Raw genomic sequence first — 40717 nt, forward strand, 5'->3', positions numbered from 1 at the left:
AGAATCGCTGATATATTTAAATTATCGCCGGTATAATTTCATGTACTGTTTTTAACTGACAAAAGATAGGATATACATGTTACGTTATTCTATATAATCAAACAAAATACAGAGAAAAACAATCATTTTTACTATATTTTGTTATAAATTTGAATAATATTAATTAATACCATCCATTATAAGAGATTTTAGTTGAATACATACTATATGGTGTGTAAAATCTAAGCAAGTAGCAGTATAAATATAAATTCGAGGTGAATGCATGCTAGATTTTAAGCAATTAGAAACTTGTTTGAAAGATAAGAGATTTGTAGACGGATTACAGGAAATAAATAATGAAATTGCATATATAAAAGAAACGAATACTTTATCCTATGTGAAGAATTGGCTTGCCAATATTCCTTCGCATAAGGAGTTTGATATATTAATTCGCCTTACTGATGAAGGGCTTATGCACCAATGCAGTTCATTTCTCATTCGCTACGCTTATAAAAAATTCCCAAATATGAGAACGCTCTCTTTATATTGTGATGAGTTAATTGATGAGCGAAAAATTCTTGAAGCAGAGCAGTTGTTAAAATCTTCTTTAGAAGAGTTAGGTAAAGAAGAAATAGATGCAGATTTTTTAGCGAAAACATATTTTACGTTAGTACGATGTCTTTTAGAAATGAAACGAAACGAAGAAGCGCTAATGTATATGAAAAAAGCAGAGGAGTACAGTACACGTGCAGTCTTTGATAAATGGGGCTACGTTTATATGCATACAGGTGAATGGGAGAAAGCGGAAGAACAATTTATTGCTGGCATACAGCATGAAGATTGTGAAGAGTTATCTACCTATTTATTATCACAATTGTATGCGAATAAAGGGGAACAAAAACGTGCAATACAGTTAATTGATGATGCGATTGTAAAGTTTCCACAAGTACCATATTTTCATTTTGAGAAGGTAAAGTATTTATTAGATTTAGAGCAATATGAAGAAATGTTAGCGGTAATAGATAACATAAATACTCAGCTGCCATATCATGCCTATAATACTTACTTTGTACATTTACGTGCAGAAGCGTTGTACAAAATGAATAAGTTTGCAGATTTACAAAAGCTATTAAGAGAAGAAAAGAGTTTAAAAGAATCTTTATATCATAATTTAGAAAAAAATCCGGATGGAAAAAAGGTTCACTTGCCGATAGTTCCTATTGTACAAAAGGATAATTATTGTGTTCCGACAAGTTTAGAGATGATGTTGCGTATATGGGGAGAGAAACGTACACAAGATGAAATAGCAGAGTTTATTTTTGATATGACAGGTTCGAAGTTTTCAGATACTGTTTCTTATTTAGAAGAATTAGGTTATGAATATCGTTATTTTAAAGGGAATGAAGAGAATTATAAGAGACTGATTGACGAAGGAATTCCTGTTTTATTAAGTATAGATATTGAGCATGCTTCACACGTACAAGTTCTATCTGGATATGATGATACATTGCAAGCTTTCTATGTTCAAGATCCAAACTTTATAGAACCAGTTCTTGTGGAATATAGTAAATTACAAGAAAAATATCGTTATACAGGCTGTTTAGCAATCACGTTTGTTCCGAAAGAAAAGAAGGAGCAACTAGCGTTTCTAAGTGAAGAAGAAAATCGTTATTTTAAATCTATTTTTTCTCTTACGGATCATTTAGATGAACATGACAAAGAGGGAATTAGTAACTTAGTACAATTTTTAAAAGAAACGAGTGATAATCCAAATACGTGGTTATATACGATAAAGCACTTAGATGTTGAAGTAGATAAAGAATTTATTTTATATTGTATCGATAAGTTAATGGAAAAGTTTCCGAACTCGGACTTTGTTAAATTGCATGGTGCACAGTGTTTTATTCGTCTTCAGGAAGTAGACAAAGCCGAGCAAATGCTGACAAGCGTTGAGAAGAAAAATAATCGTGCATTATATCATTTGATAAATGGAAGATATGCTTTTGAGCAGGAAAGTTATATAGAAGCAATTTCAAGCTTTCGTTCATCGTTACAATTAGACGCAGATCAGCCTATTGCTTGGAGTTTTCTCGCTTTATCCTATATGTATATTGATCAATCTGAAAAAGCATTGCAATACTCTCAAGTTGCGTTAGAGCGTAGTCCTGAAAGGTTTACTTTAACGAATCACGGTATAATATTAATAGATTTAGAAAGATATGAAGAAGCATATGAAATCTTTAATGACTTGTTAAAAGAATATAAATATGAAGCACATGTATGGTATGAACGAGCGAGATGTGCACATCGACTAGGAAAATTATATTTAGCAATAAAAGGGCTTAAAGTAGCGATTCATTTGGATAGTAATGCACCTTACATTTATACAAAACTTTCGGAAATATACGAATCTGATTTGAAGGATGAGGAAAGTACGAAAGAAATTTTATTAAACGGTATTGAGAATTGTGATGATAAAGCATCTCTTTACGTAAAATTAGGTGACTATCATTTTCAAAATGATAGCTTGGAAGAAGCAGAAGTATTGTATAATCGTGCTTTAGAAGAAAATGATGAGGATGTTTATTCTCACTTCGGACTTACACAAGTTTATATGGCAAGAGAACAATACAAGGAAGCAAAAGAATATATTCTTGGTCTTGAGAAGCAAATTGAAAAGAGCCAAGATTTCCTCATGAATGCAGGAATGGTTTTATGGGATGCTGAAATTGAACTTGGTGGAAATGAAGAAGGGTTTAAAGTAGCGCTATCTAAGTTAGAAAATGGTATAAAGAAAAGTGATTATAATGTAGCAAGTGCGTTAGATGAATATGTGAATCGAATTAAAGGAACGGAATTTGTACAACGAGGTATAGCGTTTTTAAGAACGTTACACAAAGAAAGAAATGAAGTAAGTGAGTACGGTTGTTATGCAGGTATTTTATATGAATCTATTGGACAGTACGGCCAAGCGATGAAAAGATATAGTAAGGCGATAGAACAAAAGGAAACGGCATTACCGTATTACCGAATTGGTGAAACACTTATGGCATTAGGACAATTGACGGAAGCAAAACAAGCGTATGAAACATGTTTAGAGCTTGATGGGAATTTCGTAGGTGTACATTTACAGCTTGCGGAAATATACGAAAAAGAAGAAAACCGTTTTAAAGAACAAAGTCATATGGTTCAGGCGATGAAAGAAGAGCCGTTGCATATTAATATGGAATATTTGGCACAGCTTTCAGTAGATATGAATCTTCAGGAAGAATTGTTGACTGAACTAGAACAATTAGCGGAAGAAGTACCTGAAATATGGCGTTTAGATGCGATTGCATATGTGTACGGTGCGATGAATGAAATAGATAAAGAACAAGCACAGATTGAATACGCGCTACAATTAGATGGTGAGCATATAGAAGTTCTATATCATTATGCAAAAGTATTAGTGAAAAAAAGAAATGTAAAAGCAATTGAAGTTGCAATGAAAGTAATACAAAAAGATTTTGATAATGAACGTATATTTGATGTTTATGTAAAAGCAGTAGAGCAACATAAAAAATTGTCTAACATACGAGATTTTCTTCATACGTTAAAGGTGAAAAAAGCAGAAAGAAGTACAGCATTCATGTATGCTGCAGCTGCGGTTACGGAAATATGGATTGAACGCCAGCTGCATGAACAGCCGAAACGATCTATCATTACGAGAGCTTTTTATCGTATGAAAAATCGTGCGAAAGAAATTTCAATGGTTACTATGATAATTGATTTATATGAAATCTCTTTAAAGTTAAATCCGAAAAATAGTATGGCAGCACAGCGATTTGCGCTATTTTATGAGAATGTAGAGATGAATAAAGAAGCGATAGAGATTCTGCACACCTCACTAGAAAATAAATGGGATTATGAAGTAGCGAAGCAACTTGTAAATCTTTTCGTTGAGTGCGAGGAAGAAGATATGTTAAGAGATGCTTTGGAATTAACGAAGCAAATGGTTCGAGAACTACCAGATGATTATGATACTCTTCTTCTGCAAGCACAAGTATTCTTTAAAGCAGGGGAAGAAAGAAAAGCAGAAAAGATTACCTTACAATTAACGGAGCAAACACCGTTCGTAAGTAGAGCATTTCTTGCTTTAGGAGAAATATATCAAAGTCAAGAAAGGTTTGAAGAGGCAATTCAAGTATTAGAAAATGCTTCTATACATCATCCAAATGAAACAGTAATTCTTCTTTCTTTAGCGTCTTCATATCATGGTGCCGGCCAAACACTAAAGGCAGAAAAAATAACAAATGAAGTATTAACAATGGATGCAAGTGATTTGTTAGCAAGATATGATCGTGCTTGTTATTTAGCACAGTTAAATAGAAATGAAGAGGCGAAGGAAGAGCTTGAAATTGTCCTTCGTGAGGATGACTCGGGATTCTTTGTTGAACTTATTGAGGATGATGAAAATTTAGCAGCATTGCGAGAATTTGAAAAGTAATTGTATAAGAATAGGGGATAAGGATAAGAATATATTTTGAATTAGTTGACAATTAGTTGTCAAATGGCATAAAATAACTTTTAATAAAGTATACAAATCTGAAGACGAGAAAGAGTAAAATAGTGAACTGTTCTCCAGAGAGCCGGTATATTGCTGAAAGCCGGTGGGCAGAAGTTATTTGAAAATCATCTCCGAGGAGCCGAGGCTGAAAGTGAGTAAGCCCGGACGGATGTCTACCGTTACAAAGAACACGTATGATAGTACGTTGCTAAGCGCTATTAGTGAAAAGCTAATAGAATTAGGGTGGTAACGCGGGTAAACCCGTCCCTACTTCATAGGGGCGGGTTTTTTGTGTGCTTTTAAAACATTCAAAGGAGTGATTGTAGATGAAGAAAGTAGATGTAAAAGAGTCAGCTGTAGGGAGAGAAACACGTATTCGTAAGCAGTGGAACGAACAAAGCATTTTTGAACAATCAATTCAGAATCGAGAAGGCGCGCAATCGTTTGTGTTTTATGAAGGGCCACCAACGGCGAACGGTTTACCACACGTCGGCCATGCACTTGGTCGGGCAATTAAAGATTTAGTAGCAAGATATAAAACGATGGCTGGTTATAAAGTAGTAAGAAAAGCAGGATGGGATACACACGGTTTACCTGTAGAACTAGGTGTTGAGAAGCAACTTGGTATTTCTGGTAAACATGAGATCGAAGAATATGGTATTGAACCATTTATTCAAAAGTGTAAAGAGAGTGTTTTCACATATGAAAAGCAGTGGCGTGAATTCACTGAAAGTATTGGTTATTGGGTAGATATGGATGATCCATATGTAACTTTAGAGAATCCATATATCGAAAGTGTATGGCATATTTTGGGGACGATCCATGAAAAAGGATTGTTATATAAAGGACATAGAGTTTCACCATACTGCCCAAGCTGCCAAACCTCATTGAGCTCACATGAGGTTGCACAGGGGTATAAAACAGTAAAAGATTTAAGTGCAACTGTGAAGTTTAAAGTGGAAGATAGTGAAAATGAGTATTTCTTAGGTTGGACAACGACACCTTGGACACTTCCAGCAAACGTAGCGCTTGCTGTCCATCCAAATATGGAATACGTTAAAGCAAAACAAGAAGGTCATGTATATATTGTTGCGAAAGAACGTGTACAAGAAGTATTAAAAGAGAATTATGAAGTATTATCTGTTCATAAAGGCGAAGAATTATTAAACACATCTTATGCAGCCCCATTTCCGATGAAAGAAGTTACAAATGGTTACCGCGTTATCGCAGCAGATTTTGTAACAGCAGATAGTGGTACAGGACTTGTTCATATTGCTCCAGCATATGGAGAGGATGATTATAGAGTCGTTCAAAGTGAAGGATTGTCATTCTTGCACGTTGTAGATGAAAAAGGTGAGTATACAGAAGCAGTACCATTTTTGAAAGGAAAATTTGTAAAAGATTGTGACGTGGATATCGTTCGTTATTTAGCGAAGGAAGGTTTACTGTATCATAAAGAAAAATATGAACATAGCTATCCGCATTGCTGGCGTTGTGATTCACCACTACTTTATTATGCAGGAGAAAGTTGGTTAATCCGAACAACTGCAATTAAAGATACATTTTTACAAAATAATGATTCTGTTACTTGGTATCCGGATCATATGAAACATGGACGATTTGGTAAGTTTTTAGAAAATATGGTGGACTGGAATATTAGCCGAAATAGATATTGGGGAACGCCATTAAACGTATGGGAATGTGAAAGTTGTAATCATCAGTTCGCACCGAAAAGCATTGCTGAATTAAGAAAGCATAGTACGAACGAAACACCAGAAGATTTGGAATTGCATAAGCCTTATGTAGATGAAGTGCAAGTCTGCTGCGGGAAATGCGGAGGAACAATGAATCGTACACCAGAAGTAATTGATGTTTGGTTTGATAGTGGTTCTATGCCATTTGCACAATATCATTACCCATTTGAAAATAAAGAGTTATTTGAAGAGCAGTTTCCAGCGGATGTTATTGCAGAAGGAATTGATCAAACACGCGGCTGGTTTTATAGTTTATTAGCAGTCTCAGCACTGTATACAGGAAAAGTACCGTATAAACGAGTGTTATCATTAGGGCATGTCTTAGATGAAGAAGGACAGAAAATGTCTAAAAGTAAAGGGAATGCACTAGACCCAGTTGATTTAGTAGATAAGTTTGGTGCAGATGCGCTAAGATGGGCTTTACTTGTTGATAGTGCCCCGTGGAATGCGAAGCGTTTTTCTGAAAGAACAGTACTGGAAGCGAAATCTAAATTTGTAGATACATTAGTCAATGTGTATAGCTTCTACGTTTTATATGCAAATTTAGATGAGTATAATCCGAAAGAAACGTATAATGTAAAGCTTACGAAATTAGACGAATGGGTATTATCAAGATTGCATAGTACAACGAAAAAAGTGAGAACAGCACTTGATGATTATCAATTTACGAATGCAGCTCGTGAAATTGCAGCACTTGTAGATGAAGTGAGTAACTGGTATGTAAGACGCTCACGTAATCGTTTCTGGGAATCTGGTATGAACGCTGAAAAAGCTGCTGCGTATGAGACACTTCATGAAGTACTTGTAACAATTAGTAAATTAATTGCACCATTCACACCGTTTGTCGCGGAAGACATTCATCTTAATTTAGAAGGAAGTAGTGTTCATTTAGCTGATTATCCAGTTGTAAATGAATTACTACTTCAGCCGAAATTAGAAGCGGAAATGGATGCTGTTTTACAAGTTGTTGAACTTGGAAGAAGTAACCGTAATCAGCATTCTTTAAAAGTAAAACAGCCGCTAGCAGAACTTGTATTACTTGAGCATAACGAGAATGATATGGATTGGGAATCTTATCGTGATATCGTTATGGATGAGTTAAATGTAAAAGCGTTCCATGTTGAACTCGATGAAACAAAATACACATCATATCAATTGAAGCTTAATTTTAAAACAGCGGGGCCGAAGTTCGGTAAAAATGTGAATGCAGTGAATGGTTGGCTAAAACAATTATCACAAGAAGAAGTGCAAAACTTTGTATCAACAGGAAGAGCAGTTTACGAAGCAACACCAGGAGAAGAAGTAGTTGTAACTGCTGAAGATGTGTTAGTTGAGAAAGTTGCAAAATCAGGATTTTCTAATACGACTAACGGACAATACACAGTTATGTTAGATACGAATGTAACGGAAGAATTGTTACAAGAAGGAGTAGCGCGTGAATTCATTCGTGCGGTTCAAGAATATCGTAAACAGTTGAATTTACCAGTTAATTTACGAGTCGATGTTATTCTCGATACAGAAGTAGAGCTACAGCGAACGTTAACGAACCATAAAGATTTATTGGAAGAAAACTTACTCGTTAAACAATTTACATTTGGTCACTTAACGAACGAAGACGATGAACTTTCTTTAGGTGAGACAAAACTTAGAATTAAATTAAGTGCGGCTAATTAAAGAAAAAAGGAAGTTGGAATGATTCCAACTTCCTTTTTTGTATGATTAGAATTTATTTGACTATACATTCGATAGGATTACTAGCAATTTTCTTTTTTCATAGCGTACCGAAAACAATACTGTAGAAATATATTTCTACAGTATTGTTTTCACTTTACACATAAATATTGAGAAAATTTCACTTACCTCAAATGGAAAGGTAATAGAATTGTCCATAGAGAATTACTCCTAGATTCAATTTTTATCCCTCCATTTTGTGGAGAATGATTGCTGAGTGGTAACGGGATAAGGTTGAGCTACTTTATTAGGGGGAGTGGTTCTATGTTTAATAAAAAAATGGTGGCAATGGCAATGACTGTGCCGTTAGTAATGGGGACGATTTCTACGGTTTCGGCATTGGAAAAACAACAGCAAGTAAAGTTAGAAGCTTATTCGCCACAGAAAAAAGCAACTGAATATTTAAAAGAAAATGCTGCGCAGTATGGATTGAAGGCAGACCTTTCAGACTTGCAATATATTTCTACAACAGAAACGTCAGTAGCTTCATATGTTAGGTTTCAACAAGTTGTTAACGGTGCTCCTGTATTTTCAAAACAAATTACAGTTACTCTTAACGGAGAAGGGAAGGGAGTACTCGCTGTTTCTGATTATCAGCCTGTTACAGGTGTGAAGGAAGTAACGACAAAAATTAGTGAAAAAGATGCAATACAAAAATCAATGGCGTATGTTGGAGAAGCAAGTGAGCAAAACTTATGGGCTCCTACAGAGAAAGAATTCGGATATATTGTTGAAGAAGGAATGGCTCGTCCAGTATATAAAGTTGTAGTCCATTCTAATAATCCATTTGGTGCATGGGAAACATTTATTGATGCAGAAAATGGAAAGTTAATTAAAAAGGTTGATATAAACCGAAAAGCTGAAGGATCAGGAAAAGTATTTTTACCTAACCCAGTAGTATCTAGCGGTAGTAAAGTAGGCTTAAAAGATAATAACGATGCAGATTCAACAGCTCTAACGAACCAACTGAAAACTGTTACGTTAAAAGGTTTAGATGGAACAGGATTTTTAATTGGAGAATATGTAACGATTTCTTCAAAAGCGAAAACAAAATCTACGAATTTACAATTTAACTATACACGTGCAAATGATAGCTTTGAAGATGTGATGTCGTATTATCATATCGATACATTACAGCGTTACATTCAAGGGTTAGGTTTTAAAAATATTAATAACCGTTCGATAAAAGTGAATGTTAATGGTACAACTGATGATAATTCATTCTATTCTCCATCAACAAAAGCTTTAACTTTCGGTACTGGCGGTGTTGATGATGCAGAAGATGCTGGTATTATCGCACATGAGTATGGGCATTCGATTCAAGATAACCAAGTTCCTGGCTTTGGTAGTTCAGCAGAAGGCGGAGCGATGGGAGAAGGATTTGGCGACTTCTTAGGTGCTACATATGAAGATGCAGTATCGACTACAGGATACGGAAAAGCATGTGTTGGAGAATGGGATGCGACAGCTTACTCTAGTTCAGATCCAACATGCTTACGCCGATTAGATACGAATAAAGTATATCCGAAAGATATAACGAATGAAGTGCATGATGATGGTGAAATTTGGGCACAAGGTCAATACGAAATGGCACAAGCTTTTGGCCGTGATGTAGCAACAAAAATCATTTTACAATCACACTGGTCATTAACACCAAACTCTAAATTCAGTGATGGAGCAAAAGCGATTAAGCAAGCAGATGCTCTTTTATATGGCGGACAACATGCTGCTGATATCGATCGTATTTGGGCAGCGAGAGGCATTAGTACGAATTAATATAAAAAGTCGTGGCATTATAAGCCACGACTTTTTAATTTGCTTACGAACTGGTACTAGTAAATAAAGCTATATCAATGATAGTGTGAATATATCCGTATCCCATTTACTTTTTAGCTTCTTTAAAAACAAAATGTTCTTTAAATTTTCTAGATTCAACTTTTTGACCATTTCGCATCAATCGGAATGGGTGTTCTTGCCATGTAATAATAACATCAACCTCATCCGCTTTTGTAGCAACAGGTAAATTAGCGTGTTCAAATCCAGTTTTTCCACTTGCTAAACGACTTTCCTTTAGGGAAAAGAGTTCATATTTCGTTTTCTTATTTGGTTCGTTGCGGAATACTTCGACGTTTACGTTATATACTTCACTATTCCCGATATTCTTTACTGAAAAATGATATGTTTGAAATTCAGTTTTTTTAGCTTGAAGCATATTTTTGTTTGTTTTTTTCGGTTTATCAATATTCACTAGCCATTGACCAGAGTTTTGAGAGATTGGTAAAGATTTTGGTGAATAGGCGTATGTTTCGTTTACTACAATTAGGCAAAACAATAGGAGAAAGAAACTAATTGCTTTTTGCATATGCACACCTCACTTTAAATTTGTTTATTAATATGCGTGAAAAATACGGTTTTTATGTAAAAAATAGGAAAGTATTAGATGTGTAATTTCGGATTTGATACATAAGAATATGTATTACAAAATTAACTTTTCCCGTTTTAGAAGCAGTTAGGAGTTAGAAAATCAGAATGTTTCAAAAAAAATCTTGCATTTTATAAAGTTAGAAGTTAGAATACTCTGTAAATATAAAAAGTGATGATCAGGAAAAGTACATGGTGCAAAGGTCTACAGAGAGCAGCCGGTTGCTGAGAAGGTTGTGATACCGCATGATGGAAAGACACCTGTGAGTGTTGCTTTGAACGTGATTATTAGTAAAAGCAAACGGTACCTACCGTTATCAGGGCTAAGATGGTCAGTATGACAATTTGGGTGGTACCGCGGAAAAAAATCCGTCCCTATTTATAGGGGCGGATTTTTGTATTCTTTGAAAGGGGGTGAGTGACCGTGGATGATGACGATGACAACAATAACGTAAATAAATATAAAATTACTGGAGGGAAAAATAATGAATTCAATAATGAAGCGTTCACTCACAAAAGAATGTATGGAACAAAGTGGAAAGGTTGTATTACTTCAAGGATGGGTAAAAAAAATTCGGCATCTTGGAAATGTTAGTTTTTTATTATTACGGGACAGAACAGGAGTAATTCAATGTGTATTAGAGAATGGATTGGCTGGATATAAAGTTGATGTAGAAAGTGTTGTCCATGTAATCGGTGAAATAGTCGAGACGTCGAAAACAGAATTGGGTGTTGAAGTACTTGCTCATGAAGTGAAAGTAATAAACGGTGCAGAACCACTTCCATTTGAAATAAATAAAAAGAAGTTACAAGTGGGCTTAGATCAACTACTTAATGAGCGAGTAATATCATTAAGGCATGAGCGAACCGCAGCGATTTTTAAAGTGAAATCTACACTCGTTCAGAGCTTTAGTGAAATTCTTATAGAGAACGATTTCACACGGATCTTTACGCCGAAAATTGTTTCGCAAGGGGCAGAAGGAGGAGCAAATGTTTTTAAGCTTCCATACTTCCAAAAAGAAGCTTATTTAGCACAATCACCACAGTTCTATAAGCAAATGATGGTGGCAGGTGGGTTAGAACGAGTTTTTGAAATTGCACCTGTATATAGAGCGGAACATCATAATTCTTCCCGTCATTTGAATGAATATATATCGTTAGACGTAGAACTTGGTTTTATTCATGATTTTTATGAAGTGATGCAACTAGAAACGGATGTTTTACGATATATGTTTCAACAAGTAGCGAAAAAATGTGAAATAGAACTACAACTATTACAAATAGAAGTACCTGTTATTACTGAAATACCTAAAATTACATTGTTAGAAGCACAAGAAATTTTGAAAAGTAAGTATCGTAAAGAATCTCCTGTAGGGGATTTAGATACAGAAGGTGAAAAGTTACTAGGGAAATATGTAAAGGAAACATATAATAGTGAATTTGTTTTCATTACACATTATCCGAAAGAAGCGAGACCGATGTATACGATGCAAAATAAAGAGAATCCAGCTATTACTGATTCATTCGACTTATTATATAAAGGGTTAGAAATAACGTCAGGGGCACAGCGAATTCATAATTATGAAATGTTACTCGCTTCGTTTAAAGAAAAAGGATTACACCCAGAGAAATTTCAATCTTATTTAAATACATTCCGATACGGTTGTCCCCCGCATGGAGGTTTCGGAATTGGGTTAGAAAGGATTGTATATAAACTATTAGAATTAACAAATGTACGAGAGGCGAGTGCTTTTCCGAGAGATTGTACTCGTCTTATACCGTAAAAAGATGAAAATATAGACTCTTTCTTTTGCTAATAAGCTTAGTAAAAGTGAGTTATCAATATGAACCATTTCGACAAAAAATTAATATACCCCTTGACAGTTACAAATATAACCGATATACTTCATATTAATTTCAAAAGAAAATATATTCTAAATATTACAATGTGTTGAATAGGAGTAGTAAGGTCATGTATTTGTACAGAGAGCTATGGGTTGGTGCGACATAGTCAAATGACATCCTGAACTCGCCTAGGAGCAGTAAGGTGGAACGGAATCACATTCTTAGTAAATCTTAACGGTTAACCTTCGATATTAGGTTTGTAATCAAACGATTACTACTAAGGTGGATTCATAATGGAATCAATAAGGGTGGTACCGCGTTAAGTAAATGGCTTAGCGTCTCTTTATATAGAGATGCTAGGCCATTTTTTTATTATATGGAAAAAGAAGTGGAGGGTTTATTTGGATAGGTCTATAAAATTTATTTATCTATATAAAAAGATTTAATTAGGAGGAAAATGAGATGAAACAAACGGAGCAATGGACTTCGAAATTAGGTTTTATAATGGCTGCAGCAGGATCAGCAATTGGACTTGGCGCAATATGGAAGTTTCCTTATATCGCCGGGAAGAGCGGGGGAGGAGCATTCTTTTTAATCTTTATATTATTTACTATATTAATTGGATTACCACTACTTATAGCTGAATTTATGATTGGACGTAGTACGCAGAAACAAGCAGTTGGCGCATTTAAAAGTATTGCACCAAATACAGGGTGGCACTGGATTGGACGCCTTGGTGTTGGAACGTGTTTTATACTACTTTCATTTTATAGTGTTGTAGGTGGATGGGTGTTAATTTATTTATTCAGAGGAATTACTGGACAACTAATTGCACCGGGACAAAATTACGGAGCATTATTTACTGAAACAATTGGGAATCCCACTTGGGCTATTATGGGACATTTCGCTTTTATGTTCATTACGATATGGGTTGTATCAAAGGGTGTACAAAACGGAATTGAAAAAGCAAGTAAATATATGTTGCCAGCATTGTTCGTTTTATTTGTCGCTCTTATTATTCGTTCGTTAACACTTGATGATGCTATGAAAGGTGTGAAGTTTTTCTTACAACCAGATTTCTCAAAGATTACTTCGGAAAGTATTTTGTTCGCAATGGGGCAATCATTCTTTGCAATTAGTATCGGGATTTCAATTATGGTTACCTATAGTTCCTATTTAAATAAAAAAGAAAGTTTACCAAAATCAGCAATAACAATTGTTGGATTGAATTTATTTGTTTCTTTATTTGCAGGTCTTGCCATTTTTCCGGCCGTATTTTCATTAGGAATGGAGCCGACAGAAGGACCTGGATTACTATTTATCGTATTACCATCTGTATTTAGTCAAATCCCATTCGGTGGATTTTTCTTAACAGTATTCCTTGCACTATTTACATTTGCGACATTAACATCGGCATTTTCTCTACTAGAAACTGTTGTTTCAGCATTAGCAAATGGTGAACAAGAAAAGAGAACGAAATTATCATGGCTGATCGGTTTCGGCATTTTCTTAGTAGGTATACCATCAGCGTTATCATTTGGAGTATGGAGTGATATTACGGTTTTCGGAAAGAATATTTTTGATGCAGTAGACTTCTTATCTAGTAATATATTAATGCCACTTGGAGCACTATTTATTAGTATTTTCGTTTCATTCAAAATGGAAAAGAAGATACTAGAAGCAGAGTTTTTTGTAGGTGGAAATTATGGAAAGAAAGTATTTACTTGTTGGGCATTTTTACTTCGATTTGTAGCACCGCTCGCAATCATTATCGTCTTCTTAAATGTAATAGGGATTATTTAACATTAAATGTTATAATATTCAGTGAAAAAAGAAGATGGTGATGTTTATGGCGAATTTGATAGAAACAGGAGAGTATATGAATATTAGAGGGAAAAAGCTATACGTTGAAACACATGGAAATCCTAAAAATAAGCCAGTCTTATACTTGCATGGTGGACCAGGAGAGAGTTGTTATGATTTTTCATTTCATCAAGCGGAACGTTTAAAAGATTCTCTATATGTAATTATGATAGATCAAAGAGGTGTTGGTCGTTCAGAAAAAATTACTGAAGACGAAGCTTTTGGATTAAATGATTTGATTGAAGACTGTGAGGAATTAAAAAAAGTATTACAAATTGAGAAGTGGTCTATAATTGGACATTCTTTCGGTGGATATGTAGCATTGCTTTATGCGTCGATATATCCAAGTTCAATAGAGAAAATAATATTTGAAGGACCAACTTTTGATTTTGCATTAACAAGTAGAGCTTTGTTGCAAAAGACAGGGCATTTATTAAAAAAGTATGGAAAAGAAGAAGTAGCAAAAGAGTGCTTTGCTTATTCATCTAGCGATGCTAGTTCAGAAGAGTTGTTAGAAGCTTATATAAGATTAAGCGCTGAATTAGAAGAAAAAAGAATGGAGATTTACAATAATAAGGAAGATAGGACAGATGAGAGTTTATACAGTGATGAAGAGTGGGAAATATTTTCAAATCGCTCCAAAATGCACTTTGATAGATTAAAATTAGAGGGAGCATGTCATACATCATTATTATCAAAAATAAAAGATGTACAAAATCTAATGTTATTAATAGTAGGAAAACATGATGTAGTAACGTGTGAAGAACAAATTAAAACATTTAATAAAGATGCCCGAAACGGCAAGTATATCGTATTTGAAGAGAGCGGTCATTCACCTCATTATGAGGAAGCAGATAGATTTGCAGAAACAGTCATACATTTTTTGAAATGAAGAAAAGGGTGCTTCTATAAATGAGAGGCACTCTTTCTAAATTTCTGGATATGTGATTGTGATGTTAGGCCACTTACTTTGCCAATTCTTTTTTATAACTCTGTTTTTGTACATATGTAATCGTTCTTTCGATTTAAGAAAATGAGCTGTTGGTCTCACTTGTAAGGAAAGGACATCTTCAATACCACATGGGGCTGTTAATATAACATTGTTTAGTTCATCAAGTGTAACTCCTAAAGCCGTTGCTGTTTCAGGGAATTTAGAAATAGCATTAACAGAAGAAGAATATGGTGGCATATTATTCACTACATGCATACGAGCTTGATTTTTTACAGACCAAGGAATAGTAGCATCAATATTCATTAATTTCGTTTCTAATGATTGTTCGTATATCTCATCTTGATGTAGACTATCATAATAAATCACATCAACATCAGGCATAGCCGTTTTAGCTTCATAGTCATGTAAAGTATCCCAAATTTTAGAACGAACAAAGCCGGCACAAACCCACCAATCAGGTAACTCTAGTGATTTTGCCATTTGTAATACATTCATCATCCATTCGTCGTTTTCTATTAAGCGAATTATATCTTTCTCTGTTTTGATCTTCATTGATAAATTCACCTTTCTAGTAAATTAATGCATAAGTTCAATAATCCATAAAATCCAGTAAGCACCTGGTACAAATAGTAGTTGTGCCAATAATGTGCCGAGAAGTCTAGAAATCATTAGCCAACCATACATTTTACTCATAGATTCAGCACCGCTTTCTGATTGTAAAGCACGTTCTGTTAAAAGAGCAATGCGTGGATCGAGTAATACAGTTAATAAAATAGTGGCGAAACCATTTACAAGGCCAGAAGCTGTACTTGCATTTGTTGCATAATCTGGATTTAAAAAAGAAGCGTAAAGGGCAGAAAGTACCCCAGCTGTATAAATAGCAGTAGCAAACATGTTAATAAGCATAATACGCTTTGGAATACCACCGATACGCAGTCTATGAATCATTTCTAACTTTGGAAAGCGGACATATTTTTTTGTGTACTTTAATTTTTGAATGTTATTCGTTTTCATCATTCGAATGAAAGAACCGTCTGTTTCAAAGTTTTGAATGACATATCCAAATAGTTTTGTCAAAGTTGGATACAGTATAATCGCAAGCAATGTACCGATAGAAGCAGATAATAGTACAAGACGTATAATATGCTCTAAATCAATAGAAGGATCTAGTTTTGCTTCGTCCACAATCCCGCCAAGTAAAAAGGCTTGTAGTAAGTTTGACGTTCTTGAAATGAGTAATACAATTCCTACGACGGATAATGCGACAGCAATCTTCTTTAAACGAACCCCCGCTAATCGAATACTATAAGAGCTTGTTTCAACTGCGTGGATTACAATTGTGAAAGCCATTATAAAAATTAACGTAATTGACATTTGTTTCACCAGTTTCTATTAAAATAATTGTAACTTTTTTACTTTATCATATCTATCGTATTTTGTAACTGAAAGTATGTGACATATGGAAATTGATTTTTCGAAAAAATAGATAATGATAGTATAATAGGGAGAAGTGGAAGAGATGTTAGCAGTTATTTATACAGCAAATTAAGTGGAGGAATGAAACATGTATAAAACATTTCTATTTGATTTAGATGGAACTTTAACGGATCCGAAAGAAGGGATTGTAAATTCGGTTTTGTATGCGTTAAAAAAAGTAGGAATTGAAGAAGTACATATAAGTGAGTTAGATTCATTTATAGGTCCTCCTATTCAGCAATCATTCGTAGAGAGATATAATATGAGTGAAGGAGAGGTTGAACGTGCAGTTTTTTACTTCCGTGAGTATTTAAAGCAGCGTGGATTGTTTGAAAATAATGTATACGAGGGGATTCTGAAGCTCTTGCAACAATTAAAAAGTTCAGGAAATCGCATATTCGTAGCTACTTCAAAGCCCACTGTATTTGCGAAACAAGTTATAGAGCATTTTCAATTAACGAATTATTTCGAAGATATCATTGGAAGTAATTTAGATGGTACGAGAATAAAAAAAGAAGAAATAATTGCTCATATTTTACAAACAAATGAAGAACTAAATAAAGAAGAAATGATAATGATTGGTGATAGAAAGCACGATATAATAGGTGCGAATCAGAATGGAATTGCTTCAATTGGTGTTTTATATGGCTATGGCTGTGAGAAAGAACTGACTGAAGTTAGTGCGACTTACATAGTGAAAGATGTTGAAGAACTGTATCATTTTTGTGTAAGAAAAATTTTAATAAATCAGTAAATATAGGTACTAACAATCCCTTTATAACGTATGATGAGGAATTCGTTTCTGTTTAAAGGGATTTTTCATATGTAATCGAATATTTATAATTAGACATTTTTAGCATGAAAAAATTGTATGAATAAGAGGAGGGATGTCAGAATTAAAAGATTAGTAGAAGTTTATCAATAAATTTTAGAATATTCTGTTTAATGGAGGGGTAAAATTGGAGTTAGTTATTATATTATTAGCACTAAGTTTACTTATGTTCGTAGCATATAGAGGCTTTTCTGTTATTTTATTCGCACCGATATTTGCATTATTTGCAGTATTTTTGACAGAACCTAGTTATGTATTACCTTTCTTTTCTAATATCTTTATGGAGAAAATGGTTGGATTTATAAAGTTATATTTTCCTGTGTTTTTATTAGGAGCAATATTTGGAAAAGTAGTGGAAATGTCAGGAATTGCAGATTCTATCGCAAAAACGATTATTGAGTTAGTTGGTGAAAAACGTACTATATTAGCGATTGTATTAATGGGGGCTATTTTAACGTATAGTGGTGTTAGTGTGTATGTAGTAGTGTTTGCTGTTTATCCGTTCGCAGCTAAGTTGTTTCGACAAGCTAATATTCCAAAGCGTTTAATCCCTGGAACGATTGTTCTTGGAGCAGTAACGTTTACAATGGATGCGCTACCTGGATCACCACAAATTCAAAATGTAATACCTACAACATTTTTTAAAACGAATATTTATGCTGCACCGATACTTGGCATTGTAGGAGCAATTTTTGTTCTTACATTAGGTTTACTATATTTAGAGAGTAGACGTAAGAAGGCAAAAGCGGCAGGTGAAGGATATTTTGGTTTTAATGATGGAAATACTGAAATGGCAGCATCTTTGCAATTAGAACAAAAAAATATGCCATTAATTAATAACATTGAAATTACAAGAGCACAACAACTTATTGCATTTATACCACTTATTTTAGTAGGTGTAATGAATAAAGTGTTTACTATTATGATACCAAAGTGGTATCCAAGCGGTTTTGATTTTTCTGCAATTGGTATGAAAGCATTTGGAAAAGTAGAATTAAGTGCAGTAGTAGGAATTTGGTCTGTAGAATTGGCACTTATTATAGGGATCTTAACAACGTTATTATTATATTGGAAGCGAGTAGTAACAGGTTTCCAAGCTGGATTGAATACAAGTATTGGTGGAGCGCTACTTGCAACGATGAATACAGGAGCTGAGTTTGGATTCGGTGGTGTCATTGCAGCACTTCCAGGCTTCGTAATTATGAGAGATGGCATCTCTGCTACTTTCACAAATCCGTTAGTGAATGGTGCAGTAACGACGAATATTTTAGCTGGAATTACAGGCTCTGCATCAGGAGGAATGGGAATAGTATTAAGTGCAATGGGAGATAAATTTATTGCAGCGGCCAATCAATTTGATATTCCATTAGAAGTTATGCACCGTATCGTATCAATGGCATCAGGAGGAATGGATACACTACCGCATAACGGGGCTATTATTACTATTCTTACAGTAACAGGATTAACACATAAACAGTCCTATAAAGATATATTTGCTATTACAGTTTTGAAAACGGTTGCTGTATTTTTAGTTATCGCGTTCTATACTTTAACAGGACTCTATTAAAAATTCGAATCGTAAAGATTCATCAAATCGATAATTTATATCATAAAATATTAAATAGGATAAGAAGGGGTGGAGTACTTGCAAGAAGTTTCTGAGTTTCGTATGCCAAAGTCGGTATTATATGGAAGGAATTCGCTTGAAAAACTTGGGGAACAATCAAAAAAGTTAGGGAAAAGAGCTTTTATAGTTACTGATACAATTATGGAGAAATTAGGATATCTTGAAAAGTGTATACAACAACTAAATAAGAAAAGTATTACTGTTAGTACATATAATAAAGTGGATGCTGAACCTACAAATATACACGTGTTAGAAGCCTTATCTCTTTGTAAAGAGGAAAAGTGTGATTTTATTATCGGTATTGGTGGTGGAAGTTGTATTGATGCTGCGAAAGCAGTAGCGGTTTTATATACAAATGGTGGAGAAGTTGAGGATTATGTCGAAAAGGATATTGAAATAGAAAACAATCCACTACCACTTATTGCAATTCCAACAACTTCTGGTACTGGATCGGAAGTTACAAGTGTAGCAGCAATTACGAATAAAAAAACAGATGTAAAAATGATGATGAAGCATCCTAGTTTTATACCGAAAGTAGCAATTATAGATCCAGTTTTGACAAGTTCGTTACCACCACAAATTACGGCAGCAACAGGAATAGATGCGTTATGTCATGCGATTGAAGCTTATATTTCTAAATTTTCACAGCCACTTACAGATGTACTTGCTCTTTCAGCTATTGAAAGTATTATGAAATATTTACGTATAGCATATGAAGATGGACGTAATATGGAGGCAAGAGAAGCGATGATGATTGCTTCCTTACAAGCTGGAATTGCATTTTCTAATGCATCAGTTACATTAGTTCATGGAATGTCAAGGCCAGTGGGAGCATTATTTCATGTACCGCATGGAATATCAAATGCCATACTATTACCTACAGTGTTAGAGTTTACAAAAACAAGTGCAGTGAAAAGGTTAGCAAAAATTGGACGTAGTTTAAATAAGGATTTGTATTCGAATTCTGATGAGGAAGTAGCAGACTACACGCTTGGGGAAATAAAAAAACTTTGCTTTGATCTTCGTATTCCAAATTTAAAAGAATATGGAATCGATGAAATTGAATTTGAAAATGCTATTTCTAAAATGGCATCAGATGCAATTGAAAGTGGTAGCCCAGCTAATAACCCACGTGTTCCATCATATGATGAAATCAAAGCGTTGTATCGAGAGTGTTTTAATTATAAGTATAAAGAATTTATAAAAACATCAGATTGTTAATTTCAGAATATTCTATAAAAATTTCCTTGGAAATGAAAGTACAATTACTCTTTATTATTTCCATATTAAATTCCGTAAAACAAGACTTTATATTTCAAACTTAAAGTCTTGTTTTATTATGTATAATATATACAATAAAACGTTGTTATTAGTTTTATAAAAAAGTTTAGGTAGGTGTTGTTTATATGAAAACGATAGGTCTTATAGGTGGTATGAGTTGGGAATCAACTTCTGAATATTATCGAATTATTAATGAAGAAATAAAAGAGAGATTAGGAGGGCTACATTCAGCAAAATGTTTGATTAATAGTGTGGATTTTGAAGAGATTGAACGATGTCAGTCTAGCGGAGATTGGGATGGTGCTGGAGAAATTCTAGGGAATGCGGCATATTCATTACAAAAGGGAGGAGCAGACTTTATAATCATTTGTACAAATACAATGCATAAGGTAGTTGGAAAAATAAAGGCGAAAATTGATATTCCAGTCTTACATATTGCTGATGCAACTGCAAAAGCAATTAAAAGAAAAGACATTCAAAAGGTTGGTCTGCTTGGAACTACATATACAATGGAGCAAGATTTCTATAAGTCACGTATAGAAGAAAATAATATAAAAGTAATAGTACCATCAGAAAAAAATAGAAAAGAAATAAATAAAGTAATATATACAGAATTATGTTTAGGAAAAATAGTATCTCAATCTAGAGAATATTATAAAAGAGTCATCGAAGAGTTAGTGCAAAAAGGAGCACAGGGAATCATATTAGGTTGTACAGAAATAGGGTTATTAATAAAGCAAGAAGACGTATCTGTCCCGATATTTGATACGACTCATATACATGCAATTGAAGCAGTCAAGGTAGCTCTAGATAGAATGTAATTATATTATGTAAACTAAATTCATATATCTGGAAAACATTCAGAAAATATTTTATAATGTAAGTGGTTACATTTAAGGGGGAATGCGCATGTTTTCAGTTCAACCAATCGCATTTGTACATAATGAAAGAAAGGAAATAAAAGATGATGAGTGGGGAGAAGTAAGATCCCGTATAACTTTAACTGAAATGTATGCAGAAGAAAGTATACAAGGGATTGAAGATTTTTCTCATATTGAAGTTGTTTTTTATTTTCATAAAGTAACTGACGAGCAAATTCAGTATTTTGCTAGACATCCTAGAAATAATAAGGATTATCCTGAAGTAGGTATTTTTGCACAGCGCGGGAAAAATCGCCCGAATCGCATAGGTGTAACAATTGTAAAGGTGATCAAAAGAGAAGGTAAATCAATTATTGTTGAGGGATTAGATGCTATTGATGGCACTCCTATATTGGATATAAAACCAATAATGAAAGAGTTTATGCCGAAAGAAGAAATACACCAGCCTAAATGGGCAACGGATATAATGAGACAGTATTGGAAGGGGAATGGAGTAAAATGAGAATATATGAGGCAACAATTGCAGATTTAGATGGACTAGCATCAGTTTTTAATAACTATCGCATGTTTTATAGGCAGGATTCTGATTTAGAAGGGGCAAAAGTATTTTTACGAAACCGAATTGAGAAAAAAGAGTCCGTTATTTTCGTAGCAGTTGAAGACGGCGAATATATTGGGTTCACACAACTATATCCATCATTTTCTTCCATTTCAATGAAAGAATTATGGATTTTAAATGATTTATTTGTACAAGCGGCGAAGCGTGGAGCCGGAACAGGTAAAAAATTATTAGAAGCTGCTAAAGAATACGCATTAGAAAATGGAGCGAAAGGTGTAAAATTACAAACAGAGATTGATAATTTATCAGCACAACGATTATATGCTGAAAATGGTTATTTGAGAGATAATCGTTATTTCCATTACGAATTAACGTTTTAAAAAATTAAGTTGAAAGAGGCATTTTCAAGAAAAAGAATTTCTTTGTAATGAGAAATTCTTTTTTATTTTTGCCTAAATTAAAAAGTATGACAATAACGATAAAACGATATTTATTTATTGTTAAACGATAAAATGTGTGGTAAAATTATGTTGTCATTAAATAAGTGAGTTATTGTAAATGAATCTTAAATGAAGTTCAACAACGTTCTTAAAAGTAATTATTTTTCTTTCTGGAATTGCAGTGCTTGCCTTATGCATATTTTTAGTGCCGGAAATGGCGAATTTTGTAGCGAATTTGTATCCTAATATCGCTCCGATAAAATATCTTGTTTTCATTGTGATGTATGGAGCAGCTGTGCCTTTTTATGTTGCTCTTTATCAGGCTTTCAATCTTTTACAGTATATTGACGAGAACACAGCGTTCTCGGAATTATCTGTAAAGTAGTTAAAGAATATAAAGCGCTGTGCAGTTACAATCAGTGGTTTGTATGTATTAGGTTTGCCACTTTTTCATTTTATAGCGAAGAAAATGGAACCTCCTATTGGGTTAGTGGGACTTATTATCATTTTTGCTTCGTTCGTTAGCGCTGTTTTTACCGCTATCCTTCAACGCCTTCTACAAGAAGCAATTAACATAAAATCAGAAAATGATTTGACAGTTTGAGGTGGCGGATATGACAATTATTATTAATATTGACGTCATGTTAGCAAAACGAAAGATGAGTGTAACGGAGCTTTCGGAGAAGGTTGAAATTACGATGGCGAATCTTTCTATTTTGAAAAATGGGAAAGCAAAAGCGGTTCGTTTTTCAACATTAGAAGCGATATGTAAAGCTTTGGAGTGTCAGCCAGGGGATATTTTGGAGTATAAAAACGATGAGAATACTCAATAAAAACAGATAACAAATGTAAATAATAGAAGTCAATAAAGAAGGGATAGCCACTAGGCTATTCCTTCTTTACGTTAATTGCTGTTAGTAATAAAAAATATAATTTGAATTGCAATGTCTGCTTATCAAAAGGGAACTTGCTACCTTTGTATTATAGTTGATTTAAAACCCAGTTTGTTGCATCTTCAAAGTTATCTGCAATGTAGTTTGGTTCAATATGTGCCCATTTGTTTCGGTACGTATGCAAAGCATCATACCCAGCGCCTGTTCGGACTAGAATCGTTGTCGCATTTACTTTTGCTCCTGCAACAATATCAGTCCAGCGATCACCAACTACAGCACATTGTGTTAAATCAAGCCCATGTTTTTTTGCTGCTTTAAGCAGCATGCCTGTACTCGGTTTACGGCATTCACAACCATCACCGTGTTTATGAGGACATACATAAATATCATCAAAACCGAAGCCTTCTAATTCTTGTACAAAATCGGCTACAGTTGCTATTCCATCTGCAATCCCAGGTTGATTTGTGAAAGAGAAAATTTTTATATTCTTAGCTTTTAGTTTTTGCAAGGATGTTTTTGTAAATGGAAATAATGTAAAAGATCCTGGATAATGTATTGTAGTGTCACCACCAATTGTACCGTCACGATCAATGAAAATTGCTTTAATGTTTGTCATAGTTATAGCCCCTTCAATTTATAAGTAGTTTAAAAATGTTTTACAAATCGGTAGCCATTTACCTCATAGCCTAATTTTTTGTAAAAAGGATGAGCTTCTACTCTTTTTGTTCCACTAACTAGCCATGTGCCAATGCAATTATGTTTCTTTGCTAATTGTTCTGCATAATCCATCAAAACTTGTCCAATGCCTTTACGTCGTATGTTAGAATCAACGCTAATAATTGAAATCTCTCCATAACGTGTTACATCTTCTAAATTTTCACGTATACGAAATCCAAGTAATCCAAATATAGCTTCTTCTTCCTCGTAAACATATAAAAAATCAAACGGACTCATTTGTACGAATTGTAATCGATTGTTCATATCTTCATAGGAAATAGAGGAACCTTTTAATTCTTTCGTTAAAGAACAAAGTGCGTCTATATCATCTATCGTTGCTTCACGAATTTGAAAAGACATATTATCCACTCCAATAAAATGTAATCAAACATTTAGTATTCTGTTAAAAAATGTTTTTTCCTGCCATAAAAATAAATATTTTATAATGATATATAGATAGTTATATGTTATTCTTTTCCTTGATCGTATTGGAAATGGAAAGAGGGGAAATGCATGTTAGAAGTAAATATCCGCTCAGCTGGATATGAAATAGGTGAAAAAACAATTCGTGATATAGCTTTTTCTATCGAAAAAGGTGAACTAGTTGCTCTTATTGGAGCAAATGGTGCTGGGAAGAGTACGACGATAAAAACGATGCTGGGATTACTTGTAAATATGGACGGTGAAATATCATTCGGTGAAAAGAAAAATCCGTATGCATACGTACCAGAACATCCAACATACTATGATTACTTGACGCTCTGGGAACATATTGAATTATTAATGGCAGCTCGTGGAAGTGAAATGGGAAGCTGGGAAGAAAGAGCGGGACAATTATTACATACTTTTCGAATGGATAAGCATAAACATGAATATTTATCAAAGTTTTCAAAAGGTATGAAACAAAAATCGATGCTAATATTGGCGTTTTTAACTGAGCCAGATTTTTATATAATTGACGAACCCTTTATCGGTTTAGATCCAGTAGCTACGAAAGAGTTTTTAAGTTATTTATATAAAGAAAAAGAGCGCGGAGCAGGAATTTTACTTTGTACGCACGTATTGGATACTGCTGAAAAAATTTGTGAAAGATTTTTACTCATTTCACAAGGTACATTAGTCGCAGATGGACATTTAGAATCTATTCAAATGTTAGCGGAAATGCCGGATAGCTCATTACTAGACTGTTTTGATATAATTGTAAGGCGTGAACAACATGATTAAACAACAATTTTATAAAAGATTATGTCATGAGCTCCAGCGGAAGTGGAATTCTATATGTTCGGTAACAGATTGGACAGTCGCGTTATATATTATTATTCCAACACTTATATTTATGGGAATCTATTATAGGTCACTATGGATAAATGAATTATCAATGGAAGAGACGATTTATTTCGGATTAGGATTACTCGCATTTTATCTAGTAACATATCCGAGAGGAGTTCGTTCGTTTTTTGAGCAAGCGGATAGTTTATTTTTAATTTCGTATGCAACACATATGCGAAAATTAGTCCAGTATGGCATGATGTACACATTTGTTCGAATAGCGATAACGAATGTAATAGTAGTCGTTATTATGTTACCAGTGTTGATGAAAAGTATCGGAGTAACAGAGATACAAGTCGTATTATTTTGGGTATTCTTTACTATATTTCGATTTATGTTGTCGTTGTTAACAAGATTTATTCATGTACAGGTGGGGAAACGATGGGTTTTATGGATTGTAAAAAATGTAGTATTTTCTATGAGCTTGTCCTTTTTTGGAATTAGTTTATTTTTTATTTATAAAAATCTATATTATTCAATTCTATTTATCGGTCTAGTAATTTTCTTAAGTAGTGTATTAGTAAAAGAGAAAATGAATTATAAAAAGTTCTTTTTTAAAGAAATCGAGAAAGAAAAAGAGGAAAGCATGCGCTGGACGAGCGGAATTATGCAAGTTGGTGGTCATGCAGCTAAACCGAGTAGCTCGAATAAAAAACCGTGGATGTTTCCGCGTTCTAAAAGACTATTAGGAAAAAAAGCAGATTCTCTTATTATCGAATCTTTTTTGAAAGAATTTTTCCGTACAAGTACTGCACGAATATTTTATATTCAAATTGTATGTATGAGTACTGCAAGTATAATCATGACTCCAAGGTGGATTGCAGCTATTGTTCTTGTATTTACTGTAGTTGCAATTTCTCGCTATGCGCGTGATTATTGGAATGAATTTACGAAAAAAATGTTTCTTCATTTATATTGTGAAGAAGGAAAATTACTTTTGCTAAGGTGGAAGGCAGATCGTTATTTACTACTACCAGCAATACTCTTGTATGCAATAGTTATACTTGCCCAGTTTTATTTATTGCCAGCTGTGATTGGTGGCTTTGTTTTTATTTTATTAATTGTATGGATTGTATTTTTACCATAAAAAAAGAGCCATTGACGGCTCTTTTTCTAGTCTGTAACACATTGATAAATAAAATATACTAAAACGAGTATGCTTGCGGCGGAATACATGACATCTAAAGTCATTCAAGTGCCTCCTCAATATTGTGGTATTAATATTGTATGAAATCTTACAATTTCATATTCAAGTGAAAAATATGTGAACGTTAACAAAATTGTAAAGTGCAAAAATTATAATCATTTTGTATAATAGAAGAAACCACCGTTATATAAAAAATAATGAGTGAAAGGGGAGGGAACATAAATGCCAAATTGGTTTAGAAAAACCTTAGTCGCATTAATTACCGTATTTACATTTGGTTTAGTGACGCCTCCTTCCATATTGCTTGATAATGCCAAAGCTGCGGACAAGCCTACGAGCACAGCTGGGCAACAAAGTTTGGAGAGCACGTCCTATACATATGAAGAAACGAATGACAGGTTAACCACCGATACTTTTATTACTTATGCAATGCAAGAAGCAGAGAAGCAGTCGATGCAAAAGTTTGGTACTAAAATTGGTCCAGTAATTGAAGATGAATTTAAAGATGTAATATTACCGAAAATTGAAGAGGCAATTGCTGAGCTTGCTAGTGATGTACCAGAAGACTCACTACAATCATTAGCGATTTCTCAAAAACCAGCTGGTGGAAATAATGAAAAGATTTTTCACGTCTACGATACGAAATCAGGAAATGATTTATTGCGTTTCCATGTAAGAAGAGATCATCCGCCGCAAGATGGTTATTATTTTAATTTCCATTATCACCGTTTTGATGATGGATACTCTGGACATCATGAGTTAGGAAATATTTATTGGAATACAAATGTACCGCCGAAATGGTTGTCTTAAAAAGAACAAGAGAAAATCTTGTTCTTTTTTATGTTTATAGAAGGGACAGACAACTATGTTGTTGAATAACATAGGTTTAGAAAAAAGAAGTAAAAGGAGTATGGAGATGCAAAAATACATTGTTTTTGACTTTGATGGCACATTAGTAGATTCGCAAAATATATTTGTACCAATTTATAATCAAATTGCTGAAAAGCACGGATATAAAACGGTAAAGGAAGAAGAAATTGAACATTTACGTAAATTAACGATGCCAGAGAGATGTAAACAACTCGATGTACCACTGTATAAATTACCGATATTAGCGTTGGAGTTTTATAAATTATATCAGCCTGCTATAAAAGATCTTGTTTTATTTCATGGGATGAAGGATGTATTAGATGAACTATATAAAAAAGGATACGGTATTGCGGTTATATCATCTAACTCAGAAGAGCATATTCGGGCATTTTTACACAAGAATGATATAGAAAATATACAAGAAGTGTATTGTTCTAAAAATCTGTTTGGTAAAGATAAAATGATAAAAAGATTTTTAAAATCGAAAAAGATAACAGAGCAGGATATGTTATACGTTGGTGATGAACAGCGAGATGTAGCAGCGTGTAAAAAGGCTGGAGTGAACGTGATTTGGGTATCTTGGGGATATGATGTCATTGAAACAGTGAAAAAAGATGCACCAGATTATATGGTTCATAAGCCGATGGAAATTGTGGAAGTAGTACAAGGAGCGTATTCTTAATATGAATACACTTCGAGCAGGCATTCATCATATTGAATTTTGGGTAGCGAATTTGGAGGAGTCCATTTCTTTTTATAATAAGTTGTTTTCCATAATTGGATGGAGAAAGTTAAATGAAGTAGCATATAGCACAGGAGAAAGTGAAATATATTTTAAAGAAGTAGATGAGGAAATCGTAAGGACGTTAGGGCCTAGACATATTTGTTATCAAGCTATTCATAGAGAAGTAGTTGATGAAGTAGCAGATTTTCTTTCTAGTACGAAAGTGAAGGTAATACGTGGTCCAATTGAAATGAATCATTATTCGGAAGGTTACTATACGATTGATTTTTACGATCCGAATGGATTTATTGTAGAAGTTGCCTATACACCAAAGGCAGAAATGTAAGGGGAATAGATATGAAGATAATTACAGCGCAGCAAAACAATATACAAATTGTAAAAGATGCAGTGGATATTAAAGAAATTTCTAAAGGTTTTTCGCCTGACAAGAAATATATAATTATGAGTGCGAATAATGAAAAATATTTATTTCGGACAGGCGATATAAAAGAGTATGAAAGAAAGAAAATAGAGTTTCAAATTTTAAATGAAATGGTAAAATGTAACGTACAGGCACAAAGGCCAATTGAAATAGGTATATTGGAAGAAGAAGGTGTATGCTATAGTATTTTTTCATATTTAGAAGGGGAAGATGCGAAGAGACTATTGTCTACGTATTCACCAAAAGAACAATATGATATTGGCATAGAGGCAGGAAAAGATTTAGCGAAAATGCATACACTTGAAGCTCCTAAGAATATACTTCCGTGGTATGAAAGAGCAATGAAAAAACATAGGAAATATTTAGAGGCGTATAAAACATGCGGAATTAAAATTGAAAATGATGATAAAATTATTAAGTTTATAGATGAAAATGAAATGTATGTAAAGGATCGCCCAAATCGATTTCAACACGATGATTTTCATTTAGAAAATATAATTGTACGGGATGGGAGATATGTAGGTGTAGTTGATTTTAATGGTTATGACTGGGGCGACCCACTGCATGATTTCGTAAAAATTGCACTATTTGCAAGAGACATTAGTATTCCATATTCAATCGGACAAATAGAAGGATACTTTAATGAGAGAATACCAGAGGAGTTCTGGAAATTATATGCGGTGTACGTTGGCATGACAGTTTTCTCATCAGTTGTCTGGACATTACGAGCAGCACCGCATATGTTGGAGGATACGTTAGAGCGTCTTCATATTGTATTAGAAGATCATAAAAACTTTGAACTATTGAAGCCGATTTGGTTTCAACCAGATAAGATGGATATGAAATAGAAAAGGTAGGTGTGATTCGCACCTACCTTTATTTTTTACCATCAAAATAATTATTTGATTTTCTTAAATGTCAGCGGCTGAGTACTTAACATAGCTGGCACATGTAACTGAAGAGATGGGAATTCACCACTCACATTCATTTCATAAGCGAATAATAAACTCATTTTCATTTGGAATAAGTCAATTTTTGCAGAGAAGATGTCGTAGTGATGATGGTGCAATTGAACCTTCATCTCCATAAATTGTACAAATAACGAATCATCTTGTTTGTATACTTGTAATGTTCCGTATGCAGGATGTTCAAAAGTACCAGTATAATCCTCTAACTTGTGAGAAGGTGTAGTCCCTTTAATTTGTTCAGGAAGCGATTCAGTTGCTTCTTTCATCATTTCCTTCATTTTCTCAGTATCTTCTACAGCACGTTTATGCCAATCAATGGATTCTAATTCAAGTAGTTCGTCATAAATTTGATTAGCGAGATAAGTAGGAAGTAATGTTCCTCCAGCATTCGTTAAAATGACAAGGCCTATGTTTTCTGTTGGTATGAATGAAACAAGTGCTGAAAACCCATCAATATTACCGCCATGATGAATTACCTTATTACCACGGTAAGCGCTAATAAACCAACCAAGACCGTAACTATTTAATGGAGATTCAGGAAGTGATAAAACTGGTTGATCTGGAATGGAATTATGTGGTGTATACATTTGTTGTAATAATTCAGAGGAGATTAATTCATGATTTCCAAATTTACCTTTGTTTAAGTGAAGAAGGACCCAATTTGCCATATCTTCAATTGTAGAATTAATACACCCAGCAGCTCCAACTGTATCGATGTTATGGAATGGAACTTCTTTTATTTTACCTTCATTTTCAACGTAAGGTAAAGCATAATCATCTGTAGTTTGTGAATCTGTAACAGAGAAGTTTGTTTGATTCATATTTAAAGGCTCTAAAATATGTTCTGTAACGTATTGTTCCCACGTTTGATTTGTAATATTTTCCACAATGTAGCTGATTGTTGTATACATTAAGTTGTTATATAGAAACGCTGTTCGGAACGGCGCATCAAGTGGTAAATGTTTTATTTTTTCAACGAGATTTTTTCGAGATAAGGAAGAGCTATACCAAAGAGCCTCATGACGGCTTACACCGGTTCGATGAGAAGCTAAATCTCGTCCGGTAACTTGTGAGCTAGCAAGTACTTCAGATAAAGAGAAGTTAGGTATAAAAGACTGGACAGGACTATCCCAATTAAATTTTTGTTGTTGTGTTAACAAACTTAATGAAAGTGTGCCAAAAGCTTTCGTTGAGGAACCGATTGCGAATCGAGTATGCGGTGTAACAGCCTCTTTTGTTTCTATATTACGATAGCCGAAACCTTCTGAAATAATAACTTCACCGTCTTTTATTACAGCGACAGCAGCACCAGGAACATTTAAATCCTTCATCATTTTTTCAACCGTTGTTTGTAAAGAAGTCATAACAGGCGTTCCAAATTTAGACATACTTCTAACCTCCAAATATAAATTTTGTTCTACCGCACTATACTTTCGGTAATAGAAAATGAAAACCTTTTTAAATTTGGAAAGTTAATAATTTTGTAAGAATTAGTGGGAGAAATTTTATTAATTAGGATTATTAACTTTACCATTTTTCATGTTATGATAAATTGCATATACGATTGAAAGAAGGTTTTCCTACATATGAAACATGCTGAAAATGAATACTTAAATTTATGCCGCCATGTAATGGAACATGGTACGAAGAAAGAAGATCGTACAGGGACAGGAACTGTATCTGTATTTGGATATCAAATGCGTTTTGATTTGAGTAAAGGATTTCCTTTATTAACGACAAAAAGAGTACCATTTCGCCTTGTAGCAAGTGAACTACTTTGGTTTATGAAAGGTGATACAAATATTCGCTATTTATTGCAGCATAATAATAATATTTGGAATGAATGGGCATTTAAGAGCTGGGTGGAAAGTGACGAGTATACTGGTCCTGACATGACTGATTTTGGTCTTCGCTCACAACAAGATGAAGAATTTAAAGTACAGTACGATGAGCAAATGGAATTGTTTAAAAAGAACGTTTTAGAAGATGATGATTTCTCAAATAAATATGGTTATTTAGGAGACGTATACGGTAAACAGTGGCGTGCTTGGAAAACGACAGCCGGTGAGACACTTGATCAATTAAAAGATGTAATTGAAATGATTAAAAAAACACCAGACTCACGTCGTTTAATCGTTTCTGCTTGGAATCCTGAAGACGTACCGAGTATGGCATTACCGCCTTGTCATACATTATTCCAGTTTTATGTAGCGGACGGAAAACTTTCTTGTCAGTTATATCAAAGAAGTGGTGACATATTCCTTGGAATTCCATTTAACATCGCAAGTTATTCACTACTAACACATTTAATTGCACATGAATGTGGTCTTGAAGTAGGAGAATTTGTTCATACAATTGGAGATGCACACATTTATACAAATCATTTTGAACAAGTAGAAAAGCAATTGGCACGTGAACCACGTCCGTTCCCGAAACTTACATTAAATTCAGATGTGAAATCTGTTTTCGATTTTGAAATGGAAGATTTAACGATTGAAGGATACGATCCGCATCCAGCAATTAAAGCACCGGTTGCAGTATAATTGTAGAGGAGATGAAAAAATGATTGTTTCATTTATGGTCGCAATGGACGAAAATAGAGTAATTGGTAAAGATAATAATTTACCTTGGCGTTTACCGAGTGAATTACAATACGTGAAGAAAACAACGATGGGTCACCCGCTTATTATGGGAAGAAAGAACTATGAAGCGATTGGTAGACCGCTGCCTGGAAGACGTAATATTATTGTAACTCGTAATGAAGGATATCACGTTGAAGGATGTGAAGTTGTTCATTCTGTAGAAGAAGTATTTGAACTATGTAAAAATGAAGAAGAGATTTTTATTTTTGGCGGGGCGCAAATTTATGATCTCTTTTTACCTTATGTAGACAAATTGTATATAACAAAAATCCATTATGCATTTGAAGGAGATACATTCTTCCCAGAAATGGATATGACAAATTGGAAAGAGATTTTTGTGGAAAAAGGTTTAACGGATGAACAAAACCCGTATACGTATTATTACCATGTATATGAGAAACAACAATAATAAAAAAGGTTGATGTGAGAATTCGCATCAATCTTTTTATTTATATTCACCAATATAAGTTTATAGATGAGATTCGATAGTGCTATAATGATAGGTAGCATGTAAAAAATGCTAAAATTTTCAAAATTACTAATATAGAAAGAGGAGGAGAATGGATTGAGAAAGATATGGGGGATTCTTTTTCTTTGCTTAACATTCATGTTAGTTGGATGCGGTAAAGAAGAAAAACCACAAGAAGCGTTTGATACATATGTAAAAGCATGGAATAAACAAAAATTTGCAGATATGTATGATCAACTATCAAAAAATGCAAAAAAAGATATTTCAAAGAAAGAGTTTACTGAGAAATATGAAAAAATTTATTCTGGTATCGAAGTAAAAGACTTAAAGGTAGAAACAGGGGAAGTAAAAGAAGATAAAAAAGATGAAGGCCCTGTTCCTTTTAAAGTAAGCATGGATACAGTTGGTGGTAAAATTACTTTTGGCCATGAAGCAAAAATGGTGAAAGAAAAAGATGGAGATAAAGAATCTTGGAAAATAGATTGGACTCCTGATTTTATTTTCCCTGGTATGACGAAAGATAGTAAAGTGCGTATGCAGACAACACAGCCAAAACGTGGTGAAATATACGATCGTAATGGAAAAGGTCTTGCAACGAATGGGAAAGCTTCTGAAATTGGAATAGTTCCAGAAAAATTAGACGATACTGCTCCGCAAACGAAAGAGACAGTAGCGAAGTTGTTAAATATGACTGTAGAAGAAATTGATCAAAAATTAGCTGCTAAATGGGTAAAACCAGGGTATCTCGTACCAATTGGAATTTTGCCTGAAGGGGCAACGCAAAATACGTACATTGATTTAGCAGGTGTTTCAACAAAACCTGTAAATGTTCGTACATATCCATTAGGGGAAGCGGCAGCTCATCTAACTGGTTATATCGGAAAGGTAAATGCTGAAGATTTAAAAACGCTTCAAAAGAAAGGCTATCAAGCTGATGATCCAGTTGGTAAAGCTGGTTTAGAGCAAGTATTAGAGGAAAAGCTACGCGGTAAAAAAGGTGGCCGTGTCTTTGTAGAAGATGCACAAGGAAAAGAAATTAAAAACTTGGCAAAAACAGATGCTGTTGATGGAGAAAACGTAACTTTAACTATTGATAGTGCTGTTCAAGAAAAAACGTACAATGAAATGAAGGGCGAAGCTGGTTCAAGTGCAGCAATTAATCCGAAAAGTGGAGAAACAATTGCACTAGTAAGTAGTCCAGCATATGATCCGAATTTAATTGCACGAGGAACATCGAAAGCACAACGCGAAGCTTGGAATAATGATCCGAAAAAACCGATGACGAATCGCTTTACACAATTATCGGTACCAGGTTCTGTATTTAAACCAATTACAGCTGCAATTGGTCTTGAAACGAAAACGATTGATCCAAAAGAAGAGTTAAAAATTGAAGGATTAAAATGGACAAAAGATGCTTCTTGGGGTAATTATTATGTAACGCGTGTGAAAGATGCAAATCCGATTGATTTTGATAAGGCGATGAAATACTCGGATAATATTTACTTCGCACAAGAAGCATTGAAAATCGGAAAAGACAAGTTTATGAGTGAAGCGAAAAAATTCGGATTCGATGAAAAATTACCAATTGAATATGGATTCCCTGCTTCTAAAATTGCAAATGACGGTATTAAAAATGATATTCAAATGGCAGATACAGGATATGGACAAGGGCAAGTATTAATGACTCCTCTTCATTTAGCTTTAACGTATGCGCCAATTGTAAATGATGGAACGATTCCATCACCGTATATTATTAAAACAGATAAACAACCAAAAGCTTGGAAAGAAAATGTAATTTCTAAAGGAAATCAGGATATATTAAAAACTGCTATGACGAAAGTAATTAATGATCCGGATGGTACAGGGAAAATTGCTAAAATTGATGGAATGACTCTTGCTGGAAAAACAGGTACAGCGGAATTAAAAGTATCCAAAGAGGCCGAAGGAAAAGAACTAGGCTGGTTCGCTGCATTTGATTTGAATTCACCAGATATGGTCATTACAATGATGATTGAAGATGTAAAAGGTAGAGGTGGAAGTAACATTCCAGCTGAAAAAGTAAAACATGTTTTTCAAAAATAATATGTAATAAAAGGCTATCTCTATAAATTATAGAGATAGCCTTTTTGTATGAGGAGTCTTAATATCTGTATACTAAATTTTAAAGAAACAAAATAAATCATTAACTTACGAAAAAAAAGTAGCTATTTTTTATTGACATTAATTAAAACTTTTTGTATTATACTTACATAAGGTAAGTTATTAACTTTCGAAAAATAAATCTTGAATTAAAGATAAAGAGAAAAAAGGGAGAGAATACAATGACAAAAGTACTATTTATCACAGCAAATCCAAATTCAGCAGAAGGTTCTTTCGGAATGGCAGTAGGGGAAGCTTTCATCGAGGCTTATAAAAACGAGCATCCACAAGACGAAGTTGTAACAATTGATCTATTCAATACTACTGTACCAGCAATCGATGCAGATGTATTTGGTGCTTGGGGTAAATTTGCAGCAGGTGAAGGCTTTGAAACTTTAACTGAAGTTCAACAACAAAAAGTAGCAGCAATGAACACAAACTTAGAAACATTTATGCATGCAGATCGTTATGTATTCGTAACTCCAATGTGGAACTTTAGCTATCCACCAGTAGTAAAAGCATACTTAGATAACGTAGCAATCGCAGGTAAAACATTCAAATATACTGAAAATGGTCCAGTTGGCTTATTAGAAGGTAAAAAAGCACTTCACATTCAAGCAACAGGTGGCGTATATTCTGAAGGAGCATACGCAGCTGTAGACTTCGGTCGTAATCACTTAAAAACTGTATTAGGATTTGTCGGAGTAAATGAAACTGAATATATTGCAGTTGAAGGTATGAATGCAAACCCTGAAAAAGCACAAGAAATTAAAGAAGCAGCAATTGCTAATGCTCGTGAATTAGCAAAACGTTTCTAATATAGAATGCCTTAAAAAGTCCAAACACTTGATGTTTGGACTTTTTTTCTTCTTTTTCCTTCGTTTGTCTAGTATAATGAAGGTCGGAATGATAATAGGTGGGGGTTCTGTATGATTCAAACGTTTTTTAAAATCTTTTATTTAATTTTAATCGTAATTGCGATTACACCGAGAATGTGGCGTCTTAAAAGACAAGTAAATACGATGGCGCCAAAAGAAAAAGATAATGCTGTGTACAAAACGACAAATTGGTTTGGTAAGAAAATGGTACGTGTAGCTGGAGGGACAGTAGAAGTGAAAGGGCTTGAAAATGTTCCGAAAGACAAGCCGGTACTAGTTGTAAGTAATCACCAAAGTAATATGGATATCCCTGTTTTACTAGGTTACTTAAATAAACCAATTGGATTCGTGTCAAAAGCAGAAATTAAAAAGTTCCCAGTTGTGCCAACTTGGATGGAACTTATGAATTGTGTATTTATGGATCGTAGCGATCGTCGTCAATCTCTTAAAGCAATTAAAGATGGAATCGAGCTATTAAAGAATGGACATTCTATCGTAATTTTCCCAGAAGGGACAAGAAGTAAGGGTGGCGAAGTTGGAGAGTTTAAGGCTGGTAGTTTTCATCTTGCAGTAAAGTCAGGTGTAGCAATTTTACCTGTAACGTTAGATGGTACATATAAGATGTTTGAAGCGAATGGAAATCGTATGAAGCCAGCTCATGCAACAGTAACAATTTCTAAGCCGATTACACCTGAAGATTATGCGAATATGGATATTAAAGAATTAACGAAGCATACACAGGAAGTTATCGCATCACAATTACATAAGTAGTAAAAAAGGTTTCAGCTTATAGTAAGCTGAAACCTTTTTTATTATGCTGTAGGTAAGACATAAAAGAGTACACAAAAGAACATCATCGCACTACCACCTAAAACGAACAGGTGCCATATGGCATGGTTGAAAGGTAGCTTTTCCCAAAGGAAGAATATAGCTCCGACAGAATATAAAATTCCACCTGCTAAAAGTAGTGAAAAACCATGTCCAGTTAGATTTTCATAAAGTGGTTTAATGGCAACGATTATGAGCCAGCCCATAATGATGTAACATAAAGTTGATGCCTTTATAAAGCGACGTACAAAGAAAATTTTGAAGACGATACCTCCGATTGCAAGTGTCCATATAATAGCAAGTAACGTCCATCCTAATGGGCCACGAAGTGTAATAAGTAGAAAAGGAGTATACGTGCCAGCAATCAATAAGTAAATGGCTGAATGATCTAAAATAGTAAATATTTTTTCAACTTTAGGATGATGGATGCTGTGTAGCAATGTTGAAAACAAGTACAGTAAGAACATGCTTACACCATAAACAGTAAATGCAACTACAGCTGATGCGGTACCGTGCTTAGAAGCATGAATAATCAATATGATTAAGGCAGGGATGCTTAAAATGGCACCGATACCATGTGTAATTGCATTTGCAATTTCTTCTTTTACAAATTGGGTCATTCGTGTCATTTTTTCAGTCATAATGCAAATCCTTTCTACTATCATGAAATAATATGTCATTTCCCTTACCATATCATACACAAGGGCAATAGAAAATGAAATTTGTATAATTGATTATATTTTTGAATTTTTTTGACAAAAGGCAATGGATTTGTTGACGTTTTCAAACTTTTTTGACAAAATAAAATTATGTAATAGTAGGACAAGGAAACTACTAATAAAGGGGATGGGGAAATGTTTTCAAATATTGGCTTTCCAGGGTTAATTTTAATTTTAGTAGCAGTACTCATTTTATTTGGGCCTAAAAAATTGCCGGAAATCGGGAAGGCTTTAGGGGAAACGTTAAAAGAGTTTAAAAAATCAACGAAAGAATTGACAGATGACGCATTTCAAGAAAAGGAAAAGAAAGAAAAAATGTAATGTATTTTCCTTGTAATGGATAAATAAAGTGTGGTGAACGAGTTGGAAGATCGGGAAATGAGCGTAGTAGAACATATTGTTGAGCTTCGAAAAAGAGTAATATATACGGTGTTATCCTTTGTACTATTTTTAATTATCGGATTTACTTTTACAAAGGATATTTATTTTTGGCTTGTAAAAGATTTACCAATGAAATTAACTGTTCTCGGTCCAAGTGATGTATTGTGGATTTTTTTCTCGATTGCTACAGTATTTGCTATCGTTTGTACAATTCCTTTTGCTGCTATACAAATTTGGTTATTTGTAAAACCGGGTTTACATCCAAATGAACAAAAGATGACAATAATGTATATACCGGTATTGTCTATATTATTTATTGCAGGTTTATGTTTTGGATACTTTATTGTAATGCCATTTCTATTTCACTTTTTAACTACGATAGGTAATGAAATGTTTAATACGATGTTTACGACAGAAAAGTATTTTCATTTTGTACTTAATTTAACAGTCCCATTTGCTGTGATTTTTGAATTACCAGTCGTTGTAATGTTTTTAACTAGTATTGGAATACTTACGGCGGAATTTTTAATAAAAATAAGAAGATATGCTTACGTAGCACTGATTATCATTGCATCTTGTATATCACCGCCTGACTTTTTATCTCATAGTTTAGTTGCGGTGCCGCTTATTTGTATTTATGAAGTAAGTATTGCTTTATCAAAGGTTGTTAGTAAGAGGAAAAAGAAAAGAGAAGAAATGCAGTCGAAAAGTGCCTCGTTATAAAGGCACTTTTTTATTTATTGGTTATACTATAGCTATAAACGTATACAATATATAGAAGAAAAAAATTATAGAATCTCCAAAATTTAGACAAACTTTGCGCTTTTATAAGCTTATACTAAATGTATTAAACAATTGATGGATAATGAGATTCCCGTCTCGGAGATATTTAGGATGGGAAGATGGATTAGGTGGAGATGAATAGAGTATAAATCTTCTAGCCATAAGGACTACAGAAATCATATAAGTCTGATTTTACTCCACTTTAAACAACGTGTTACAACGCAAAGTAGAGGAAGTTCAAAAATCCAATGAAAAAGAGGATTGATATTGTGATTACGAAAAGTTTTTATTTCACTCATTCAACAGGGGATTGTATTAAAATATTCGAAATCCCTGTCCTACAGGCGCAGCATCCATTATCGTTTCTAATTCAGTCTCGTCTTCAATTATTTATTGCAAAAATTCAAAAACAAAAACATCCAAGATTTGCATATTCTTTCCGTGAATATTTACAAAATTGTTTGAAGTGGAATGATTATTTAAATGTATATAAAACAAATACTCTTGAAAAAAATGCATGATATAGAGTAGAGACAGGGTTAGGAGCTCTGTCTTTTTCATTTTAGATATAAAAATATAATTAATTTGATGAAATTTCGTTCCAAATTGTTGAAAGCAATGGGAATACTAGTATAATAACAAGGAGAGCGTATTGGAAAGGGAAGAATATAATATGCAAAAAATTAAAATTGTAACAGATTCAACGGCAGATTTATCACAAGAAGTAATCGAGAAGTATGACATTCATGTTCTACCATTATCAATCTCTGTAAATGGACAAACATATTTAGATCGTGTTGATCTACAACCAGATGAATTTATTGAAGAAATGCTTAAATCAGAGGAATTACCAAAAACATCGCAACCAGCAATGGGTACATTTGTAGAAATGTATAACAAGTTAGGTGAAGATGGAAGTGAAGTACTTTCCATTCATATGACAAGTGGAATGAGTGGTACTGTAGCAACTGCAAATAGTGCTGCATCAATGACCGATACAAAAGTAACAGTTGTTGATTCTCAATTTATTACACATGCTTTAGCATATCAAGTAATTGAAGCTGCAAAAATGGCAAATGAAGGGCGCTCACTAGAAGAAATTTTAAAACGTGTAGATGAAGTAAGAAAGAATACTCGTTTATATGTAGTAGTAGATACATTAGAAAACTTAGTGAAGGGTGGACGTATCGGTAAAGGAAAAGCGTTTATCGGTTCGCTGCTTAATATAAAGCCAATTGCTAGTCTTGAAGACGGTGTTTATAATCCTGTAACGAAAGTTCGTAGCCAAGGCCAAATTGTAAAAACATTAGCTAAGTTATTTGAGCAAGATACAGCTGGAAAAGTTGTAAAGGCTGTTGCAATTCCACATGCGAAAGCAATTCCTTTAGCTGAAAGTATGAAAGCGGCGGTTGAAAAAGTGAGTGGGTTTGCTCAATCAGAAATTTTCTATACAACGCCTATAATTAGTACTCATACAGGTCCGGGTGCAATCGGATTTATGTATTTAGCAGAGTAATAAAAAAGCTACTTGAAAATATATTTCAAGTAGCTTTTTTATGTAAATAGAAAGTAAGAAATAAGAAGAGCTATACAGGCACTACCGCTAATGATATAGCGAGTCTGTAAATATCTATTCATAGAAAACACCCTTTATCCCGCAATTTGCGGACAGTAAAACTCCCACCTCAAAATTTAGCTGGAGCAAAGAGGTTAGGTAACGGGCTGTCCGTAAAAGCCTTCACTATAGGATTTTCTATATTATATGTTAGATGTAGAAAATCAGTCGCTACGTTACACATGTAAAGTTTCAATTTTTTCATTTATTTGCTTATCATTTGTTGCGTTACTATAAATAAAAGTTTGGCCTAAAAAGAGTACATGCAGTTGTTCCCATGGTAACATGCGCAAATTCCAATTATTTCGAAGTCTAGTTATTGCTTCACGAGGTGTTTCATCGGCGAGTGCAAATGCTCCGTAATGCATCGGTATAAAATGAGTAGCGTTTAAATCTAAATAAGCTTGCACAGCCTCTTCAGGTGAAACATGAGATACTTTCATAAACCATTCTGGTTCATAAGCGCCAATGGGCATAAGAGCAATATCAATTAAAAAGCGTTCACCAATTTCTTTGAAACCTTGGAAATAGCCACTGTCGCCACAAAAATATATGGTTTCCATAGTCGTTTCATTATCAATAATCCATCCCCCCCAGTGAGACGTATTCATATCAAATAAGAATCTTCTCGTCCAGTGCTGAGCAGGTACGAAGTGAAAAGAAACTTCGTTAATTATCGTACTTTCCCACCATTTATACTCTTCTACATGTTTAAATTTCTTACGAGTAAATAATTTTTTTAATCCGATAGGTACAAGGTATAGAACATCATCATTCAACTGACGAAGAGTTGAAAAATCTAAATGATCATAATGACCATGTGAAATAAGGACAATATCAATTTTAGGTAGTGCTTCTATAGAGAGTCCAGGTTCTGTAAGTCTTGGAACTAGCTTTAATTTATTGGCCCATACTGGATCTGTTAATATATTAAGTCCATTCGTTTGGATAAGAAAAGTAGAATGCCCAATCCATGTGACAGTCGT

Annotated in this window: 36 protein-coding genes, 1 pseudogene and 3 other annotated features; of the genes and pseudogenes, 29 read left to right on the plus strand and 8 right to left on the minus strand. The window is 34.0% G+C overall.

What is annotated here, in order from left to right:
- The first annotated feature begins 262 nt into the window (after nt 1–262).
- From MR160_RS18760 to MR160_RS18770, 3 genes are all read left to right on the plus strand, one after another.
- A complete protein-coding gene (locus tag MR160_RS18760) occupies nt 263–4465 on the plus strand; it encodes a bacteriocin-processing peptidase family protein (protein ID WP_097825955.1) in 4203 nt (1400 codons plus the stop codon).
- A 92-nt stretch (nt 4466–4557) separates the two neighbouring features.
- Nucleotides 4558–4797, plus strand: a binding site (T-box leader).
- A gap of 54 nt (nt 4798–4851) precedes the next feature.
- Nucleotides 4852–7953, plus strand: coding sequence for an isoleucine--tRNA ligase (ileS, locus tag MR160_RS18765; protein ID WP_000754894.1), 3102 nt, complete (start codon nt 4852–4854; stop codon nt 7951–7953).
- Between the two features lie 321 nt (nt 7954–8274).
- Nucleotides 8275–9786, plus strand: coding sequence for a M36 family metallopeptidase (locus tag MR160_RS18770; protein ID WP_000482263.1), 1512 nt, complete (start codon nt 8275–8277; stop codon nt 9784–9786).
- 106 nt (nt 9787–9892) lie between these two features.
- On the opposite strand, the gene MR160_RS18775 is transcribed toward MR160_RS18770, so the two are convergent.
- A complete protein-coding gene (locus MR160_RS18775) occupies nt 9893–10372 on the minus strand; it encodes a hypothetical protein (protein ID WP_001167924.1) in 480 nt (159 codons plus the stop codon).
- A 225-nt stretch (nt 10373–10597) separates the two neighbouring features.
- Nucleotides 10598–10811, plus strand: a binding site (T-box leader).
- Nucleotides 10812–10916: 105 nt separating this feature from the next.
- Between MR160_RS18775 and aspS the strand changes: the two genes are divergently transcribed.
- The 3 genes from aspS (at nt 10917) to MR160_RS18790 (ending at nt 15031) form a co-directional block, all read left to right on the plus strand.
- Nucleotides 10917–12215, plus strand: coding sequence for an aspartate--tRNA(Asn) ligase (aspS, locus tag MR160_RS18780; protein ID WP_001084710.1), 1299 nt, complete (start codon nt 10917–10919; stop codon nt 12213–12215).
- A gap of 158 nt (nt 12216–12373) precedes the next feature.
- Nucleotides 12374–12622, plus strand: a binding site (T-box leader).
- A gap of 116 nt (nt 12623–12738) precedes the next feature.
- A complete protein-coding gene (locus tag MR160_RS18785) occupies nt 12739–14079 on the plus strand; it encodes a sodium-dependent transporter (protein ID WP_097825954.1) in 1341 nt (446 codons plus the stop codon).
- Between the two features lie 46 nt (nt 14080–14125).
- Nucleotides 14126–15031: an alpha/beta fold hydrolase gene (locus tag MR160_RS18790; protein ID WP_001284944.1), complete on the plus strand. Its 906-nt coding sequence runs from the start codon at nt 14126–14128 to the stop codon at nt 15029–15031.
- A 36-nt stretch (nt 15032–15067) separates the two neighbouring features.
- On the opposite strand, the gene MR160_RS18795 is transcribed toward MR160_RS18790, so the two are convergent.
- Together MR160_RS18795 and MR160_RS18800 are read right to left on the minus strand one after the other, a co-directional pair.
- The gene (locus tag MR160_RS18795) at nt 15068–15643 is read right to left on the minus strand and encodes a nucleotidyltransferase family protein (RefSeq protein ID WP_000695364.1); all 576 of its coding nucleotides are present in this window, start codon (nt 15641–15643) and stop codon (nt 15068–15070) included.
- Between the two features lie 24 nt (nt 15644–15667).
- A complete protein-coding gene (locus MR160_RS18800; RefSeq protein WP_000028912.1) occupies nt 15668–16465 on the minus strand; it encodes a lipid II flippase Amj family protein in 798 nt (265 codons plus the stop codon).
- 190 nt (nt 16466–16655) lie between these two features.
- On the opposite strand from MR160_RS18800, the gene MR160_RS18805 reads away from it, so the two are divergent.
- The 8 genes and pseudogenes from MR160_RS18805 to MR160_RS18840 all read left to right on the plus strand — a co-directional run bounded on the left by MR160_RS18805 (nt 16656) and on the right by MR160_RS18840 (nt 23020).
- Entirely contained in the window at nt 16656–17321 is a 666-nt protein-coding gene (locus MR160_RS18805; protein WP_000278487.1) for an HAD family hydrolase, read from the plus strand.
- A gap of 205 nt (nt 17322–17526) precedes the next feature.
- Complete coding sequence (locus MR160_RS18810; protein ID WP_000424340.1) at nt 17527–18966, plus strand: GntP family permease; 1440 nt, start codon at nt 17527–17529, stop codon at nt 18964–18966.
- 78 nt (nt 18967–19044) lie between these two features.
- On the plus strand, nt 19045–20247 hold the full coding sequence (locus tag MR160_RS18815; protein ID WP_242297855.1) for an iron-containing alcohol dehydrogenase: 1203 nt from the start codon (nt 19045–19047) through the stop codon (nt 20245–20247).
- A 185-nt stretch (nt 20248–20432) separates the two neighbouring features.
- The gene (locus MR160_RS18820; protein ID WP_000848566.1) at nt 20433–21128 is read left to right on the plus strand and encodes an aspartate/glutamate racemase family protein; all 696 of its coding nucleotides are present in this window, start codon (nt 20433–20435) and stop codon (nt 21126–21128) included.
- An 88-nt stretch (nt 21129–21216) separates the two neighbouring features.
- Nucleotides 21217–21690 (plus strand): SAM-dependent methyltransferase, encoded by a 474-nt coding sequence (locus tag MR160_RS18825; protein WP_000493250.1) that lies wholly within the window; start codon nt 21217–21219, stop codon nt 21688–21690.
- On the plus strand, nt 21687–22127 hold the full coding sequence (locus tag MR160_RS18830) for a GNAT family N-acetyltransferase (protein ID WP_001223866.1): 441 nt from the start codon (nt 21687–21689) through the stop codon (nt 22125–22127). Before MR160_RS18825 ends, MR160_RS18830 begins: the two co-directional genes overlap by 4 nt.
- A 217-nt stretch (nt 22128–22344) precedes the next feature.
- Nucleotides 22345–22791: pseudogene (locus MR160_RS18835) on the plus strand (DUF2975 domain-containing protein).
- A gap of 10 nt (nt 22792–22801) precedes the next feature.
- On the plus strand, nt 22802–23020 hold the full coding sequence (locus tag MR160_RS18840; protein WP_000152531.1) for a helix-turn-helix domain-containing protein: 219 nt from the start codon (nt 22802–22804) through the stop codon (nt 23018–23020).
- Nucleotides 23021–23168: 148 nt separating this feature from the next.
- Here the strand turns inward: MR160_RS18840 and MR160_RS18845 are convergent, their stop codons facing one another.
- Complete coding sequence (locus tag MR160_RS18845; protein WP_000181783.1) at nt 23169–23696, minus strand: HAD-IIIA family hydrolase; 528 nt, start codon at nt 23694–23696, stop codon at nt 23169–23171.
- A gap of 29 nt (nt 23697–23725) precedes the next feature.
- Nucleotides 23726–24157, minus strand: a complete 432-nt coding sequence (locus tag MR160_RS18850; protein ID WP_000009776.1) for a GNAT family N-acetyltransferase — start codon at nt 24155–24157, stop codon at nt 23726–23728.
- Nucleotides 24158–24310: 153 nt separating this feature from the next.
- On the opposite strand from MR160_RS18850, the gene MR160_RS18855 reads away from it, so the two are divergent.
- From MR160_RS18855 to MR160_RS18880, 6 genes are all read left to right on the plus strand, one after another.
- Nucleotides 24311–25021, plus strand: coding sequence for an ABC transporter ATP-binding protein (locus MR160_RS18855; RefSeq protein WP_000895248.1), 711 nt, complete (start codon nt 24311–24313; stop codon nt 25019–25021).
- Nucleotides 25014–26213, plus strand: coding sequence for an ABC transporter permease (locus tag MR160_RS18860; protein ID WP_000595437.1), 1200 nt, complete (start codon nt 25014–25016; stop codon nt 26211–26213). Before MR160_RS18855 ends, MR160_RS18860 begins: the two co-directional genes overlap by 8 nt.
- Before the next feature lie 282 nt (nt 26214–26495).
- Nucleotides 26496–27083: a YpjP family protein gene (locus tag MR160_RS18865; RefSeq protein ID WP_001134421.1), complete on the plus strand. Its 588-nt coding sequence runs from the start codon at nt 26496–26498 to the stop codon at nt 27081–27083.
- A gap of 106 nt (nt 27084–27189) precedes the next feature.
- Nucleotides 27190–27825: an HAD family hydrolase gene (locus tag MR160_RS18870; protein ID WP_001174980.1), complete on the plus strand. Its 636-nt coding sequence runs from the start codon at nt 27190–27192 to the stop codon at nt 27823–27825.
- Nucleotide 27826: 1 nt separating this feature from the next.
- A complete protein-coding gene (locus MR160_RS18875) occupies nt 27827–28213 on the plus strand; it encodes a VOC family protein (protein ID WP_001094667.1) in 387 nt (128 codons plus the stop codon).
- Nucleotides 28214–28224: 11 nt separating this feature from the next.
- Nucleotides 28225–29157: an aminoglycoside phosphotransferase family protein gene (locus tag MR160_RS18880; RefSeq protein ID WP_000692069.1), complete on the plus strand. Its 933-nt coding sequence runs from the start codon at nt 28225–28227 to the stop codon at nt 29155–29157.
- A gap of 50 nt (nt 29158–29207) precedes the next feature.
- Here the strand turns inward: MR160_RS18880 and MR160_RS18885 are convergent, their stop codons facing one another.
- Nucleotides 29208–30665: a serine hydrolase gene (locus MR160_RS18885; protein ID WP_000032719.1), complete on the minus strand. Its 1458-nt coding sequence runs from the start codon at nt 30663–30665 to the stop codon at nt 29208–29210.
- A 198-nt stretch (nt 30666–30863) separates the two neighbouring features.
- Here MR160_RS18885 and MR160_RS18890 point away from each other — a divergent pair, with 198 nt between their 5' ends.
- The 5 genes from MR160_RS18890 to MR160_RS18910 all read left to right on the plus strand — a co-directional run bounded on the left by MR160_RS18890 (nt 30864) and on the right by MR160_RS18910 (nt 36176).
- Nucleotides 30864–31820, plus strand: a complete 957-nt coding sequence (locus tag MR160_RS18890) for a thymidylate synthase (RefSeq protein WP_000679602.1) — start codon at nt 30864–30866, stop codon at nt 31818–31820.
- Between the two features lie 19 nt (nt 31821–31839).
- Complete coding sequence (locus MR160_RS18895) at nt 31840–32328, plus strand: dihydrofolate reductase (protein ID WP_000637208.1); 489 nt, start codon at nt 31840–31842, stop codon at nt 32326–32328.
- Between the two features lie 156 nt (nt 32329–32484).
- Nucleotides 32485–34470: a penicillin-binding protein 3 gene (gene pbpC, locus MR160_RS18900; protein ID WP_097825952.1), complete on the plus strand. Its 1986-nt coding sequence runs from the start codon at nt 32485–32487 to the stop codon at nt 34468–34470.
- A 239-nt stretch (nt 34471–34709) separates the two neighbouring features.
- Nucleotides 34710–35345, plus strand: a complete 636-nt coding sequence (locus tag MR160_RS18905; protein ID WP_000170033.1) for an FMN-dependent NADH-azoreductase — start codon at nt 34710–34712, stop codon at nt 35343–35345.
- Between the two features lie 111 nt (nt 35346–35456).
- Nucleotides 35457–36176: a lysophospholipid acyltransferase family protein gene (locus tag MR160_RS18910; RefSeq protein WP_000616579.1), complete on the plus strand. Its 720-nt coding sequence runs from the start codon at nt 35457–35459 to the stop codon at nt 36174–36176.
- Nucleotides 36177–36217: 41 nt separating this feature from the next.
- Here the strand turns inward: MR160_RS18910 and trhA are convergent, their stop codons facing one another.
- Nucleotides 36218–36874, minus strand: coding sequence for a PAQR family membrane homeostasis protein TrhA (gene trhA / locus MR160_RS18915; RefSeq protein ID WP_000136889.1), 657 nt, complete (start codon nt 36872–36874; stop codon nt 36218–36220).
- 213 nt (nt 36875–37087) lie between these two features.
- Here trhA and MR160_RS18920 point away from each other — a divergent pair, with 213 nt between their 5' ends.
- The 4 genes from MR160_RS18920 to MR160_RS18935 all read left to right on the plus strand — a co-directional run bounded on the left by MR160_RS18920 (nt 37088) and on the right by MR160_RS18935 (nt 39632).
- Nucleotides 37088–37273 (plus strand): twin-arginine translocase TatA/TatE family subunit, encoded by a 186-nt coding sequence (locus MR160_RS18920; RefSeq protein ID WP_000492443.1) that lies wholly within the window; start codon nt 37088–37090, stop codon nt 37271–37273.
- A gap of 57 nt (nt 37274–37330) precedes the next feature.
- Nucleotides 37331–38056 (plus strand): twin-arginine translocase subunit TatC, encoded by a 726-nt coding sequence (tatC, locus tag MR160_RS18925; protein ID WP_000117643.1) that lies wholly within the window; start codon nt 37331–37333, stop codon nt 38054–38056.
- A 329-nt stretch (nt 38057–38385) separates the two neighbouring features.
- Nucleotides 38386–38637: a DUF2535 family protein gene (locus tag MR160_RS18930; protein WP_000629010.1), complete on the plus strand. Its 252-nt coding sequence runs from the start codon at nt 38386–38388 to the stop codon at nt 38635–38637.
- A gap of 152 nt (nt 38638–38789) precedes the next feature.
- Nucleotides 38790–39632: a DegV family protein gene (locus tag MR160_RS18935; RefSeq protein ID WP_014894780.1), complete on the plus strand. Its 843-nt coding sequence runs from the start codon at nt 38790–38792 to the stop codon at nt 39630–39632.
- Nucleotides 39633–39907: 275 nt separating this feature from the next.
- Here MR160_RS18935 and MR160_RS18940 read toward each other — a convergent pair.
- On the minus strand, nt 39908–40717 hold an 810-nt coding region (locus MR160_RS18940), incomplete at its 5' end, for an MBL fold metallo-hydrolase (RefSeq protein WP_242297859.1).

It is taken from the genome of Bacillus cereus group sp. BfR-BA-01382 (genome assembly GCF_022663475.1).
GTDB classification, from domain to species: domain Bacteria; phylum Bacillota; class Bacilli; order Bacillales; family Bacillaceae_G; genus Bacillus_A; species Bacillus_A thuringiensis_S.

Excerpts from the sequence above, each read along its gene's own strand:
- MR160_RS18760 (WP_097825955.1), top strand. The coding sequence starts at position 263 with ATGCTAGATTTTAAGCAATTAGAAACTTGTTTGAAAGATAAGAGATTT.
- ileS (WP_000754894.1), top strand. The coding sequence starts at position 4,852 with ATGAAGAAAGTAGATGTAAAAGAGTCAGCTGTAGGGAGAGAAACACGT.
- MR160_RS18770 (WP_000482263.1), top strand. The coding sequence starts at position 8,275 with ATGTTTAATAAAAAAATGGTGGCAATGGCAATGACTGTGCCGTTAGTA.
- MR160_RS18775 (WP_001167924.1), bottom strand. The coding sequence starts at position 10,372 with ATGCAAAAAGCAATTAGTTTCTTTCTCCTATTGTTTTGCCTAATTGTA.
- aspS (WP_001084710.1), top strand. The coding sequence starts at position 10,917 with ATGAATTCAATAATGAAGCGTTCACTCACAAAAGAATGTATGGAACAA.
- MR160_RS18785 (WP_097825954.1), top strand. The coding sequence starts at position 12,739 with ATGAAACAAACGGAGCAATGGACTTCGAAATTAGGTTTTATAATGGCT.
- MR160_RS18790 (WP_001284944.1), top strand. The coding sequence starts at position 14,126 with ATGGCGAATTTGATAGAAACAGGAGAGTATATGAATATTAGAGGGAAA.
- MR160_RS18795 (WP_000695364.1), bottom strand. The coding sequence starts at position 15,643 with ATGAAGATCAAAACAGAGAAAGATATAATTCGCTTAATAGAAAACGAC.
- MR160_RS18800 (WP_000028912.1), bottom strand. The coding sequence starts at position 16,465 with ATGTCAATTACGTTAATTTTTATAATGGCTTTCACAATTGTAATCCAC.
- MR160_RS18805 (WP_000278487.1), top strand. The coding sequence starts at position 16,656 with ATGTATAAAACATTTCTATTTGATTTAGATGGAACTTTAACGGATCCG.
- MR160_RS18820 (WP_000848566.1), top strand. The coding sequence starts at position 20,433 with ATGAAAACGATAGGTCTTATAGGTGGTATGAGTTGGGAATCAACTTCT.
- MR160_RS18825 (WP_000493250.1), top strand. The coding sequence starts at position 21,217 with ATGTTTTCAGTTCAACCAATCGCATTTGTACATAATGAAAGAAAGGAA.
- MR160_RS18830 (WP_001223866.1), top strand. The coding sequence starts at position 21,687 with ATGAGAATATATGAGGCAACAATTGCAGATTTAGATGGACTAGCATCA.
- MR160_RS18840 (WP_000152531.1), top strand. The coding sequence starts at position 22,802 with ATGACAATTATTATTAATATTGACGTCATGTTAGCAAAACGAAAGATG.
- MR160_RS18845 (WP_000181783.1), bottom strand. The coding sequence starts at position 23,696 with ATGACAAACATTAAAGCAATTTTCATTGATCGTGACGGTACAATTGGT.
- MR160_RS18850 (WP_000009776.1), bottom strand. The coding sequence starts at position 24,157 with ATGTCTTTTCAAATTCGTGAAGCAACGATAGATGATATAGACGCACTT.
- MR160_RS18855 (WP_000895248.1), top strand. The coding sequence starts at position 24,311 with ATGTTAGAAGTAAATATCCGCTCAGCTGGATATGAAATAGGTGAAAAA.
- MR160_RS18860 (WP_000595437.1), top strand. The coding sequence starts at position 25,014 with ATGATTAAACAACAATTTTATAAAAGATTATGTCATGAGCTCCAGCGG.
- MR160_RS18865 (WP_001134421.1), top strand. The coding sequence starts at position 26,496 with ATGCCAAATTGGTTTAGAAAAACCTTAGTCGCATTAATTACCGTATTT.
- MR160_RS18870 (WP_001174980.1), top strand. The coding sequence starts at position 27,190 with ATGCAAAAATACATTGTTTTTGACTTTGATGGCACATTAGTAGATTCG.
- MR160_RS18875 (WP_001094667.1), top strand. The coding sequence starts at position 27,827 with ATGAATACACTTCGAGCAGGCATTCATCATATTGAATTTTGGGTAGCG.
- MR160_RS18880 (WP_000692069.1), top strand. The coding sequence starts at position 28,225 with ATGAAGATAATTACAGCGCAGCAAAACAATATACAAATTGTAAAAGAT.
- MR160_RS18885 (WP_000032719.1), bottom strand. The coding sequence starts at position 30,665 with ATGTCTAAATTTGGAACGCCTGTTATGACTTCTTTACAAACAACGGTT.
- MR160_RS18890 (WP_000679602.1), top strand. The coding sequence starts at position 30,864 with ATGAAACATGCTGAAAATGAATACTTAAATTTATGCCGCCATGTAATG.
- MR160_RS18895 (WP_000637208.1), top strand. The coding sequence starts at position 31,840 with ATGATTGTTTCATTTATGGTCGCAATGGACGAAAATAGAGTAATTGGT.
- MR160_RS18905 (WP_000170033.1), top strand. The coding sequence starts at position 34,710 with ATGACAAAAGTACTATTTATCACAGCAAATCCAAATTCAGCAGAAGGT.
- MR160_RS18910 (WP_000616579.1), top strand. The coding sequence starts at position 35,457 with ATGATTCAAACGTTTTTTAAAATCTTTTATTTAATTTTAATCGTAATT.
- trhA (WP_000136889.1), bottom strand. The coding sequence starts at position 36,874 with ATGACTGAAAAAATGACACGAATGACCCAATTTGTAAAAGAAGAAATT.
- MR160_RS18920 (WP_000492443.1), top strand. The coding sequence starts at position 37,088 with ATGTTTTCAAATATTGGCTTTCCAGGGTTAATTTTAATTTTAGTAGCA.
- tatC (WP_000117643.1), top strand. The coding sequence starts at position 37,331 with ATGAGCGTAGTAGAACATATTGTTGAGCTTCGAAAAAGAGTAATATAT.
- MR160_RS18935 (WP_014894780.1), top strand. The coding sequence starts at position 38,790 with ATGCAAAAAATTAAAATTGTAACAGATTCAACGGCAGATTTATCACAA.